This window comes from Lysinibacillus sp. NPDC059133 (genome assembly GCF_042755925.1).
Taxonomy (GTDB): Bacteria; Bacillota; Bacilli; order Bacillales_A; family Planococcaceae; genus Lysinibacillus.
This window is the reverse complement of sequence record NZ_JBHZDH010000013.1, coordinates 1-57,671: the sequence shown is the minus strand read 5'-3', so window position 1 is coordinate 57,671 and position 57,671 is coordinate 1. Positions and strand designations below refer to the sequence as shown.

Sequence of the window (57,671 nt, the reverse complement as noted above, 5' to 3'; positions counted from 1 at the left end):
GTCGCACTGGTTGTATTTGCAATCATCGTAGCAAGCAATCCAAAAATAACTGATACTGCGATGATAGCTCCCCCCCACTGAATACCAACAGATTGTAATGCATACACTGTAGGATTTGGAACATCCAATTTAGGGAATGGTACGATACCTGTTAATACTAGTGCAACAAATGCATAAATAAGTGTTAATACACTCAAACCACCAATTAAAGCTTTTGGTATTGTTTTTTGTGGATTTTTCACTTCTTCCAGAACAGTTGTTACACCATCAAATCCAGTAAAGGCAAAGAACACTAATGCCGCTCCCGCCATTACACCTGACCAGCCAAACGGTGTAAATGGTGTCCAGTTTACAGGGTTAACGTGAAAAGCCCCGATAGCAAGGAATAAGACAATCGCGCCGACTTTTGCCATTGTAAATAACATATTTGATCGACCAACATTTTTAATCCCGCTCATTGCAATCCAAGCTACAATAAGCCAACCAGCCACAGCAGGTAGATTTACAACCCCACCATGAGCAATATCTTTTGTTAAAATCCCTGGCAAGTGAATACCCACAGATTGTAAAAATGAATCGACATAGCCACTCCAACCAACTGCGACTGTACTAGAAATAACGATAAATTCCAATAGTAAATCCCAACCGATGATCCAAGCAATAACTTCACCTAACGCAATATAAGAATAGGTGTACGCGCTCCCTGCGACGGGTGCCATCGCTGCGAATTCGACATAGGCTAATCCAACTGCAATTGTTACAAGTCCCCCAATTAAGAAAGAAACAACAACACCAGGACCTGCATGTAGAGCAGCTGTAGTTCCTGGCAGTACAAAAATTCCAGCTCCTATTGTAGCCCCTAGTACATACAGCAATAACTGTAACGACCCTAGTTCACGCTTTAGTTTAAAACGTTCGACTTCAGTTATTTTATTGGCTTGCTCGATCGACTTCCTTCGTAAAAAATCCGCCATAATAACCACTCCATTTCCAATAAAAAGCTAATTTATGCATTTTTACTAATAATCAGTATATTAGCTATTTTTTCTAATCGAGTCAACATTTAGATTATTATAGCAATTTATCTGTTACTAGAAAACGAGTTAATCGACGCATTCTTTTATATAAAACTTTTATCATACTATTTTACTGGAATTGTGACGATAGCTGATGATTCAACTTCCATATATGGTGTTTCTAAAATATGAATAATTGGTTTCCCAGCATTCGTCTGATAAGACACTTGAAATTTATTTGGTCCTTTTGCATGAGCATACTCTGTGATTAGGCTTTCACCCGATTCCGACTTAACATCAATAGGTATTAGATTCTCATTATAAGGAAAATCACTATCGACATAGAAAGACAGCGTAGCTTCCTGGCTCTGATTTGTCACATCTGTGATAACCAAATCCCCCATCTCACCTTGTGAGATTCGTTGCGGTAATGTATCAGCAAGTGGAACAATTACATCTTTAATTTCAGCGCCAAACGGGCGGAAATAGTAAGCAATCTTTATTTCAGTAATATTTTTATTTAAAGGCTCTACTAAGTACATATAAGTTGTGCTTTTGTCATCACCACTTCCTGATTGATGCAACACTGTCAGTGGGGTTCCGTTTTGGTCCATTATAGTAGCCTCTACCCCGGCCTTTTCGGAGAACAATTTATCCATAGTAGCAGCAAATTTCACCTTTATTTTTGTCGATGTTGTTGAAGCCTCCACACTTTCTACACCAAATGGGATGTCATTAACTTTCCCTGATTGACCAGCTACTAATTTATGACTATCATTTTTTACTTTTTTGATAGGTGTAGAGAATACCCATTCTCCTTCTGTTGATCCTACTTGTAAAAATTTTAACGTTAAATCAAATTCATCGGGTAATTCTTCGTTGATAGGAAATTCCCATAAACCACGAAATCCATCTTGATCTTCTAAGACCCGTAAACTTTCCCCCGTATTGAGTTCTCTCCCATTAACATACAAAAAGCCTGGTGCTATATCCATATATTCTGGCATTGAAAAAATCACATTCAAACGTGTACCATCATATACAATCTCCTCCACTGTAATGGCTATGCCGTTACTAGTTACTGTTTTATTTAATTTCACCTTATTCTCATCAGAAAGCGCCGTTTGTAGCCCTTTATCATATTCTACGATATTATACATAAAGCCAATAAGTGGCACATCTGCTAGGACATTTGCCATTTTAGGAGAGATAAAACCAGAACCCAAAATCAAAGCTACGCTCGCTATACTGGAAACAATTGCAGTTTTCCAGACTTTTTTGCTTTTTTGCTTTTCTGGGCGCATTCCTTTTTCAATAGCTTGATCAAGTTTTTCTACTGGTACGTCAATGTTATTTATGACTTCTTTAATATTGTTCTCCATAAAGCTCCCCCTCCTTGTTTAGATATTTTTTTAACTGCTGAATACCTCTATGCACATTCGTTTTGACTGTCCCCTCTGGACAACCTAATAAATCTGCAATTTCTTTTATTTGCAAATCTCGATAGTATCTCAATAAAATAACGGTTTTATATTTTTCCTCTAACTGTTCAATGGCTTGTAATAAATCTAGCTTTTCATCGTTAGTTGAAATTTGTTCTTGCTCCAGCTGTTGTTCAAGGAGCGGAACAATCTTTTGATTTTTACGTAGCATTTCTAATGCTGTATTTATCAAAATTCTCATCAGCCACGTGGCAAAATACTGCTCCTCTTTCACTGTATGGATATTGGCATACGCCCTTGCTATTGTCTCCTGCACCACATCTAATGCATCATTTTCATTTTTCATATAAATATAGGCCATCTTATATAGTTTTACTTTTTCTTCCTGTAATAGCTCTATGAACGCTTGATTATTCCCTTTTTTCGCATCTGACAATAATGACCTCACTTGCAATTTTTTCACCATCCCTTCTTGTTTCTATATGTTAGATGCTGTAAATATGTAAATCGTTTCAATAAAATAAAAAACGCGGGCATAAAAATTCTCCTCTAGAAAGTATATCTAAAGGAGGATTAAGGTAACTGCAATCATTCCCCAATCTAGTAACACAATATTAAAGATGATATTGTACAAACTATATAGAAGTTAGGAGAGGACAAAATGGATTCCTATGAAGTATCGACATTAAAAAAAGGCCTTTTGATTTTAGATATATTACGTCAAAAGCATTCTCTTACATTAACTGAAATTATGGAAGAATTATCAATGAATAAGACGTCCGTTTTTCGCATGCTTTATACGTTAGAAAAAATGAATTATGTTCTTAAATATAATAAGTATTATCAATTAAATCCGCATATTTTCAGGGATGAGCACTTATATTGGCACAAAGATATCCAATGGGCGTCTCTCGTAGCGCCATATCAATTAGCCCGCCAAGAAGAAATAACTACTTATATTGGTATTTTGGAAGATGGTGAGATGGTGATAAAAAATGTAATAAGGGAGCCTTTTGAACAGCCTGCTTTTCATGCAATCGATACTCGGACACCTATGCATTCAAGCGCGCTAGGAAAAGTAGTATTAGCTCATCTGTCACCTAAAAAACAACGTGAACTATTAAATAGTATTGAACTTAATACCTTTACAACAAAAACCTTCTATGATTATGGTCTATTGATTCCTCATTTACAGGTCATTAAAGCTCAAGGTTATGCTGTTGATAATGAAGAAACGAATGAAGGTAAATGTTGTATTGCCGTTCCGCTTTATGTGAATGAAGAAGTCATCGGGGCAATTGCTTTGCACGGTTCGACGAATCAAATTAAGAAAACTGCCATTCGGTCATTTGCAAAAAAGTTAGGCGAGGCAAGTCAGCAATTGACGGAAGAAATTCATTATCTTTTAGCATAATGTTAGGACCTTCGGGAATTTTTTATTGGCCCTTTATTGGCAATTAAAACGCACTTGTTTCTATATATGAAACTTTAACGATGTATGTTGGTAAAATATTTTTTTTACTCTATTCTGTTTACAGAACAACGAGGAGGTAGGAATATGAAATTTCATACTTTTAAAAAAACAAATATCAAGATTTCCGAAATTGGTCTTGGGACGAATGCTGTAGGTGGACATAACTTATTTGAAAACTTAAATGAACAAGATGGGAAGGAACTAGTCTCAGCTGCACTTGACTTAGGGATAACTTTTATTGATACAGCAGACATTTATGGAAAAGGGCGTTCAGAAGAACTTGTTGGCGAAGTATTAAAAAAATACTCCAGGGAAGATTTCGTTTTAGCAACAAAGGGAGGTAGGCATTGGTTTGAGGATGGTTCAGTAAAAACAGATAATCATCCGCACTATCTACGTGGTGCATTCGAAAGTAGCTTGAAACGACTACAAATGGATTATGTAGATCTTTACTATCTACACTTCCCTGATAACGAAACTCCTCTTGCGGAGGCGATTGGTGAATTGTCACGCTTAAAGGAAGAAGGAAAGATCCGAGCAATAGGCATTTCAAACGTAACATTAGAGCAACTTATAGAAGCAAATGTGCATAATGAAATTTCTGTCCTACAATCTCCTTACAATATGTTAAATCGTTCAGGAGAACAGGATTTATTGCCATACTGTATAAAAAATGAAATTTCATTTATTCCATACGGTCCACTTGCATATGGCCTACTTGGTGGAAAGTATACAAAAGACTTTAAGCTAGGTACTGGGGACTGGCGAATTTCGAATCCTTTATTCCAAGGCGAATTATTTGAACAAACATTAGTAAAAATAGAAGCTTTAAAAGGAATTGCAGAGGAAAAGCAAACGACATTACCAAATCTAGCGCTTGCTTGGTTATTAGCCCAAGATGGCGTTGATGCCGTTATTCCAGGTGGGAAACAAAAAAAACAAGTGGCCAACAATGTGAAAGCATCTGATGTCCTATTAACAAACGAAGATTTAGTGAATATAGAGAGAATTTTAATATAAGTTTAGAACAAAAAAATGCGAAAATGCTGTTATATCAACATTTTCGCATTTTATTTTTAATCGGGACGTTCTATCTCAAATATATCACCAATTTTTGCGTAATTTGAGCCAGCTAGTCTGCTAACTGCTTTTAGTTTTCTTGGATCAATTCGCCCTTCATTATAAATGGTCTCATCTATATGATATTGTACGACTTCACCAATAAACAAATCACCTGTCTGTTCGTCACCATTCATTAAAGGAATCGTTTGTACTAAACGGCATTCCATTCGAATCCTTGCTTCTTGAATACCTGGTACAGATATAAGTTGGCTATCGATTAATGTAAATTGTGCTCGATCAATTTCACTTTCAGTTACAGGTAAGGAAGCGGCTGTTTCATTCACCTGCTTAACATTATCCTCATCTACAATATGCACAACAAATTGTTGCTGATGATGGATATGGCGAGCGGTATCTTTTAAGCGCCCATTTGGTCTTTGAACGGCTAGAGAAATCATCGGTGGATTGGAAGACACGATATTAAAAAAACTAAAAGGTGCACCATTGATAATCCCTTGCTCTGACTTTGTCGTAACAAAGGCAATAGGTCTCGGAATAATACTGCCAATCAATAACTTATAATTCTCACGTTCCGTATTTTTCTTAGGATCAATTGAAATCAAACGTCCCATCTCCTTTAATCAAGCGCACGCACTTTGATTGGAATTAATGTTCTTTCCAATTGTTCACGATGCTGTTCGTATTGAGATGGTAACATTAGTTGGCTACCCATTGTCTCAGGTGTCTCATCATGAGCGAATCCAGGTGGATCTGTCGCAATTTCAAATAAAATCTCACCAGGTTCACGGAAATAAATCGCATTAAAATAATTACGATCTTTCACTTCGGTTACATGTTGTCCATGATTCATTACATACTCTTGCCATTCTAGGTGATCCACATTATCCTGTGCTCTCCAGGCAATATGATGAACTGTTCCAACGCCCATTTGACCGCGCATACCAGGAACAACTTTTAAATCTACTGTATTGCCAATATCTGCGCTGGATTTGTAACGAGTATACTCGCCTTCTGTTGCTACTTTTTCAAGCCCCATAACTTCAGTTAAGACCTTTGCTGTCTCTTCTGGATGACTTGAATACAGTGTTGCACCACCAAATCCTTTAATTGCAACCTCAGGAGTTACTTCACCAAATGTCCATTCATTCAATTCACCTGCTGCACGTGCAACTAATTCAATATGAAGTCCGTGTGGATCATCAAATTGTACTACTTGTTCACCAAAGCGTTCAGCTTTTTGGAATGGAATAGTGAATTTTGCAAGACGATTAATCCAAAATGGAAGCGCTCCTTCTGGTACAACATAAGTGGTTACACCAACTTGACCATCACCAATACGACCTTGATAAGCATTTGCCCATGGAAAGAATGTAATAATTGTACCAGGTTTACCACCTTTGTTACCAAAGTAAAGATGATATGTGCCAGGATCATCGAAATTTACCGTCTGTTTAACTAAACGCAAGCCTAATACACCAGCATAAAAATCAATATTTTCTTGTGGATGCCCTACAATGGCTGTGATATGGTGAATACCCGCAGTATGTTTTTTCATGTTAACAAGACCTTTCGTGACTAATGTATTTTCACACCTATACTTTACCCAATAACGTTCTACCTCAATCTTTAAACAGGATTAACGAATTGTATATAAAGCTTTTGACCAAGGAATTAGTTGGTCTAACATTTGGTTAACAGAATCTGTTTGCATCGCTTTTGGTTTAAAATCAGTACCATTTTCAAAGTCTGTGAATAGTGACAATGCTGGATGTACACGTACATCTGCAATTAAAAGTTCGCCCATAATACCACGTAAATGTTCAGCTGCTCGTGCACCACCTACAGAACCATAAGAAACAATACCTGCAGCTTTGTTATTCCATTCTTCACGTAAATAATCTAGTGCATTTTTTAGAGCACCTGTAATAGAGTGATTGTACTCTTGTACGATGAATACAAATCCATCTTGTTTTGCAACAATTTCTGACCAAGCTTGAGCGCCTGAAGCGTCTTGCCCTGGTTCACCTAGTAAAGGTAATTTGTAATCTGCGATATCAATAATTGTATAGTTTGCATCTCCACGTTGATCTGCGATTTCTTTTACCCATTGTGCTACTTGTGGACTTACACGACCTTCACGTGTTGATCCGATAATAATCCCGATATTTAATTCTGCCATTGTTTTTTCCTCCTCTTTTTTTGAAGCAAATAATTTATTTAAAAAACCCATTATGATTACCTCCTTATGATGTAAAAAGTTAAACTTTCACATGGGTTAAAAGGTTCGAATTCATTTATCTTGAATTTAGTTATCTTGAATTCGAGATAATAATAACACGATGGTTTAATTTACGTCAACAAGTTTGTTTAAGTTTTAAAAAAAGCAGAGATGCTTGATAACAGCATCTCCGCTTCAGTGTGTAAAAATTAATATGGCTCCTCACTATAACGTGGGTTGATTTCCGTTCCGACTGGGCGCTTTCCCGGGGGCGTCCGATGAGCCCCAAGGAGTCGCCCAGCCTCCACTACAATCAACTTTTTATAAAATACATACGTCATCCTCAACTTTTGGTGATTAACTTTTAAGATGTAGAAATAAACTTTTGCCTCCGAGAATATCATTTACAACTAATGCAGTGACTCCGCATTGTCCTTTTGTAGGATTATCTATACTCCATTTCGAGCTAGATTGAATGGACCAGGATTTTTTAAAAGCTCTTAATAGATCATTTTCTGTATACATTCCTCAGCGCCCTTTTATCAATATTTGTATTCAAAATGGTATGTCATCGATTTTAATAGGTGTTGTTCTACCTAAAATCCAATCTTCTTTGATTGCACCATAAACGATACTATCTGTTACAGTACCATCTGCATTTTCCCAAGCATTTCTTAAATAGCCCTCTTTTACAAAACCTGCTTTCGCAAAACATTTTCTCATACCGATATTATCAACTCTCGTATAACCCTCGATACGAATCTTATCTTTTTCTCCAAACAGGTAATCTTGTAACCAAAGGAGTGTTTTTACTCCGTATCCTTTTCCTCTAAAGCGTGTATCTAAACGGATATCGAATAATGGGATCGTATCACTTATGTCATGAATGATCATAATCCCGACCTTTTCTTCATTATCAATTATCCAATGCGTTTCGCGATCGCTGTGATAGTATCCTTCTGCATACCCTTCTCGAACGGATTCCTCTTTCACATATTGATCAGTATGATAAATCCACTTGTTTTGAGTTAATAACTCCACTAAATCTTCAACTTCATCTCCTAAAAGTTTATATTCCATTCATACCATCCTCCAATGAATAAAATAGGGCTCATTTCTATAACGTGGGGTTAGATTAAGTAGTGTACAATGATACGTTGCTTTTAAATTCTATGTTTTTCGAATAGTATTCACAACAAATATCATATACTTTAAAGAAGTGTATTTTTTTGGTTAATCACCAAAAGACAGGGACGACATTTGTTAAAATGTTTATCATGTATATAAGTTGATTGGAGCGCAGCGAAGCGACAGCGGCAAATGTTTTCTGTAGCGAAAGCAAAGCGGCAGCTACAAATGTTTTATCTGTGCGAAAGCGAAGCGACAGCAACAAAGCGCCCAGTCGGAACGGAAATCAACCACACGCTTTGGTGATAGGCTATATTTTTGTTAAATTTACTTCATGGATTAAAGTTCATGACTATGAAATTATGAAGGGAAAACTTATAAAGGAAATAGGTGAAAACAAAAATGAAAACAATCCCCATATATAAAGCTATATTAGTATGTTTATTATTAATTCCGTTCAATCTATTTCTACCAGTCTCGCAAATTTCCGCCGCAGAAAAAGACATGAAGAGTACTATAGACAATTACGTTGAAAACTATTTGAAGGAGCAGCGTATTCCAGGGGCATCTATTGCTATTGTTCATAAAAATGATATCTTTTACTCCAAATCGTGGGGCGTAACAGGAGAATCTGAAGAAAAAGTAACTACTGAAACTCCATTTGCAACCGGCTCTATTAGTAAATCATTAACAGGCTTAGGCATCATGAGATTGGTTGATGCAGGTATCATTCAATTAGATGATCCCGTTCAAAAGTATATGCCATGGTTTACTCTGAAAGATAAACAAGCCGCTTCCCAAATAACAATTAAACATTTACTTACCCAAACAAGTGGGATAAGCACTTATTCAGGTTTATCTATATCAGACAATGAATCTAATGATTTGAGTGCTATAAAGGAAAATGTAGAAAGTTTATCGAATGATAAGCTGACTGCTGCACCAGGAGAAAAGCATCAGTATAGTAATGCTAACTTTTCTATTCTTGGCGCTCTCATCGAAGAAGTGACCAATCAAACATTTTCTGAATATATGGAGGAACAAGTTTTTTCTCCATTAGGGATGAAAAATGCAGCCGCTAATAGTAGCATGGCCTATGAAAAAGGATACTTATCTGGCTATCAATCATGGCTTGGTCATCCTGTAAAAAGCACAGTCACCTATGATAATGGAGGGACACCGTATGGATATATAACGGCAAGTGCATCAGATTTGGTGCAGTACATTAGACTCCTTAGTCAGCATAAGCATAACAATTTTTTAAGTAAAAATGTGATGAACCTTTATATATCGCCTTTTATTCAAACTAGTAAATATCGATATTACGGCCTTGGTGTACGCATCTCCTATCCAGAATCTAAAGAAGAAATGATTTGGCATTCTGGTTCAAATCCTGACGCACGCTCAGAAGTATTTTATATACCAGAAACCGATTGGGGCGGTGTGATTCTCACTAACAAAAATCATATATTTGAGGAAAAGTCACTTCTATACTTGAAACAAGGGATTATAGATATTTTAAATGGAAAAGAGCCCGTTGACGCACCTAAATATAAGCCAACATTTCAAGTCATAATAATTGCTATAATATGTTTACTTTTCGTGATGTTTATTTATCTTTTAATAAAAGTTAAAGCTAAAAAAGTTAATAAAAGAGGCGTGTCGCGTATATTCGGTTTTATACTTTTAGTTTTGGCCATTATCTCAATTCCATTATTAAGCTATAAAACAGAAACACCTTGGCGCACTATTAGATATTTTGCTCCTGATATTGCATTTTTGACTATAATAGTAGTTACTCTTTTAACATTGAATGGCTTATTATCTATATATATTTCATTTAAACGACGACAAAAAAGACAACTTCTCTAAGTAGGAGTTGTCTTTTTTAGTTTTATGTTTGTATTATCGAGGAAAAAGCTTTTATCTAAAATTGATTATTTATTGCCCTGACCGTAACCTGCTTCCGAGGCCATAGCATCAGCTTTCGTAACATGTACTGTACCAAATGGATGGTTAGGAGGAGCGTATATCGAATAAAGCTTTAGTGGTACATTTCCTGTATTTGTGACGTTATGCCATGTTCCAGCAGGCACTACTACAGCATTATTTTCATAGACCTTTTTTTCATAGTTTAAATTACTTTTACTTGGGCCCATCTGAGCATACCCCTCACCCTGTTCAATATATAAAAATTGGTCAACATTTGGGTGTACTTCTAACCCGATATTATCACCAACATTTATACTCATTAAAGTAATCTGTAAGTTCTTTCCTGTCCAAAGAGCCGTACGATACGTATCATTTTGCTTAGCCGCATTTTCAAGATTGATGACAAGTGGCTGAGCTCCATAATCTTTTAATTCAATACTTCCATCATTGGAAAAACGAGAAGGTTCCGCGCTGTTCGCATACCCTATCTGATAAGGAGGTGTCCAATAAACAAGCTGATCTCCGTAGTTATACATAGGCATGTTTCCGTAATAAGGAATGTAGTACATTTTCTCAATCCCCTCACACATTATAAGAATATCCTATGCAACTTGCTAAGGGAATGTACTTCAATTGCAAACATCATAACACTTTGAACTACCAATAGCTTTAAGGAATTTACTTGTTACAAAGGGTCTATATATCAAAATTCTCTTAATGAATTAACGATGCTCTTAAAGTAGTTATTCCGTTTTCTAAATACCCCTTTAAGCAAGTTAATGTATACACCCAGCCTTCTTTTTGTTCCATCATTTTTGCTATTACGTCCGGGTTTTCTTCCTTTAGTCCTGATTCAACTACTTTAATAACTGTATTTGAATCCTCGCCTGTAAGTGTAATTGTAACCACCGTTCCGTTCCCATGTTCTTCTCCCCAAGTAAACACAATAGTCCTATTTATCTCGATATCAAGCACAGTAATAACAACCTCTGCTTTATACTCATCATATTTTAAAGTAAGGTTTTTCCCCTTTTCCCATCTATCTGAACTACTTGAGAACCAAAAGTTCCCGATTTTATCTGGAGATACAATAGCTTCAAATACCTCACTGGCAGGATTATGGATTTTTAATTTGGTAATTACATTAGTATTCATTATTAATCATCATCCTTTTATCAATTATGCTCAGCACAAAAACATTTGCTGAAAGAAGTTAAACTCTTTCTAGAATTTCCCCATTTCCTTCTTTACTATTCTCACACAGTTTTTTATTCGCCATTAGTAAGGTTATATTTTGAAAACGTAGTATAAAATAAGGTATGATTCTCCAAAATGAAGAAATGCACTTCGTGAGGTATGTTTAACACTAGCCTTGTAAACATTTTCTTCAATTCGATATTCCCCCTGATAAAGGACATACTAACAATTATAGATTTATCACAAACGAACATTCCAAAAAGTATATAAAATGACTAGAACTTGATATAGTATGTATTTAGGAAATAATCAATTTGTTTTGGTGGTGTATATATGAAGAAGTTCAGTATGGATTTTTTAATGATTACGGTCGGAGCACTGCTTTTTGCACTAGCTGTAAACTTATTTGTTATACCTAATGATTTAGGTGAAGGTGGCGTAACAGGTGTAACAATCATCTCCTATTATTTATTTGGATGGTCGCCAAGTATTGTGAGCCTTGTGTTAAACGCAGCTTTATTAGTAGTTGGCTATAAATTTTTAAGTAGACAAACGACTATTTATACGATTATTGCAGTATCCCTTCATTCACTGTTTTTACATTTAACAGAATCGTGGTCGATTTCTTCAAATGAAATTATCGTGAATACTATTTTTGGTGGAGTGTTCGCTGGAGTTGGCATAGGCTTAATCATAAGAGTTGGTGGAACAACAGCAGGTTCAACAATCTTAGCTAGAATGACAAACAAATATTTAGGCTGGAGTATTAGTTATGGTTTATTGTTTTTTGATTTAATTGTTGCTTTTTCATCTTATTTTATTATTGGGGCAGAAGCATTAATGCTTACTATAATTATGCTCTATATTGGAACAAAGGTAATGGAATTTGTTATTGAAGGTGTAAACCCCAAAAAAGCAGTTACGATTATTTCGAAAAAACCAGAAGAGATTGCCAGTCATGTGAATGGTTTTATGAATCGAGGCGTGACGGTCCTATCAGGTCATGGTTATTATACGAAGGAGCAAAAAGAAATTCTGTATATTGTCATTAGTAAACAAGAAGTTGTAAAACTGAAGAAAATCGTCAAAGAAATAGACTCGGATGCTTTTATTGCTATTCACGATGTACGAGATGTCTTTGGACATGGATTTATTGAATTATCTAAGGCGTAATTAAGAAACTGAGAAAACACCTTTTGTTGAAAATGGGTTTAATCCTTATCAACATAAAGGTGTTTTTTTATTGAACTTTTAGCTACTCATACTTCAATGATCCCCATCTCCCCTAACCTGTAGGGAAGTTTCAATTATCCTATCTAAAAGTTTTGTATAAGTAATTCCTGCCGAGGATGCACTTTTCGGCAGTAAGCTGTTTTTTGTCATCCCAGGCAATGTGTTTACCTCCATGACATATGGGATTCCATCCTTGATCATCATATCGATTCGGGCATAAACACTACACTTTAATGCTTTATAGCAACCTTTCACTGCTTCGGCAACTCGTTCATGTATGGTAGGTGGAAGTTCTACAACCTCCTCTATCGTAGCGGCATCCTCATATTTCGCTTTATAGTCAAAGAACTGCGCTGTATGGCGAATTGAAATAACCGGTAATAGCTCCCCGTCCAAAATGGCGCATGTTATCTCTTCACCCTCTATATATTTTTCAATAATGATTTCTGCATCCCATTTGAATACTTCCGCAACTGCTGTTAGTAAGGCATCCTTATCGTTTACTATTTTTACCCCTACACTGGAACCACCCGAATTAGGCTTAACTACTAACGGATACCCCATTTTATCTAATTCATCTAACTGAAGCTCCTCGCTATTCGAAAGATGGAGCCAATCAGGTGTTTCAATGCCATCATAACGTAGAATTTTTTTCGAAATATTTTTATCCATACAAATACTGCTTGAAAGTATACCACTACCTGTATATGGAACACCCATAGTCTCTAGTACACCTTGAATTGTGCCATCCTCTCCAAACTTGCCATGTAGTGCTAATAACGCAATATCGATATCTTTTACCTTTTCAATAAGCTCTGCCGTGTTATTTTCATTTAATTTAATAGCTATGGCTTCGTATTTACTCTTATCTAAATGAGCAATCATCTCATCCCCTGTCATGATAGAGACCTGCTTTTCAGAGGAAACGCCCCCCATAATAACGCCAACTTTCATATGTTCAACTCCCCATTTCATTTTTCAAGGTATCACCAATAATCTTAATACCACGCACAATATCCTCTTCTTTTAGCCGCGAAAATCCTAGTCGAAATGTGTTACTGCCTTCACCATTGCTGTAAAAAACGTCACCAGGATAAAAAACAACTCCCCTTTGATAGCACTTCTTCAATAGTGTACGAGCATTCATTCCTTCTTCTAGCTCAATAAAGAGATGAAGTCCACCATCTCCTGTCATTCTTTTAAAAGGAATGTATTGATTGCACGCTTGACAGGCTAGTTCATATTTTTTCTTATATACGAACTTAGCTTTTTTCAAGTATTTTTCAAAATAACCATCCTGTAAATATTGATAAAGCACAGCCTGATCTAATGTTGATGTATGAATAGTACGAGCTCTTTTCATACTTTCCAAACAGTGGATAAGTTCTTTATCTGCTAATATCCATCCAACACGTAAGCCAGGAAAAAGAATTTTAGAAAAGCTACTGATATAAATAACATTGTTGCCCTCACCGATAAAAGTCATTAGCGGTGCTAAATGCGAGCCTGAATATCGTAATTCCTCGTTAAAGCCATCCTCAACAATTGGAATTTGATATTGTGAAAAAAGCCTAATAATTTCAGCTCTTTTTTCAGAGGATGTAACAATGCCTGTCGGATTATGATAGGACGGGATTAAGTAGGCAAAATCGAATTCCTTTTCCGATAAGCTTTTCTCAACTTGTTCGATATCGATACCGTCATCTTTCATGTCGATTCCGTGGATGTCAAATCCATGTAAGCGAAAAAGCTTTAATGCTGCATGATGAGTAGGATTTTCGCAAAGAACACGTCCGGATTTTTTCGCTAAGGAAGATAATAAAATATCCAATCCCTCGGTAAAGCCATTCGTAATCAAAATATCCTTATTGGAGATATCTACACCTTTCACTTCCATATAGTGAAGAAGGTACTCGATTAAAGGTTTATAGCCCTTTGCGTATCCGTAATTCAACACGACATCTCCTTCAAGGGACATCCGGGTCAAAAAGGCTCTTTTAAAATTTTCAACATCAAAAAGCTTTTCTTCGGGGGCAACACTATTGAAGGAAATCATCCCTTTTTCCCAGTGAATATCTTGCTTCATTAAATCTAATTCATCCGCTAACAAAGTAACGTTATTAAGCCTCTCCTTCCAATTAAATTCTACAGATGAAGCTTTCAACGTTTTGACTTTCCCTACAAAATTCCCTTTTCCTTTCACAGCATAAATAATGCCCTCTTGCTCTAAATCTGCATATGCATTCAGTACCGTATTTCTACTGACCGATAATAATTTACTAAATTCACGGGTAGATGGAAGCTTCTGATGCTCCAGCAAGTGTCCCTTCATAATCTTTTCTTTCAAATAATCTTTTAATTGAATATAAACCGGACGATCATTGATAAGCTTAAAATCATTAAACACTTCCTTGACCCCCCTTGCTTTATTTTTGCATAACTTTATCTCACTCAAAAGGTCCACAGTATAAGGTTTTTCCCTTCCTAGTGGTATGGTCTGACTCGCAAAAAAATGCAATCCTTCAAAACGAAGAATTGCACCTATTATAGGCTAATTATTATTTTAATTCTTGATCATGAACCGTTGTATATTTAATAAATTCTAATTGAATTCTTTCAAAATATTCTTCGTCTTCATATAGTCTTAAGAGTTGAAAGGCTTTCTCTAAGAAAATTGCTGAGTCTTTGTAGCCAAGATGAAAATGACAAATAGCTTTTCTTGAAAAATGTAGAGCTAGTATATAGTAATTCATTTTTCTTTTATACTGACTTAATGAATCATTAATAATAGAAAGGGCTGTAGAATAATCTCCGCTCATTATTACTAACAGTGACAAATTTATATTAAACGCAGATTTTAATAAATCTGTATCTCTAAAACTATTATATTTGTTTAATCTTTTTAGGACATTTTCTGTAAATTCTATTGCTATATCTACCGGAAATAGAAATAAAACCGTGTTGATCAAACGAATATCACTCAAATACCACTGATCATATTTTGAAATACGCTCCCAAATGGGCTTAATAATCTCTTTTGCTTCATTAATATTTTCTAGATTTAATTGTATGAGAGCTTCACAAATAAGTCGAATTTCTTTAATTTCTAAATCATTTTCAATTTGTAAATATTCAGCTGTTTTAACTTTTAAGAGGGTTAACTTTTCTATATCATTGTGATTTAGCAAAAAAAACTGTTGTACAATATCTTTTTTCTTTCGGTAAATACGCTCATTATGAATATATTCAAACTCTTCTAGGGAAATATTTAATTTATTTAATAATTTAATATATTTTTCAACTTCTATATCAATTCTACCTGCCTCATATTTTGAATATGTACTTTGAGATACAATCTCCTTTGACAGGATTAGTTGACTAAACCCTTTATTTTTTCGAATTTCTTTTAAAGTTTTCCCCCTATTCATTATATTCACCTCGCATAATATTGTCATATGTAGAATACTTCTGAGTATTTTAGTATTTACCCTTTATATCTAACGAGAAAACATTAATTTATTATCATTTATCTGGATTATTGCAGGAATATGATGACTTAAGAGTATCAATATTAGCTTCCCATTCATACAACGTAAAGTTATATTCAATCTTCAACTCAATTTCAAGTTTGAAATCGAGTTTTTCTTATATGGTTTTGATTATTAGAGAAATATAAATGGCTTAGCGGTTGTTTAGATCTTGTACTTGTTAGTGAGCTTGTATTAGATTTTTATTCATAATTTGAAAATGTACTTTAGATACAATTTTAAATAGTTTTCTCGCTACCCACCCCCCCAATATTCTATTCAGAATATTTTGTTAAATTACAAAGTTTTTCGTTTATATTTAAGAAAAGGGAGGTGAAACAAATATGAATTTACTATCAATTCTATCTTTCATCTGGATAATTGTAGGGGTGTGATTACATGAGAAAAACAATATTAACTCTCACTATTGCAGTAGTATTTTTAATATCCCTTTTAATTTATTATTCAAAATCAGATGCTGATGGAAGTTCAAATAATGATTTCTTCAATGAAGAATTTGATTTTTCTAGTTTTAATAAAATGAATGAGAAAATTACTGATGAATTTACTTTTCCAGGTTATGAGGAAATATTAGGTGAAAAAGGGGATATTGTCGTTGTACCAGATAGTATTACAGGTAACGATGAAAGCTTAGGTAAACAAGGCCTCTATCAGAGAAATAAAAAGTATGTTTATAAAAATCCAGAAAAAGGTGTAGTTATAATTTTAAGTATTACCGCGGCTGCAAGCAAATCTAATAATACATGGGAACACAGTATTTATTATACAGAGAATTTATTTAATCCTCAAAGTGGTGATTTATCTAAAACCTATCATGATAATTATCCTTCATCAGAGGTTGCACAGTACAGTTTTTTGGGAAATGGTTTTGCAATATCCGTACTTGGTATCTCTAATAACTTAACAAATCAAGAAGTTTTTACATTGAGTGAAACAGCCCAATTTGTAGATGCCTTAAGTACCTATCTAAACTAGAAATGGAGAGGATATATAATGAAACTAGAAAAAAAATTCAGCTTTATTTCGCTCCTTACACTTATATTTGGGTTAACTTTATTTATGAATAGTGGGATAGTCAAAGCTGAAGACATAATAAACCCAGATTCAATTACCATTGATGGTGAAATCGTGAAGGGTGATTTAGAAGTTGAAGAAACTGAAAAAACAGAAAATATAAATCAACCAAGATCATCGACAATTGTATATGTAAAAGATGGCTATGTTCCCAACACTCTATCATTTAAAAACTTAGGATGGGTAAATAAACATAAGCACTTTTTTAATACATCTGTAACAATACCTTCTGGTACTAATTACAAATATACATGGGAGCGTACAATAACTAAGTCTGCATCATCTTCTCATAATATAAGTAATTCACTTCGTCTACAAGGCGGAGCTAAATTTATTAGTGAGATAGATTATAAATTTGAATATGGCTATAGTAAATCATCAACAGTTACAATGACTCAAGGCACAAAATCAGAAACAAACATCACAAAACCTGGTACCTATCAGATAGATTTTTATATCAAAGGTATATACTATGATATAAAAAGTGATTGGAAGGCATATACAGTAGATAAACCTAAAGTACAAACTACAGTAACACGAAATTTAGGTTATTTAATTGAGCCTACTAATTATTTACATCTTGAAGTTACTAAGCAGTAAACTAATTTTAATCTAAGGCAAAGATGAATACTATAATACAAAACGGTTGAAGGCAAAATACAAAATGAGTCCGTGACAAAGGTGCTACACCCGAAAAGTTAGAGTCAAAATCCAACTTTTTGGGTATTTTATAAAGAAATATTGCGATGTATTTAAACTAAAAACTGTAAGCAACTATTTAGAAGGAGTGCTTTCTTTCATCCTGCTCTTTAAACAATTAATCGTAATGCCTAATCTCAAAGCCTTTTATTCACAACATCTTAGCTTTTTGGATAATCATTTGGATAAACAGCTCTTTTTCCTTTGTATATGTCGATCGATCGAATCGATATTTAGACGCTAATTGATTTTTTAATACTGCATATTCATTTGCTAGTTGAGGGTGTGATCTTAGATAATCACGGAAAAGTAATTTTTCAATCCATTCATGACTGTTATATTCACAAATATGTAAATGGATTGTTCTCTGACCCCACAATCCCTTTCTAAAAAATCTTCTATCCTTAAACTCTAGTTTCGGAACATATTCATAGTCAATTTCACTTAGAGAGTCTATGAAGGTCGGCACTTCATCTAAACTCTGTACACCAACAAGAATATCAATAATCGGTTTCGCTTTTAGTCCCTTTATCGATGTACTTCCAATATGCTCAATACGAATAGCACTATTACCTAAAGCTTTTCCAATTTTGTTTTGTTCAACTGCATATTGTTGTTCCCAATGTGGATTATATTCGGAAAGTTGAACCTTAACTCGCACAAGCTTACCTCCCCGTTAATTCTTTTTTAAATAAACCTACTAAAAATCCTTCTAAACCGAAATATTGATCTTCATCAGATATGGCTATCATTTTCCGTATTTCAATTTCTTCTAATGATTGAAATATTTCTTTTAGTTGATTTTTGGTATACCCTAATCCGCCTTCTAAACTACGTTTTATATATACTTCTTCATCTGAGATGGCTGAACCACCATATGCACCATGTTCCTCAAATGAGCATAAAGCGAAGTAACCATTAGGCTTTAATAATTTATGAATCAATTCAATATACGTCACACGACGATGAGGTGCTATATGATGAAAACAACCTGAATCATAAATAAAATCAAAGCTCTCTTCTTGTAGATTCAGTTCAAAAATATTAGCACAAATGAAATCTACATTTACGTCTGCTTCATCAACCTTTTTTTGCGCCCATTGCAATGCATTAACCGATAAGTCGACACCAACAACTGAACAGCCTTGTTTTGCTAAGTAAATGGCATTTCGTCCTGCGCCACAACCTAACTCTAAAACTCTATTTGGCTGAATCACCTTTTTTTCAAAATAGCTTACTAGATTTTCATCCGGTTTATTAACAAAAAAAGGTACATTTTTAAATGTTTGATCATAAAATCCATCCCAAAAATTTTGCGGTTCACGTAATAAATTATCTAATACAACTAGCAATTGTTCATTTGATTTAACTAACATTTTACGCCTCCCGTTTGCACCTACCACATTTTTAAAAAACTAAATATTCTTTCTCTTTATTATAAGGCATTACCTCCTCTCTTTTAAAGTTAGACAGGAAATGAACCGGTTTCATTTTAAAAAGGGATATTTCCACATTTTTAAATGTTATATTATATTTATGGATATTTTATCTAAATTAATTACACTAAACATAAGATAAAGTGAACTTTAATCGGAGAGGAGGTGTTCTTCACACTCCACCGATTATTAGACTTCATCGATTGGGCTTTTACGGCGGTACCAGATAAATTACTGACCGATAATGTAGGATCAACAGAAAGGAGCTGCAACATGGAAGAAATCTTGACGATTACGAATTTGACGAAGAGTTATGGTAGTAAGGAAATATTAAAAGGAATCGACTTACACGTCTCAAGAGGGGAAATAATTGGTTATATCGGTCCGAACGGCGCAGGTAAAAGTACCACTGTCAAAATCATTTTAGGGATCGAAGGTGATTACGGTGGAGAAATTAAGCTTTTCGGAGAGAATATAAGCAAAGACAGCATTGAATATAAACGAAGAATTGGCTATGTACCGGAGATAGCAGACGTTTATGATAATTTAACGGGTTATGAGTATTTAACCTTCATCGGCCAGCTTTATGGCCTTGAATTAGAAGTCGCTGCTGATAAATCAAAATCCTTAATGGAATTGTTTGGTGTTGGAGAAGCATATCATTCAAGAATATCTTCTTATTCAAAAGGGATGCGGCAAAAGCTATTAATTATCGCTAGCCTTATACATAATCCCGACTTGTTATTTTTAGATGAGCCGATTAATGGATTAGATGCGAATAGTGTGATGATTTTCAAAGAAATTTTGACTCAACTGGCTGCCCAAGGAAAAACAATATTTTATTCCTCTCATATCATGGATGTTGTCGAAAAAATCAGTAGTCGTATCATCCTGTTGAATGATGGAAAAATCGCTGCCGACGGGACATTTGCCCAACTACAGGCAGACAATACTGAAGGAACTCTGGAAAGAATTTTCAACCAATTGACAGGCTTCCATGATCATCAGGAAATTGGCGAAAAATTCGTTTCTATTGTACAAGAGGTATGATCATGAAAGATTTCAAAATCCTACAAGTGCTTGATAAAATTCAATTTATTTTTGTGAAAATGGGCGTCGATTACGAAATCATGAGAAAGATCCTCCATATTAAACTAACAATGGATGAGCGTAAAGTACCGACAATATTTAACCAAGCATCCAATAAAAACAAAGAAGAGCAAAAATACGGCTACATCAAATCTTTATGGATTTATGTTTTATTTGGGCTTATGTTAATTCCTTTTATGGGATTTGGTCAAAACTATCTTTTCCAGATGAGTATTGCTTATGCCATGATTATTTTTATCATCATGACAACATTGATTTCTGATTTTTCTTCCGTACTTTTGGATGTACGGGACAGAAGCATTCTCTCAACCAAGCCCATCTCTGTTAGAACGATCAATGCGGCCAAGTTTATGCATATTTTCATCTACTTGACGTATTTAACTATTGCTTTTACAGCCATCTCCCTAGTAGTTGGCCTATTCAGACAAGGAATTGTATTCTTTATTTTAACGTTGCTCTTACTAGTTTTAATTAATATTTTTATTGTCGTTTTAACGGCTGTTTTATATATTGCTATTTTAAGATTCTTTGATGGAGAAAAGCTGAAAGATATCATCAATTATGTACAAATCGGCTTATCCTTAATGCTGATGATTGGCTATCAAGTTCTTATTAGATCCTTTGAATTCGTCAATTTTGATATGGTAGTAACATTTCATTGGTGGAATGTTTTTCTCATTCCTATGTGGTTTGCCGCTCCTTATGAGTTACTTCTAAACGGTGACATCTCTTTATTTACAGTGATATTCAGTATTTTGGCTGTCGTCATGCCAATCATCTCGATATGGCTTTACCTAAAGCTAATTCCAACCTTTGAACGTAATCTGCAAAAACTATTAAACACCAGCAAATCGAAAAAAGAAAAGAACAATCGACTTAAGACGCTTTTGTTAACAATCATTTGTAGAACGAATGAAGAAAGAGCTTTTTACCGCTTCGCCTCCCTTATGATGAAACAGGAGCGAGAGTTTAAACTGAAAGTATATCCATCTTTAGGATTTTCATTTGTCATTCCATTTATTTTTATGTTTTCTTTTTCAAGGCACGAGGCTATTGATTATTCCGTTAGCATGGGCTATTTAAATATTTATTTCAGCATGCTAATTATTCCGACAGCTGTGCTTTTGCTCGGGCATTCAGGAAAATATAAAGCAGCTTGGGTCTATAAAGTCTTTCCAATCAAAGATTATACAGACTTAAAAAAAGGTAGCTTAAAAGCATTTCTGATTAAGTTGTACATTCCATTGTATATTGTTCTGAGCATCATTTTCTGCTTCATTTATGGTACGAGAATTATCCCAGATTTACTGACTGTTTTAGTAGCAAGTTGCATGTATACCGTCATTTGTTACCTCGGCATCGGAAGTAAGATTCCTTTCACAAAGCCCTATAATGAAGTTGGCGATGCCCAAAGCTGGAAAACGTTTATATTGCTTCTCCCTTTAGGTGTACTGGCGGGACTGCATTACGTCATGGTAGCTCATATTTCTTATGGTGCAATCATTTACTTACTCGTGCTTGTCATCACGAATTTTATACTATGGAAACTTGCGTTTAAGCGTACGAAAACGGCATGAGTCTAGGCTCATGCCGTTTTTCTTCTGAGAACTTTTTCAAAAAAAATTTAAAAAGCTTTTCTCTCATATATACGAATAGATAGTAGCCACGACCCAATATACAATATAACAATTGTAGGGATAGCTATGAGATACATTTGCGTTTCTTGTAAAGTTAGGAACTTTCGTGTTAATTCCCTTAATATCTTATTTAAATCAGGGACTAAAAACTTACTCGTTACCAGATAGATGCCAATTAAAGCACCTGCAGCAAACACTAAATATTGCCTTTTAAATTTATAAAAGACTGGGAGCATGAATGAAATAGCGACCATAACAAGACCCATAATTTGCAATATAGCTTTCCACGAAAACGACGTTTCTTTTCCATTTAACAGGAAACTCCCTCCGTAAGTAATAATTATAAATAGTGATGTAAATATTAATACACCTACATACCTTGAAGAAACAATTTCCTTTCTCGTATATGGAAGCGAATTGAGCAGAATATTAGCGTTATCTTTTTCATCGTAAGATAAAGCCATATTAATAAATGTTAGACTATTTAAAACTACAATAGGAATTGGCGAAACATCTACCAATAAGTAGATTATTATAGTAGCAATGTAAAATAAAATTACTTTCTTTTGTATTAATATATCCTTAAATATAAGGTTAAACATACAGTTACCATCCTTTCTTCGTATAATACATAATATCTTCAAGTGTTGGTTTTTCCACAATAACAGAATCCCCAAATAAGTTTGCCACACGATTTTTATCAGCTGTTAATGCTTCAAAACCTGCATTCGTTTTTCTGATCGAAATAAACTCTTGTTCCGTTTCTTTATCCAATAAATCCAACTTCCCTTTGACAATGGCATATTCCTCTTCAATTTTATAAAATTCTTTCGTGAAAATATGTTCTCCTTTATGAATAAAGGTAATATAATCCGCAATACGATCTAAATCTGTTGTAATATGTGTCGAAAAGAAAATTGTTTTTTCCCCATCCTGCATTAACTCATGTAAAATGTTTAGTAACTCTCTACGAAATATCGGATCGAGCCCAGCAGTCGGCTCATCCATAATAATTAATTCTGCATGATGAGCTAGAGCAATAGCTAACGAAGCTTTCATCTTCATTCCCTTCGAAAAGGTCTTCATATTTTTATTCAATGGTAGTTCGAATTTTTCAACATAATGTTGAAAAGTGTTATCATCCCAGTTTTTATAGGCCGGTTTAATAATTTTTTTCATATCCTTTAACGTCATATTTTCATAAAAGACATTTTCATCATAGACAAAACCAATACGTTCTTTTATTTCTTTTTCATGTCCCTTATATTTCATACCAAATAATGAAACAGTACCACTATCTTGCTGTAATAAGTTCATAATCAACTTGATCGTTGTAGATTTACCCGCACCATTTCCCCCGATAAATCCAGTTACATAGCCCTTTTTAACGCTAATAGAAAAATCTTTTACCTGAAATCCTTTAAACGCTTTATGAATATTCTGTAATTCAATGACATTTTCCATCATCCATCCTCCGTATACAATAATGTAAGCATTTCCTTGAGTATCCGTTTCTTTCGCGAAATGAACGAACTTTTTCCAACAGATAGAATACATCCGTATTTCTCAACTCTTCATAAAAATAATGTATATATACTCTATGTACAATATATACAAAATGGATTTTTTTTGCAAGTAATAAATTATTTTCAAGCTCAAAAAAAGAACATGAGATTGTTAATTTACAATCCCATGTTTTCAATTCCTAATTATTTAGTTGATAAAACTGCCAATGATGACCTTAATTAGCTTAAGTAACTATTTAATTGGTGCATTATTAATTGTTGATAATACGTCATTCACTTCGAAGATCTTCCCGCGAATATCGGTAACACCAAAACTTGTTAATCGTTCTGAATGCATCATTAAATAGTTTTCAGCATCTGTTTTGGTTTCAAATAAATAGACACCACCCGATTCTTTCGTCGCAGCATTCTCAGTCCAAATCTTCCAAATCATCCCCGATTCTTCATTAATACTTCTCGCTAAATCGACGAATGACTCGGACATTTCTTCACCGAATGGCCCGTCCATTGTAAAATCAACTTGTAATAAATATTTCATGATTAAAACCCCCATTTTATATAAAACGACTCTTTTATTTCATTACAAAATAAGTTTCACCAAGTATTTCTTTCGCATCATAAGCAGTTGATGCAAGCTCTTTTTCAGCAAATATACTGATATCCTTTTGTTCAATATCATACATAACTTCAATCTCTTTCGAAAAAAGAAGCTGTTCTTTCTCAAGTAAACTGAAAAGTGCTGGCTGTTGTTTTGGCTGTAGTTCATCTAAATTAAGAACTTGTTTTAGCCCGGCAATATAAGAATCTAACGTTCGACTACCGACAATTTTTACACCTTTATTTTCTTCGTTCAACAGGATAATAGTTGGAAATCCTCTTACGCCTAGTTGTGAAGCTAACCCAAAATCTTCGTTTAATAATTTCTGTCCAACCGAAAGTTCGGCCTCTTTTACAATTTTTTCTCCATCCAGTCCAAGATTATTTACGATTGCAATTAAAACAGAGTTCTCCGCAATATTTTGATTAAATACGAAAACGGCTTCTCTTGCACGGCGTAAAAACACATTTGCTAAATCTCCATTGTGCTTTTGAATTACTTTAAAAACCTTAGATGGAGGATAAGATGATTGAATGGAATTTTCAAGCCAAAGCGTACCATCAATTGGCATACGACTATGCTCACCAACCTCTCTCCAGTGTCCAGCCACATCTGATGGACTTGATATACCATTAGATACATCAGCAAAGCCGGCCCATTTTTCTAGCAAACCTCCCATTATAGTACGGAAATTAACATAATGACCGTATTGCTCTACAAAGCGACGAAGAACTGGCTCTAATGCCCAACAATGCGAGCAGATTGGATCTGTCACATAATATAAATCAATTGATTTCCTTTTTTGATTGAAATCGATCACCTCCATTTCATCATCTTCTGAAACACCACATACGCCCGTTTCTAAATCACAGATTAAATTATTATTGTTCGTCACCATACTCACCACTTTCATTTTAATTGCTTTATAATCGTATTTTAGTAAATAATGAAGATCATCTGTACCAATAGTTCTTTAGATTTGTCGTATATACAACACATCGAAGAAATTGTTTAAAAAGTAGGAGTGATACAAAAAAATGACTCAATCAAAGACTGACCCTCGTGTTCTTCGTACTCGCAAATTAATTATGGATTCTTTCATTGAACTTTCAGGTCAAAAAGAGTTTAAGGATATTACTGTGAAGGATATTACGACAGAAGCTATGATTAATCGCGCAACATTCTATTATCACTTTCAAGATGTATATGACTTATTGGAAAAGGTATTATCAGAAGTATTATTAGTTGATTTAAATGATAGTATCTTCGAAAAAAGTAATCTAAATGAAGAATCAATTATTCGTATTTTTACAACCATAACAAATTTTCAAAAATCTTTGTCTAATCGTTGTCATAGAGGATATGAAGATACCATTTCCCGTATCATTCGGGAGCATCTTGAAATTGTTTTTTACAAGATGTTATTAAAACAACATAATATGAAAGAGGATGCGGCGCTAAAAACTACCGCTGTCATACTAAGCTGGGGAATTTACGGTGCTTCTGTGGAATGGAGAAAAAATAGTATAGATAAATCCCCGGAGGAATTTATTAAATTGTCAATTCCTTATATATTATCTGGGATTACTTTAGATTCTAAAAACTAGTGTGATTGGAGTTTCCCTATCACATAAAAGTAGAGCATGTTTTGAAAAGATTGTTCAAAACATGCTCTGAAGATTTAACGATTTAATCTCTCTATATATTTTTCTGACTCATCCGCTATTCGCTTAAATTCAATATCATGAATATAGTGTGAGCAATCAAATTTTATTAATGTGCCATCTTTATGTTTACTGATGAACTCCTTTTGAAATTCATTCCACTCAGCTTCATTCCACCCTGTCCCTTGACCGTTTGAAGAGAACAAAAGCATTGGAACATTTGGGATTTCTGCCGCTCCTACCTTTTCGGCATTTTCCTTAATATGCTTAATTTCACTCACCATATTTTTAGTTACTGTTCTACGATAAAAAATCACTTTATACAATTCTTTTTCCTCATCTGTCAAAGTCCCATATTTGTTGGCATCACTTTCAGAAAGGCCCGGAATCCATCTAGTAAAACCAATATTAGCAGCAAAGGCACTTAAATGAACTAGAGGCATATTTATATCATAATCTTTATATGCAGCAGGAACAGCCATATCCAATCCTATAATTGCTTTAACTTCATTCGGATAGACTTGAGCCCAATACAATGCCTCAATACCAGACATAGAATGAGGAACTAAAATATATGGTCCTTCAACACCTGATTTTAATAGAGCTTCTCTTGTTTCTTGTAAAATAGTATCAATATCACGCTCAGAATCTGTCATGTCACTAAAGCCATACCCTGCCTTTTCAACGACAACGATTCTATATTTATCGCTTAATAATGAATATAATGATTTAAAATCTAAAACAGGTGAGCTTGTGCCTCCCCCGGACATAAATACAAGCGTATCTTCTCCATTTCCTTCTATGTAGACATGCATTTGATGTCCATTAACTTCTACCATTTTTCCTGTTGGCGTAAATAATTTATCTTCTTTTGATAATTGTATTTGATGAATAATATAACTTGTCGTAATGATCAAGAAAAGTATCGCTGTAATAATTGAAAAAAGCATCATGATTCGTTTAAACACTGTCTTTCAACCACCCCTCTTAGGATTTTTACTATCCATCAAAACTAACAGAAGGCACCATGGCTTTTAAAGTTCCAAAAGGTAATCGATAAACTGCAACTTTTGCCCATGCATTTCGAACGTACCATCATCTATACACACTAGTTTAAAGCCATTCTTTTCAAGAATCCTTTGAGATGCAATATTATTTGTTGTTGTTTTTGCTTTAATCTTTTTGACACTGATTTCTGTTTCTAATAGTAGCTTTAAGGCTCTAGCCCCTATTCCTTTTCCTCCATATTCTTGTCCCACTCTATAACCGACTTCTGCTATATCATTCGTTGTATCTATATCTACTAAATTAATTCTTCCGATGATATTGCCTGAGTTATCTCTTATTAAGTAGAATTTTGATTTATTTTCTTGTTGTTCTGCTAAAAGCTCTTTATGTCTTATTTTGAACGTTTCAAAATTATAATAATCTTCTCCACGACTAGGTACCATTTGTTCAAAGAATTGTCTATTGTTCTTTTCGAACTGATACAATTCTTCTGCGTCACATTCTTGTAAGCTATTAATTGATATTTCCAAGCAACTCAACCCCTCGTTCTGAAAAATATGTATTGTAGTCCGCATTTAGGAAAACAAACTCTTTATGATATCCTACCGAAGAGTTTGTTTATAATTTATTGGAATCCCGAGATGAAGAAATATGTATAACGACTCGAATAAAGAGAAAAAATCACCCCTCTAAATCTTTCAATCGTCTTCGAATAGTAGCTTCCGAAACGCGAAGTATTCGTGCAATTTCTCGATTACTTTTGCCAGCATCCTTTAAATGCAGCAATTGTAATTCATTTATAGCTACTTTAGGCCGTCCGTTTGAATTTCCTCCACGCCATTCCTTATTTTTCTTTTTACTTCTCAAAAATTTCCCCAGCATTTTCTCACCTTCTCATGCGTCATAACTCTATATTAGTTATATTGCCTTTTTTTAAAAAAAGAAAGTAGATCTAAATCTACTCTCTTGATTGTTTAGGAAAAATATAAAAATAAAAAACAAAACCAATGATAATTGCGGGTGGTAAAGCAATTCCTATATTTTGTACAAATGCACTTGCAAGTAGTTTTAAAATCTCAATAATATCTTTAGATAAAATGTTTTGATACTGTTCTGCACCTGTCAAACCTTTGATCATTAAAGTTACAGCAAAAATAATGATATAACTAATTAAGCTATAATTAATACTTAACTTTATTTTTTCTTTATCATCGTTCTTTTCCTCTAATAGCAATGTTTCCACACTGATATCTAGAACTTCCGATATCTTCAGCATATTTCTCTTACTTGGATAACCATTTCCAAGTTCCCATTTGGATATAGACTTATCACTTACTTCTAAAATCTCAGCTAGTTCTTGTTGGGTGATTCCCTTTTCTTCTCGATATCTTTTTAGTTTTAAACTTAAAATATTTTTCTCCATTTTATTCCCCTCCCATTACCTTAATTTACGGTTATTATCACATACTGGAATTTCTATTAATAGGAATTTTCGAAAATAGAGAAAAATAGACCACAATATAAAAATGCGACAAAACTCATTAAATAGGTTTTTGTCGCATTTTTTATTGGAAATCCATCTGAAATTACCATAAAACTTATATATTCTTTTTCGAAAACTCAGTATGCAACAAACTATAGATCAACATATCTTTACATTCTCCAGTAACACTATGGCATTCAAATTGTCTTAAGCAACCTTCTTCCTTAAAGTTGAATTTCGACAATAGTTTCTTTGAAGCTATATTTTCCTCTGTAACAATTGCCTGTATTCTTACTAAACCTAACTGATCAAATCCTATTGATAATACTGCTTTAACAGCTTCCGACATAATACCTCGATGCCAATATTCTTCAGATAATTCATAACCAATTTCAGCTCGTTTGCCTTCAAATTCACTTAAAAAAATAGTACCAATAATTTCATCGGTTTCTTTGTTAGCAATAGCAAAACGAATAATCCAACCTTCATCATAGCCTTTGTTCCAAAAATTAATTACTTCATAACTTCTTTCTAGAGTTTCTGGTCCATTCCAATCAAGATAACGATATACATTTTCATTTGAATAATAATTGAATAACGTAGGAGCATCCTCCAACTTCAACTTTCTTAATTTAATGCGCTCAGTTTGTACTGATGGAAAAGAGGTCCCTAATACTTTGGTAAAATTCATTTTTTTCTCTCCTTTTTTGAATGAATATCAAAATAAACTAAAGATGAAAATTCACAAGAAGCTGATTAAATTATACCCAGCCTAGATTGCCTGAAAAAACCTCATACATATTTCATAAAAGGAAATAAGCCAATGCGGTCAAAAACCACACTGGCTTATACTATTCTATTCTTCTTCTTTTCTCTTTTAATACAATTCTTTGGATACTCTTCGAAGACAAATAATATTTTTCACCTAAAGTAGCCGTGTCCGCTCCCGTTAGATAATCGTTATAAATATTACAGTCTCTTACACCCAATTCTTTTCTTGTAGCAGTATTGGATCCCCAGTCTTTTTTATGTTCTGCTCTCCGCGGTATATAAATATATTCACCATCAACATATTCTTGTATTAACTCTAGCAACTCAGCTGGTAGAATATGCTTTGCTTTTTTATAGCTCATAATTGCACTCCTAAATTTAATATTTTTTTAGGAAGAGCAAAGGCTATTTAATTTATCCTATATTGCAATAGCCTTTGCTATGCAAAAAAAGTATACCTTCTCATCAAACAATCCTCCTTTGTGTTTCTGTAATTTTATCAATACTATACCATATAAGGTTCATCACCAAAACGTGTGGTTGATTTCCGTTCGCTTTATTATTGGTAAACAAATGAAAAAGTACATTAGCGATATAGCTGCCAATGTACTCCTAAATATTTAAATTATCTATTAGTCTTTACTTTTTAATTTTAATTCTTCATAGCCCTTTATATTTAAGCTTAATTGTTTTTCTTTATTCCAAATACTATAAGGATAAACTAAGCTAACAACGGTTTTCCCATCTTTCAATTCTATATTGGCTCCTCGTGCATAAAAGGACTCTCCCTTTGCATTTGTTAACGCCCATTCAAAAAGTGGATCTACATCCTCGTAAAGATCTGCGTCGACCATTAAAGATACATGCATAGAGCCATTCGTAAGGGTTGCTGATTGAAGTTGAATACCCTCAACAGCCTTTTCTGCTTCAAATGATTGTGTTACGACCTTCGTTGGTGTCAATGTAAATGGCCATTCTCCATTAATATGAACAATCCCTTTCTTTTCTGTAAAGAAATGAATTGTTTCAATTACTAATTGAGCGTTATCTAGAGAAGGCCATGCCTGGTCATTCGACTGTAATATTTGTTCTAAAATTATGGATTGGTCGGTTCCTTTCAGCATTCGCTCCTCAGTATTACCCGCTAAACCTTTTGAAGTAAGAGGCTTTGTATCTGAAACATGGGCATCAATTTCTTTTCCTTTAGAATCATATATACGATATTCAATACTTATATGCTGAATATCTCTTATATCCATGCTCTTGGGTAAAATATTGAACTGTAGCCCTACACGATAGGCATCAGCAAATGTATTTTCAAGTGTGACCGTAACATCTTGTGAACTTTGCGATACACCAACATATTGTACTTCCCCATTTTGACTAGCAAGTTCAATCCCAGCATCCTCCTGGAAACCTAGAAATGCTTTTAGTTTAGCCATCGCTGTATCATTAGACAAAATCACACCCGAAGCAAGCACTGCACATGCAGCCGCAGCTGAAATAGGCTTCAACCAACGCTTTTTTATTTTCTTCGTTGTCTTGGAACGAATCTCTTCATATGAACGATCAAAAGCTTTTTGCACAATTTCCGGTAGTTCTTGTTCTCTATTCATTTCCTCATGTAAACGGTCGTCTAATGATTTTTTCATAGTAAATGTACCTCCTCAACATAATAATTATTTTTCAAATATTGCTTCGCCCTGGAAATCCTCGACTTAATCGTCCCCTCTGATTCATGAAGAAATTCGCTTATTTCCTTTGTCGTGAGCCCATTCACATAATAAAGCGTTAAAGCAATGCGATAGCTCTCATCTAGACTTTCTAATGCCTCATCAAGCTCAAGTGAAATTTGATCTTGGTGTCGCAGTTCATGCAATGTCGTCACATCCAGTGGTACAGTACGTTGATCCTGCTTCATAAAGCGATAACAGTTATTTAAAAGTATTCGACAAATCCATGTATTAAAATATTTTGCTTCTTTTAGAGAATCTATTTTTTCAAACGCTGTCAGTATTGTATCCTGTAAAAGATCTGCAATGTCCTCATCTTTCAAGCCTAGTCGTTTTGCTGTCCGGTAAAGCGTTATTTCATATTGACGGATTAATTGTATAAACGCTTCTCCATCTCCCTTCTTTGCTTTTTTTACAAGAAACTCGGATCGCATATAATCACCTCTTTTTCTCTTTACATACCGTTAGAGCATTTTGATTGATAGTTAGTTGCATCGATTTTTATTTTATTACACTAAAAAAGAAACCGGCGAAATAACAGTCGGTCGCTACCTACTAATATAAATTTTAAATGAGAGGCTATTTAAAACAACTAACACTGTTTACACTCCGAAAATAGGTATTTCCGATCTGTTCTAACATCCACAAGGTTATCGAAAAACAAAAGGACTTTTATACTCTAATCTGTCACTTTTTAAGTAATAAGACTCTCAATTCATTATTGACATTCCTGTTTCATTGCATAATACTATACTTAAAATTTGAGTTTTCGTAGGTATAAAGTTCCAATAAAACTCAGAGGAGGAAACTATTTGAAAAACAAAAGCATTAAGCGACGATTATTGTTTTTTACATTAAGTTTGCTGTTATTGTCATCTGTCATTAATTCCGTATTAGGTGTTTGGATTGTGGGCAAAAATAGTAAAGAAGTTTTAATTGAAAAAGCCAATGAACAGGTCTATGAAATCGCCAAGCAAGCTGAAACTATATTAAATTCTGAGAATGATCCCATCTCATCTTTACAAGATTTTGTGGAGTCAAAAGCAAAACAAGAGAATGTGACTTATGCTATTGTCATTGATACCAATGCAAAAGCAGTGGCGCATAGTGATAAAGGGAAATTAGGAAAAACATATGAGGATGCATACACAATCGATGGTGCCAAGCACGGAAAAAAGCAATTTACGAGATGGTATGCTGAAGTTCAAGGTATTTGGACATATGACATCATGGAACCTATATATAAAGATGGCAAGCTTTATGGAGTAATTGATATTGGTGTGCCTGAAAGCGGTATTCAATCTATTACAAACTCTGTACTAAGCTATCAGATTATTACAGGCATAGTTAGTTTTATAATCATAGGTGCTTTAATGTCGTTGATTATCGGTCGCATTGTTGCCGCTATTAAGAATCTTGAAAATATCATTCATCAAACTACAAGCTTAGACTTTACCGCAAATCCAAAATTAGAAAAGCTTTTAAATCATCAAGATGAAATTGGTCTTATGGCAAAAGGCATCTCTGGCATGCAATCGGCATTAAAGAATGTTACCGTCAACATACATAATACTAGCTCCGAGCTATCAGATTCCTCAAAGATTCTTATTCAAATAGCAGAAGATACGGTACGTACTACTGATGAAATTAGCTCAGCCATTAATGAAGTAGCAAAGGCTACAGAAGAGCAAGCTCATGATACAGAAAAAAGTGCTGAACAATTAAATCAACTATCTGGAAACATTGATCGTGTTATTGAGCACACAGAGAAGATTGCTTCTATGACAGAGGATATTGATCATTTAAGTAATCAAGGTGTAGAAACCATCAATCAACTCTCTATTTGGTCAGAGAAGAATCGAGCATCTTCTCAACAGGTAAGCAACATCGTTCAAGAAGTAGATAAAACTTCATCTGATATATCAAGTATTGTTAATACAATTACAGACATCGCAACTCAAACTAATTTATTGGCTCTAAACGCTTCCATTGAGTCAGCTCGCGTCGGTGAAGCCGGTAAAGGTTTCGCAGTTGTCGCGGATGAAATCCGAAAATTATCGGAACAGACATCTAATGCTACTGAGGATATTAAGAATAAAATCTCTGCCATTCAGGATATTTCTAAAAGTGCTGTGCAGGAAATTAGTACGAGCCTTAGCATTGTCGAACAAAATGCAAAAGCTACAAAGGATACTAGCGAAATCTTTAATACAATAAAGGTAGCTCTAGACCAAACGAGTGAAGTGGCACAAGATGTGAAACATTTATCTCATGAGATGGATGAACGCAAGGAGCAAATCATTAGTGCCGTACAAAACATATCTGCTTCTGCAGTAGAAACCTCTGCTGGAACAGAACAAGTTTCCGCTTCCGCAAATGAACAGCTTAAAAGCATCGAGACTGTCTCTGAAAAAGCTAAAGACCTAAATGCTATTGCTGATGCTTTAAGAGACGAAATGAAAAAATTCACTATTTAACTGAACAAAGCAAGACTAGATAGTATTGCAAAAAAGCTGATTCAATTATGAATCAGCTTTTTTAGTATATATCTTTATATCAATTTACTGTCTTTTAGTAAATCATAGATGATCGTGTCTTTTGTTTTATGAATACCAAATTTACCTATTTGTTTTAAGATAAATGGAGCATCTACGTCTGTTAATTTTTTACCATCTAGTAAGCGAGCAGTTGAAGCGAGCAAAGTACGAATATCATAAGTAGATGCAAACACTTCTGGAACGCCTCGATCAATATCTAACAATTGATAAACAGCTTCCATCGCTGTTCTTACTGAATATTCTGTTGTGAATACAGTGTCTCTTTCTGTTTCACTAAAATTACCCATGAAGGCTAAGTTAACCGATCCATTAGGGACGACTAAAGGACGATCTCCCATTGCTCTAGGCATGAAGTAAGATGTTATATAAGGCATGTAACATGGAATTGTATTACAAGAATTTTGTGCTAAATCCGGTATTTCGTCTACAGGCACACCCATATGGTACAACCACTCTTGTGCTATCTCACTTCCAGAGCATTCAGTAATACTCTTTTTAATAAAATCACCTGGTTTATTAGATAGTAAACCATAAATCCAAACTACTAATTGGTCTTTTGGTTGATCTTTAAAATGAGGTTGTCGGTTCAATGTATAGCTTAGCATCCAATTAGAATCTGTCGCAGTTACAATACCACCAGTAACTACCTTGCCTGCATATGGATCTCTTTTACTGATTTTTTCAATATATGGAGCAACTCGATCATCCAATGTAGTTAGTGTTGCTGAAACAAACCAACTTTCTTCCGGAAGATCATCGCAGAACTTTTCTGGTCTACCAAACTCAGAGTCTTGAGAAGCGATGTTTTTCCAAAGTGACCAACTCCCGCCTAAATCAGTGCTTATAGGGGCTGGCGTATTATTGTCACCATATGTTGTACTCTCCGTGATACTACCATTTGTAACAAATACTAATTCATTTTCTGTTAGCTCGATATTCTTTTTCACACCATCTTGTTTTAACACTAAAGTATGAGCTACCTTTTTATCGCCAACTTTATCAACTAAAACATTCTCTACAACCGTATTAAATTGGAAATCAACATTATGGCTTTCCAAATATTTAATCATAGGAAGTACTAAAGATTCATACTGGTTATATTTTGTAAATTTTAAGGCAGATAAATCAGGTAGACCCCCAACATGATGAATGAAACGCATAATATAACGACGCATTTCCATTGCTGAATGCCATTTTTCAAAAGCAAACATCGTAGACCAATATAGCCAGAAATTCGATTCGAAGAACTCTTCAGAGAAAACATCTGTAATTTTTACATCGTCTAATTTCTCTTCAGGCGTAAAGAATAATTTAATCATTTCTTCAGATGCTTTATCAGATAATGTAAACTTACCATCATCCTCAAGTCTTTGCCCTCTATTTTCAATTAATCTACATTTTGAATAGTTAGGATCCTCTTTATTTAACCAATAAAATTCATCTAAAACAGAAGCGTTTTCTATTTCTAAAGATGGGATTGAACGGAATAAGTCCCATAAGCATTCAAAATGATCTTCCATTTCACGACCACCACGAATAATGAAACCTCTAGTCGGATTTAGAATACCATCAAGGCTACCTCCCGAGATATCTAGTTCTTCGAGAATATGAATATTCTCTCCCTTCATTTGACCATCACGAATTAAAAAACATGCGGCTGACAGTGAAGCTAGCCCCGAACCAACAAGATACGCTGATTTCTCATCAACACCCACAGGTTTTTTAGGACGTGCGAAAGCCTCATAATTACCATTACTGTAATACATAATACCGCCTCCATAAACTATTATCGTGATATAGCATACCATTATTTCACATGATAATGGTAAAATGAGAAAGAAATTAACAAAAAATTCAATTTCGGAGTTGGAATGCAGAAATGCATATCCTTCTAATTTGACATGGCATTTTATTGTATTTTTATACCAAAATCTTTTATAGCAAGGAACTTACAATACATGAAAAGTAAATTCTTCTTATAGCGATTACACTTGAATGCACTTGGATTGATTACATAATTCTCCTTCTATAATAGAACTATATGGCTATCCTAAACGGTTAAAGTTTACAACCTTTTGAGGACAGCCTTGCATAATTATTATATTAAGAAACTAAAAGGGAAAGAAAAAGGAACAAAAGAATGGTTCAGGCTCCCCCTTATTTTATAAATCGTACAAATCGTTTCTTCCCAATTTGCAAAACTTCTCCATTCATTACTATTCTATCAGTATCATCTACTGTAAGTTTTTCACCATTTATAGAAACACCATTTTGTTTGATTAATCGTATAAATTCACTTTTACTTTGAATATAATCATTGGCAATTAATGCTGGAATAATATCTAGTACAGATTCTTTTCCTATTTCGATTAACATTGAGGGGATGTTATCCGGGATTTTTTTCTTTTGAAATGCTGTTTCAAAATATTGCTCCGCTTCCTTCATAGATTCTTCCCCATGATATAAAGTAGTAATAATTTCTGCTAACTCTAGTTTGATATCTCGCGGATTTTCACCTTTTAATAATCGTTTTTCCACTTCTTTTATCACTTTAGGATGCTCATCTGTTGCAAGTTCAAAGTATTTAATAATTAATGCATCAGGTACTTCCATTACTTTTTTGAACATTACTTCTGGTGCTTCATTTACGCCAATATAATTCCCTAAGCTTTTACTCATTTTTTCAACACCATCTAAACCTTCTAATAACGGCATGAAAATGGCAATTTGTTTCTCCAGCCCTAAATGCTTTTGTAATGTACGCCCCATTAAAATATTAAACGTTTGGTCGGTACCGCCTAATTCAATATCAGCAAAAATTTCGACTGAATCATACGCTTGCATTAATGGATAGAAAAATTCATGAATGCCAATTGGTACCTGACTGTTATAGCGTTTTTGGAAATCATCACGTTCTAAAATACGCGCTACAGAAGTCGTCGCAGCTAATTTGATAACCTCCTCAAATGTTAACGTTGATAACCACTCACTATTAAAACGCACCGTGGTCTTTTCCTTATCTAAAATTTTAAAAATTTGCTCACAATATGTTTTAGCGTTTTCTTTTACAATTTCATCACTTAACGCATTGCGCCCTTTGGCTTTACCTGTTGGGTCTCCTATACGTCCTGTAAAATCACCAATAATAATGACCACTCGATGACCTAAATCTTGCATTTGTTTAATTTTTCGTAGCACAACAGCATGCCCTAAATGAATGTCTGGCGCAGAAGGATCTAAACCCAGCTTAATCGTTAAAGGCTTTTGTTCCTTAAAAGAATGTGCTAATTTTGCTAATAACTCTTGTTCATTAACAATCTTGTCTACACCCTTTTGAATAATCTCTAATTGTTCCTCTGGTTTTAAAAACATACAATACAACTCCTTTTATTGATTTATATTGCAAGTTCTATAAGAGCAAAAAACGCCCTTTAGGAATCAACCTAAAGGACGTGTATGAACGTGTTACCACCTTAATTTAAGAGTTATTTACATAACCCTTCTCAATAGGTACGGCTAAATGGCGATACCTTTGCATTGATTACGGATGCAAACCCGTCGTAGCCTACTAAAGTTCGGTACGCAGCTCCAAGATGTATTCATTTTAACTTTCCTTGCGCCTCTCATCGACCGGCTACTTTCTGTAAGTTCCATTAAAACTACTCGTTCTCTTCAACGCTTTTACTCTTATACTCCAAATTGTTATCAACAATTTTTCGTTATGCAAATCTTGTTAATTATTATAGTCCCTTTATTCGAATTGTCAATAAATTGGTTTTTAAGCATCATAACGTGGGGGTGATTTCCGCTCCGGCTGGGGGCGTCCGATGAGCCGCTTGGGCCAACAGATGTTTTTTGCGCGAAAGCAAAGCGGCAGCAGCACCGATGTTGGTCACGAAGGCGTTATCACAGGATGTGATGCTCTTAGCCTTCGTTCCTCTATTGCTGATCCCCAAGGAGTCGCCCAGCTGGAACGAAGATCAACTTATATTCATGGTATACGTTTTACATTCCATCCCCTAACACAGTACTGCCACCAATTATATAAATCTTCTTCGTCTTGATTTTTTCCCACCCATTCGCTTCACAAAACTTTTCGTCCATACTCCAATGAAGAAAAAATTATAATCATCATTTTTCAAAGGGCTAAAAACTATTTTTTAGTATCCGAATCAATTTCATATCTCTGAGCCCTTGGGGCTCTAAGTTTAAAACGACAAAAAAATAGGGTACCTCCCCAAATCCTGTATAATGAGAGTTACGACACACACATTAACAGACTGGAGAGATACCCCTATGTCAATCAGATTTACCATTGTACAGGGAAGAAAGCTAAAGTCCATTTTGATTTGGTTCATCTTGCGTACAACGCCTGCAAACTAGCAGTTGATCGGCTTTCCCAACTACAACTTTCTGTAGCATAATTAGCTATTTCATTCGTTTTTTTAAGAAATCATCGAAATTCTGTTTCTTTATGATTTTTTAAAAGTGCGTATTATGAAATTGATTCTACTACATAATAAAAAAATATATTTTTAAGGAGAACAAGATGAAAATAGAACGTATGTTAACCATTATTGTGATGTTACTTAATAGAAATCGTGTAACAGCAAATGAATTGGCTGAGAAATTTGAAGTGTCGGTCCGGACTATTTACCGAGATATTGAAACAATCAATCTAGCTGGTATTCCCATCATTTCCCATTCCGGAAACAATGGTGGATTCAGCATTTATGAGAGTTATAAATTAAATCATCAAGTACTAACTCTTAATAACCTGTCCTCCCTTCTTTCTGTTCTCAAGGATATTAATTTCACAGTTGACGACATTGAGTTAGAATCATCCATAGAAAAACTACAAAATATCATTCCTAAAAACAAGGTAGATTATCTAAAGCTGCATATGGAACAAATCATCATTGATTTACATCCTTATGGAGACTCTCCAAATCAAAAAGCATTAGTTAAGACGCTAAGGAAAGCTATTACACAGACTAATTTACTGACTATTGACTACAGAAATTATGATAATATCGTCAGCAAAAGACAAGTTGAGCCTATGTCGCTCATATTTAAAAATTATACTTGGTATTTATTTGCTTATTGTCTTTTAAAAGAAGACTTCAGAATATTTAGAGTTTCCCGTATAAGTGATTTTCACATTGAAAATCACTCATTTGAACGTCGAGAAAAATCCTATCACGAGATTATGGCATTATTAAATGAACAAACAACAATGACAACAATTGTCTTAAAAGTTTCCCCTCAAATGAAGTCTCGTGTGAAGGATGTTTTTAATAAAGAAGATATTGCGGTGTTAGAAACAGGTGAACTTCTTGTTACAGCTACATTCCCCGAAAAAGAATGGTTGTTCTCTCTCATATTTAGTTTTGGAGAGCATATAGAGGTCTTAGCTCCAAAAGAAATGCGCAAAAAAATTGCTTCCAAACTCAGATTGATGGCTGACAAATATCATTAAGTGAGTTTCTCAAAGCTGACAGACCGTTGTCAAACGTCCATGATAATATTGTCATTGTAAGATACTTTTATTTTAATTAGGAGGATGTTAAATGACAAACAATTATGAATTTCCAACACCAACACTTATCTCAGGTAACGGTGTGGAGCTAGAGGTTTTTGAAGCTGGACAAAAAAATGGGGGGCAACCTATCGTTCTCTGCCACGGATGGCCAGAGCATGCCTTTTCTTGGAGACATCAAGTGACTCCTCTTGTAGAAGCAGGTTATCACGTTATTATTCCTAATCAACGAGGGTATGGAGAGTCTTCTTGTCCAAAAGAAGTCACAAAATATGATATTGAACATTTAACGGGTGATCTTGTTGCTCTTTTGGATCACTACCAATACAAAGATGCCATTTTTATGGGCCATGATTGGGGCGCAAGTGTTGTTTGGAGTATGGCTTTGCTGCATCCAGAACGTGTTAATAAAATGATTAACTTATGCTTGCCCTACCAAGTTCGAGGAGAGAGACCTTGGATTGATTTTATGGAAGAAGCCTTTGGCGATGATTACTATTTTGTTCACTTTAACAAACAACCAGGTGTTGCAGATGCTGTATTAGACGAAAATGCAGCCCAATTTCTTCGTAACTTATATCGAAAGAATGTTCCATCACAAGGCTCTGTTGAAGGAATGGAAATGATTAATCTAGCTAAAGCAACCCAGCCGTTAGGTGAACCTGTTATGAGCGATGATGATCTTTCTGTTTATATCACAGCCTTCAATAAGACAGGTTTCACTCCAAGCATCAATTGGTACAGAAATTTAAATCGTAATTGGCATTTATTAGGTGACATATCTCCTATTCTTCATCAGCCAACATTGATGATTTATGGTGAGAAAGATATTATTCCGCCGCTTCCAAATATAAAAGATTTTGTACCTAATATAGACATTAAGAGTTTAAACACTGGTCATTGGATTCAAGAAGAAAGACCTGAAGAGCTTAATCAAATGATTTTAGAATGGCTGGAAAAATGAGTGAAGTGCTATTTTTTAGTAATCAAACAGAATTTATTGATTGGTTGGATATTCATCACCAAACAGCTAGTGAAATTTGGGTAGTTTTTTTTAAGAAAAAGACCAATAAAGCAAGTCTCACTTGGTCCGAATCAGTAGATTGTGCACTGTCATTTGGTTGGATTGATGGGATACGAAAAACAGTTGATGAAGATTGCTATAAAATTCGCTTTACTCCACGTAAGCCTAATAGCCTCTGGAGTAAAGTTAATGTGCAAAAGGTGCATAAACTGATAGAACACAATCAAATGAGGCCTGAGGGATTGACTGTTTTCAAACAAAGAAATGATCAAACAGGTTATTCTTCCGTTCATAGGAACGTTACTTTAACGAAAGAATATGAGGATGAAATTAGAAAACATCCAAGTTCTTGGGAATTTTTTAATCAGCTTCCACCTTCGTACAGAAGAGATTCTATTTGGTGGGTAATGAGTGCTAAAAAAGAAGAAACTCGGCTAAGAAGATTGAATCGATTAATTGTTTCATGGGACAAGGGAGAAATGTTAAGACCCTAGATTATTGTAGCTTTAGATAACTAAAGCCCCGCTAAATGAATAATTAAAAATACTATAGGAGGAACCATTAATGCTGGCAGAAGATTTAACGTATTAAATTTCTTGATCCCCAAAATACTTAAACCTGAAGCTAATATTAATATACCTCCTACAATAGTCACTTCATTTAGAAGGTCATTACTTAAAGAATTCTCCATTAATATCGCAATTAAATAAATAGAACCTTGCCATACAAATAATACTATCCCTGCAACAGCTATCCCAATACCAAAGGTGGAAGCTAAAACAATTGAAGTAATTCCATCCAACATACCGTTTGCAAGCAGATATGTATAGTCTCCCTTTAACGCAGCCTCAACGGGACCTAAAATTGATAAAGTTCCAATACAAAATAATAAGATAGCAGTCGATAACCCTTCAGCTAAATTACCCTTAGAGTACTTATTTACTAAAGCATTAAATCTTGTTTCTAACTTTAGTTTTTGACCTAGTAAACCTCCAATAGCTAAACTTACAATAAAAAGCACTGGATATTTGCTTGAAGGTAAATGTTGTACTAGTGCATTTATTCCTAATCCCATAGCTACTAGCCCCATAGCCTGCATTAAAATATTATGATATTCATCTTTTATCCCCTTTTTAAAGATGCTTCCCACAATACTCCCTACTATTATCATCATTGTGTTAAATATTGTTCCAATCATAATCATTTCTCCTATTAAATAATACTTTTAACCAAAAATATAAACCCTCGTTGAATAGTATCTATATCCGTTTTTTATGTCAATTTGAATAGGCTTTAATATTCCAATTTCATCATAATGTCTTAAAGTCTTTATAGTTGTATTATGAAGCTTAGCCATCTCCCCTATTGAAAATCGATTCTTCATTTAAATCTTCCTTTGGTCATAAGATATGTTTAATTTATCTTATCACAATACAGTTCATTGACCGTTATTAGTGGAACAGAACTAGGCAGCTCCGAATGACTTTTTTATAAACAATGCAACTTAATTTGGATCTATATATTTATCACTTCGACAGATTGTGACAAAAAAATGTAATACAATTTGATAAATTATTCTAGAAATCTATTATTCGAAGGAGATAAAAGAAAACATGAACTCTAAAGGTTTCGCGTACTTACTACATATTTAGTAGCAACAACTTAAAGTGGTTGAATTTAGCTTATCGTGTTATTCGAGAATGGAGAATAAAATATGGAGACACAAACCTACAACTATCCAAGACAAAAGATTAATGGGATTTGGCTAATAATAGCTGGCTTAGCAATGTTCTTACTCTTAATAAAATATAACAGCTATCCAAATATTTGGCCTTTTGCCATCGTATATGTGATAGGTATGATTTGGCAATTAAGCCCTAAAACACGGGAGAAGTTAGCAGTCGGTCCTGGAACGCAGGAACAAAAAAAGTGGTCTAATTTTTCAATTTTTTTATTAGCTATTTTAGTCTTTGTCAGTTTTCACTTTTTCGCCGATGATTATAGAACTTGCTGGCTATTAATTCTTTTAGCAGTCGGCGTTCATTTTTTACCTTTTATCCCTGTCCACGGGAAATTAATGCTTTTTCTATCAATCAGTTTAATAATCAATGCATTCATAGGATTAATTATTACTAATGTAAGTCTAGATATCTTTTTCGTAATAGATGGCCTAATAAAGATTTTATTCGGTGTTATTTTTATTAAGCTAAGTCCTACGAATTTTTAAAGAAATGAGGTTTCTGTTTCGCAGTGATTCTTACAACAAATAAAAGAATCCATTTTGAATAAAGGACTGATCAAAATGGATTCCTTCCTAAACTTTGTAATATTCCCCACATACAAACGCCCGGTTGACCTGTTTTCATTTTGTCTTGATAGATCCTTGTATAAATGCACATACGGCCCGTGCCCCAGTTCCGCCGCTTTAAACTCTACAAGCAAATAATAACCTTAAGTAATCATGTTTTAAAAAAATAAGCTATAAAGAAAAATTTCTTCACAGCTTATTTTTATATAATTATTTTTTATTGCTCACTAGTTTGTGTGGATGGCTTTAATAAGAACCAAACAATTACTAAAGTTGCTAGTGCTAATATAAAAGTACCCATATAAATAAAATGTACACTTGAAGCTAATGCTTCTTGCGATTCGGTTACTACGTTTGCTGTAGTTCCTTCATGTCCACCAGAAGTTACAAGGTCAAGGTTTTTAATACCGCGTGCATGAATCATCGTGTTGAACATCGCCCCGAAAACTGCAGCTCCTAATGTTTGGCTAAACGTATTGATAAATGTGTTTAAGCCAATCGCTGTCCCGCGCGTATGATTTGGAACAGCCGCTTGAATTGTTACCATATAGATAGGTGTTATAAGCCCCATCCCTAAGCCGAATAATCCAACTGCAACATAAATTAGGAATGCTGGTGAATCTGTCGACAATGTAAATAATGAAAAGGCAGCAACCGAAAGAACGCTAGCTCCAAGTAGAATGATTTGTTTTGTATTTAAGCTACCAACTAATTTACCTGAAAAAATAGTGCCAAATGTCCACATTACAGGAAGTGGCATTAAAATGAGTCCGGCGTCTGTCGCATTCTTTCCTAATACACCTTGGCTCCAAATCGGAAGATACATTGTAATACTAATAATCATTGCACCAGAAATAAGAGTTAGTATATTTATAATAGATAATGTACGGTTAGAGAAAAGCGCTAGCGGAATTAATGGTTCCGGAGATTTTTTCTCAATGAATAAGAAAATAATGAATGAAACGGCTGCAAAGATTAAGAGGCCAATAATCGTCATGTCCCCCCAGTTTTGCTTACTGCTTCCTGTTAATAACGCGTATAGTAGAGCAATTGTACTTAATGAGAATACTGTTGCACCAAGATAGTCGATATGATGCTTAGCAGGCTTAATAGATTCTTTATAATAAATGACAATCATTATGCAAGCGATAATTCCAAATGGAACGTTTAAGAAGAAGATATAGCGCCAAGAAAGGGAATCAACTAAAAATCCGCCAACTAATGGTCCGATAACACCTGAGATACCCCAAACAGCACTAATCCAACCCTGTGCTTTTGCACGGTCCTTCACTTCGCTATATAAGTCACCCATGATGGTCATTGTTATTGGCATAATAGCGCCAGCACCTAGACCTTGAAGGGCACGAAAGACGATGAGCTGTTCCATCGATGTCACGACACCGCAAAGTGCAGAGCCAATTAAAAATATTGTAGCTCCGATAAGTAAAACTTTTTTACGACCGAATAAATCAGCCAGTTTCCCGTATATTGGCGTCGAAACAGCTGTGGCAAGCATATAAATTGCATAAACCCAACTAACAAGTTCGACGCCTGACAAATCACTCGTTATACGGGGGATTGCTGTACTAATAATTGTTCCTTCTACAGCAGAAAGAAATGTCATTAACATTAATGATAAAATAACTTTTTTTCTCATATTTTTCCCTTTCACTTCCATCTGGTTAAAAAAACCAATATATAACTAAGTATTTTTTATTATATATCAACTAATAACTATGTATCTTCTAAAACGTCAAATTGAATATCTCCACCATTGCAACGGATATCAATAAAACAATTATCGTCAGACCCCGTTAATTTCTCCATCTTCAACATTATGTACTTCAACTAATCTGCCCCGGTCAGCACAAAAGGCGATCACTCTAATTGAACAATCGCCCTCGTTAATGAAACAAGAAAAGTTATTCATTAACCTTCTTGATAATTGCTCATTATATAATTTACGAGACAATCATCAATTTTAACACAAATATCCATAAAAAAACCACCTCAAAGAATAGCTAAAGAGGTGATTTTTATCAAGCTTTATTACAAATTATCTATCTTTTTTACAAAGCTCAGAAGATGTGAAGAGATAATAAAGTTGTAAACTGAGAAAGTAGCAAAAAGAACGTTATCTCATTTAAAAGAGATTGTTACTGTTTAATTAAAAGGCCCAACTTCTCTGCAAATTAATATAGAGAAGTTGGGTTTTTACGTTACTTCATTTAGTTATATGAATAGGACTATCTATAGTAGGAGTTAGATTTTCAATTGAATACTGTATCTCTTCAAGTTCTGTTAAATTCCCCCTGAGCTTCTGAAATACTAATGCAGGTCATTTTCCAAACTTAAGTGGAATACGAAGCTCTTCGTTTGGCTTATTGATTCCATAACTATAAATGTAAATATCTAGCTCTTTCTTGTCGAATTTCTCATAAACGTCCATAGATTTATTACTTTCATCATAAGATTCTGGTTTCCCTAAGATCTGTTCTTTACCGTCCAAATAATAAGTTCGATCGACTCCATCAAACATCGAGTCTGAGCTCAAGGTTTCCACATAGAGGTTATTGTCCTTCAAATAATAAGTCCATGAGATTGGATACCCCGCAATGCTAGACGTTGTAGTTTGATGTTTTTCTGATATGTCAGTCAAATGGATTGGTTTGTCGTTCTCGTCTCCGTAAAAACCATCGATACGGTGCTTCGCGACGAGGGTTATAGGTTGATTAGCCAGAGAAGCTGTATCTAGCCCTACCACTTCAAAGCGTAGCTCTTCTTGTCCCTTACCCATGAGATACCCATTTAACAGAGTTCCACCTACATCTAGTTGATACTCTCTAAAAGGAAGCGTGTAGTAGTCTTCTTGAGTAATTTTCAAACGAACTTGGGTTGGTGTAACCTTCATTTCGTGGATTTTCGTTCCACCAGGCACATTGTCCATAGGGATATCTAGCACTTGCTTAAATGACGCATTTTCCAATTGTTTTTTGGAAAGATTCATATTTATGTTCCAAGTACTTTCTTTTGTTTCTAGTATGTGATCATAAGAAAGTTGGAATTTAGTTCCTTCTTCACGTAAGGTGTCAGACTTAAATATTTGACTCATGATTGCTCCTGAGCCTTGGTATGAGACAGGCATTTCCGCTTTTTTAACAGATTTATCCGCATCATTGATTGCCTCGAAATTGATCCATCTGTTCTCCAATTCAGGATCCGTAAGCGTAACAGCTGATTTTAGGAGAACTTTACCTTCAGCTTGTTCAAAAGACTGCAAGGTTACGCTATCCAGCCCATCCTTTTGAATTGGGAACACTTGCGTAGTAGAGTCATTAGGATTATAGCTGATGGACTGCTTCTTATTGTCGATCAATCGCATGTTCTCCATTATAAACTCAACATCGGTCGTCTGCCCTTCGGCAACCCAGTCCGTCTCAAAATACCCCTGGAATTCACCAATCTCCTCATTCCATTTGTTCCAATTATTCCCTTCAATAAAGTTATCCTTCGAATCTTTTAGTCCGATAAGTTTAAAATCTATATCCGTTACATCCTGAGATGTTTCAGGTTTCAAACTATACAGCAATACGGTTCTGTTCTCATCTATAAACGCCGTATGTACGGTTAACGTAACACCCTCCTTTGTAACGGATTGCTCAATCGTTTGACCTAAGCCCTGCTCTAATGCGGACTGAATACCTTCCCTATGCGAAAGCATGCTGGACCAGTCATAATTCAGAGCTGCATAAACTGGTGTAGCCATCAAAGCTACAGATAGCCCTGCCACCAATGCAAAGCGCTTTCGTTTTCGAGGACGGAGCACAACTGGTTCACCCCCAGCAACCTTTAGCTCGTCCTGCTGGATACTGCTCCACATCTGATCAAAGTTAGGGTAAGCGACGTTATTTGATTCCTTCATTTGGTTTTTAACCTTGTTTTCAATGCGTTCCAAATTGGTTCTCTCCCTTCAACCATAAGTTGTTTTTATGTTCAAGTTTTTTGCGCATGATTTTCAATGCCTTATGGAGTCTCGACTTCACTGTACCCACAGGAATCTGCAGGGTTTCAGCGATCTCTGCCATGGATAGCTCACCGATATAGCGGAGGGTAACAACTGCCATCAATTTATCTGGTAGTTGCTTCATTAGTTCCTCCCATTCTTCCTGAGCTGTTTTTTCTACTACAATGGTGTCTACGGATTTAACTGAAAATGTGGCCTGCTCATGAAGCCATTGCACCTGACCCTGTTTATCCCGCTGAGTCTGATTCCGTTTTAGCAAGTTTAAGCAATGGTTCATTGCGATGCGCATGATCCAGGCACGCGTATGCTCAACGTTTTGCCAATCCTGACGAAAAACGGTGATAAATACGTCATGGCAGAGATCTTCCGCATCTTGTGCGTTTCGCAGCATGTAATAACATGTGCGGTATACATCCTTGTTATAAGAATCGAATAATTCACGCTCTGTCAATCCAAGGCACTCCTTTCTTTGCGTTATACTTTATAAACAAATGACTATTGGAAAAGGTTCATCTTTTTTAGTAAAATTATTCTTTAATTATACTTAATTACTTTTTCACACTTTATTATTCATTACTATGACAGCTACAACAGAAGAGAAAGCTTTTATCCTATAGAAACCCCATCTTGTGCGTTCCGCAGCATGTAATAACATGTACGGTATTCATCCTTGTTATAAGAATCGTAATTCACGCTCTGTCAATCCAAGGCACTCCTTTCTTTGCGTTATACTTTATAAACAAATGACCAATGGGAAAGGTTCATCTTTTTTAGTAATATTATTCTTTAATTATATTTAATTCCTTTTTGCATACTTTGTTATTCAATACTAAGACAACTACATTAGAAGAGAAAGCTTTTATCCTAAAGAAACCCCGCATTTTGACACAGTCAAAGCGCGGGGTTCAAATTTTATCTATATTTAATTATTTGATAATCCATGTTCTAAAAAGGGATGTAATAAGTCATTTACAACCTCATAATAAAAGCAGACGGCGATATAGAGGCCCATTATAGAACTTCTAAACCATCTGCTTTTGTTGGGAAGTACTTTCAAGTTGGAGAAATGGTAGTTCCTCTTCCTATGTCTCCAATTCTACACTTCTCCTTTTTTACGTGCTGCCATTTCATCTTTCATTTCTTCTTTTAATCCTTCAATCGACTTTTGACGTCGCTTATTTTTTTCTTTAATCATTTCACTTTGCATAGGGTCTGCAAATTCCAAACTAATTTCCGCTTCATGAAGTTTTTCTTCAGTGTTCTTAACGATATCACGAATTCGTTCAACATTATTAGATCTATCATCTGGTTTCGAGTGTCTTGAATTGGCCATGGTAACCTCCTAAAATTTCGACATTACAATTAGTTTGTATTTTTTTTATATTTATATGTACACTAATTTTTACTAAGAAAAGTGCTTTTGCCTTTTTTGGCACGACAAGCACTGGAGAAAGGCTTACAGTGTGCTTACTACGTGAAAAGACTCTAGAAGCAACCAGTCGCTGAAGCGAATACCTAAACATCATGAAAATTGTCACTTTCTTATCTAAAAAAGCCCTTAAGGAAATAGATCCCTTAAAGGCTTTTATACTCAAATAACTAAATTAAGGTACAACTTACCCTTAATCCCCATGCTCTTTACGGGAGATTTACTAGTAAAGGGTTTTTCTTTATTGATAAAATGGCTTCACTTTGTACCCGTTTTTCTCCAAATGATAGCGAATGCTTTTCTCACCTAAGAAGTGACCTGAACCAACCACAACAAAGTACGTACCTTTTTTCTCTTTAAGTACATTCATGATTTTCTTTGCCATTTGTTCATCACGTAAACCAAATAGCATTTCATTGTACTCTGACGATTCGCCTTCCATCGCTTGGAAGCTTTTTGCAAACTCTTCAACGTTCCCCTGCTTCCAGCTTGTAAACCACTCTTGGAGGATGTTAGATTGGTTTTCTTCAGATGGATTGATTATGTTATCCAACACAGCAACTAAAGACTGCTCCTGTGCTTCTGGCGATAACGCGTCAAACATATCAACTTGTGCTTTCATACCTTCTAATTCAATCACTGGCTTTTGTTGCAGCTGTGCATTTAATAAAAAGTACATATCAATACCATGCATCGCCATTTCTTGTGGCGTCATACCAAAGGAATCATCCGTTGCCAGCATTGATAAGTTGCTTGACAGCATCCAAGGCTTTTGCAATGTCAGTTGTTCCATCGGGAGATTGTATAGCTTTGCAACTTTCTCAAGCTTCGCATATGTTTCTGGTGCAACAGCATCTTTCAGTGTTGTGCCATCTGAATACATTGCCTTCTCTGTATAATAATCAAGGCCTTTCGTATCCAGAATATTTGCCTCTACTAATAGCGCATCCGCTTCATCGAACGCCTTTACTAGTTTTTGATCGAATGGATATAAGTCAGGTGTACCTAGGTGAATGGAGCCCAATAAATACACTCGCGTATCCTCATCCTCTACAACCCAGGCTACCCCCTTTGCCCCTTGTTCTGCAAGTGCGTATGTACTCTGAATGAATCGAACAGCTAGTAGAACAGCTTGTTGCGTCGTTGCTTTCTTCTCTAATTGCAGTCCGTTTGAAGAACCTTGTAAAATATTATGTTCTTTCATAAACTTAATGGCATCTGTACCAACTGGTAAATCATAACGTGCTACGATATTATACAAACGCTTCACAATATCACCGCGTGTGTTATCGTTCTTCACGCTCACTGGCTTATATTGTTTATTTTTCGCTAAGCCCAATGAGGCAATTTTCTTTTCCGTTAATGCCAGCAGTTCATTTACCTTTTCCACAGAGATTTCTTGAAGGAAGTCTTCGTAATACCACTCAATTGGGTAAATCCCGTATTTTTCACCCTCGTTTAAGGTTTCAATAGCCCACTCACTAATCGATGGCGCTAAGGGAGGTGATTGCTCCTCCGCATGGATCACTGGAACAACTGTTGTCAGCATCAAGGAAGCGGCAAGCAACGCAGCACTCGTACGTTTCATTATCTTTTTCATCATATTATCTTCTCTCCCTCGGTCTTATTTTTGTATCTACACCGTTTAAAATTATACCATTTAACACCCATCTATTTTATACTAAATGTGAAAATCTTTACAATTTTGCATCGACCTGAAAACATTTTGATACGATTGCTAAAAAGAAAAGCCTTGTAGAGATATCTCTACAAGGCTTTTCTAATTTGAACGGTTTACATTACAAACTTATTAATTTGAAACAGAACCGTCTTTAACATTGTTGTTATTAGCATCAACTAGATTAGTTGATTTGAAATCAACTACAATGCTATCTGTTAATGCATAGTGATCTTTAGTTGTCACAGTAAGTTTACCACCAGTTACAGTAGCAGAAGTAAATTTTACAGTTGAACCAGCAATTTTAACTGTTAAACCTGTTGCTGTAGCTTGATCAACAATACTTTTAGAGAAGTCTACTGTAAATGTTTTGCTATTTACCACAGTTATTTTAGAAGCTACAGGTGCAACATTTTCTTTAAGTGTTACTTGAGTTGTAGCTTTACCATTTTTAAGTGTGTTACCTTTAGTATCTACTACATTCTTAGCTTCAAGTACATAAGGACCATTAGCAGTGATAGAACCTTCTGGTAAAGTGAATCTTACTTTTTTAGTACCATCTACAAACTGAAGTTGAGTTCCAGCTGGAAGCTCTTTTCCTCCAAGTGTGTAGTTAGCAACTGTTGTTGCTGTTGCCGTCACATCTGCAGCATATTCAACAGTAAATACATTGTTATCTGTTACGACAACAGGTGTAGTTCCAAATACTAATGAATCTGTAGTAGTTTCAGGTGTAGCTTCGAAAGATCCAGTTGTAACATTAAATGTAATCGTATCTGCAGTAACGTTTTTAGATAAATCTTTAACCGCTCCAGCAGATAATTCAAATGTATATGTTGAATTGCTATCTAAATCAATGTCAACTTTCACTGTGTTTTTCTCAGCACCCTCAATTTTGCCGTTACCATCTACGTCGAAACCAGCATCAGCTTTTACCGCTGTTACTTTTCCAGCAGTGTAAGCAATACCATTTTGAGTTTTAAGCGTTAAATTTCCATCTACTTTTACAGGTTCACTAAAAGTAAGGTATAAAGCATCTACGTCTGTAGTAGAATTCACATCATCAGCTACTAACATTTTAGTTGAAGCAGATACAAGTGTAGCAGGAGTTGTATCTTTAGATAGAATAGCGTTGAACACAAATTCATCTCCAGCATTACCAGCTAAATCTTTATGTCCTTCTACTTTAATGTTTGTATTAATAAATGTCGCTGTACCTAATGCAGTTTTTGCATCGATAGTGAATACAGTATTATCAGCAGCATCTTTAATATTTTTATCTGTTAAGACGAAAGGAGTTGATCCAACAGTTACTTTTGCATACCCTTCAGTTCCATCAAGATTTTGTTTCATTAATTCTTCCGAGAAATCAAACGTGATTTCTGTACCGTTCACTGCTGTAGAAACAGTTGGTTTTGAACTATCAACGTCTGCCTTAGCAACTGTGAAGTTAACAGCAATAGGGTTAGCGATATTGTTAGCAAAGTCAGTAGCGCCAACAATGTCCACTTTATAAGTCTGTTCAGCAGTTAAGCCTTTGATTGTTAATGTTTTACCAGATAATTCATATTGATTATCAGAAAGTTCAGTACCGTTCAAGCTTACTGTTCCTGCGCTTTGTACAGGCTCATCGAAAGTGATCTTTACTTCAGTACCTTTTGCTTCAACAGAATTAACGCTAACAGGAGTTGTGTCTGCAAATGTGATCAATTTGTTAAACTCTTCAGTTAGAACTTTAGCATCTGCTTTCGTTTTGATTGGTTTTACAGTCACTTTGCCATTAGTTAATTTTAACTCTTTATCAGTTGTTAAAGTAACAGTCATGCCGTCTTCAGATGCTTCTGCTTTTGTGATAGCTACACCATCAATAGCATATTTCGCTGTCATTTCAGCATCTTTTGCATCAACAGCTGTGTTGAACTTCACTTCAAGTTCCTTCGCATTAAGTCCTTTTACAGAATCTACAGCTGGTGTTACCTCTTTAGCTGTTGCATCAATTGTACGTTTTACCATAGTAGCGAATTCTTCACGGCTAATTTTATCTTGTGGTGCTAATAAAGAACCTTTACCGTTGATTACGCCGTTTTCTACAGCTGTTTCTAAGTAAGATACAGCCCATTTAGAGGCTTTAGAAGCATCTGAAAATTTGCCAAGATCTGCTTTACCTGTTAATTGGTAACCTTGCACGATAACTTTAGCAGCTTGTTCTCTTGTTAACTGAGCTTTAGGTTCAAATTTACCATTGCCCATACCATCAAATAATTCAGGTGAAGTTGCAAGCACTGCATTATAGAACCAGTCATTTTCATTTACATCAGAAAAATCTTCTGTTCCTGTAGCTTTTAAATCTAATGCTTTTGATAAAATTTCAGCAGCTTCTGCACGAGTAAGTGTACCAGCTGGGTTGAAGTTTCCTTTTTCATCGCCTTGGATGAAACCTTTGTCAGTCAAAAACTGTACAGCTTCTTTTGCCCAAGATGAAATGCTATTTGCATCTTTAAATTCAGCAGCTGATGCTACTGGTACGATTGCTGATGCTACTAGAGCTGCTGTAGCTGTAGTTGCGAAAAATTTACGACCTTTGTTTTGCTTTGCCATTATTTTATTCCTCCAGAATTTTAATAAAATTATATTTATTCTGTGAAAACAATATTATCGCTCTATTAATTTTCTAAAATATGTATAATACGTTTTCACAAATAATAAATTTACTACAAAAAATTATATGTAAAGCATATTCCAAATCTATGATGATTAAATTTCCCAATCAAAATTTGCCTCACTAAACAATAATATTACTATGATTCCAAAAAATAAATGCTAAAAATAAGGTAATATTAATATAAAATTGGGCAACTAGGGAATTAATACCTTATTCACTAGTGTGGCAGATACATTTTATTAAAATAATGGAATTTACACATCCGGGCAAAAAAAGCAGTGCCCCATTTTTCTGGGCACTGCTTTTTTAAGGGAGCAATCAAATGACCGTGTCTCTGCTTTATTTTTTATTAAGTAGACTAGACCTAGCTAGCCAATACGGGACGGGGTACTTTTATTTAAGAATTCCTTATTCTTCACAAAAAGATATCCCAATACCACGACCTTCTTTAATCCACTTTTCTACTTCAGATGTCTTGCTCTCTTAGACATAAAAATGCCCCTTTAGATAACTATAGTCTAAAGGGGCAAAACGATACATCTTTTTTCTTAGTGAAATAAATCAATATTTAAGAATGTTGATCTATTTCACTTCCAGCCTTTTTCAAAGCTCTTTGAAGTTGATAAATTTTCATCATACTAATTAATCCAACTAATAGGGCTCCCAATAGGACTGACCCAATAATAACGAGGATCAACGGCCACTCAGCTTTTCCAAATAAATAATTAACCGTTACCTTGTCAACATTTATAACTGAAAATACCGCGATAATTAAGACCACAATTATTGCTAATATTAAGTTCCATTGCTTTTTCATATGCCACCTCATTCATTGTTATCTAACTATTCTACATTCACTATTATAGAATCAGGATTAGCTTAGGACAATCACTATTTCGCGGCAAGGGTATAACCTTAACAACTCTATCTTAATACCATGAAACATCCAAAACAAAAAACATCCGCTCGCTTCTTTTATTACAAGCGAACGGATGCGAATTGCGCGAATATTTAAAAAATCACTTTATGGTAGGAGAAGCGAAGATGGATTTATCATCAACGGTTATAAAACATTTTCCATAGGGTCTCAAGTGGCAGATTGTTTACAAGTATCGTGGCAAGATGAAGACGACGATAAAGTTATCTTTAACGCTTAAGAGGTTAAAAATATGATGAGGAATTTCGATTTAGCGATTGATAACGAAGGACGATGTAAACACTATCATGGAGAAAACGATACCACTTTACTAAAATTCAAATGCTGCAACAAATATTATCCTTGTTATAAGTGTCATAGTGAAAATGAATTACACGAAGTTCAATTATGGAAAAAAGATGTATTTCATAAGAAAGCCATTCTTTGTGGGGTATGTAAAAAAGAATTAACGATTAATGACTATCTACACAAGAAAACATGTAGATACTGTAATATTACTTTTAACCCCAATTGCTCAAAACACTATATCAAATATTTTGATATTCCTATAGAACACACTAATTGTTCTCTTTAAAAAGATACACTATTTTTCGAATATTAGTATTTAACTATCGACATAAATATGTTAACCTTTTATTAAGTATGGTTAACATAAAAGCGGGGTGCTATTATGGTCAAATCATTAAAGGGTCAATTCATTCTTTCATGCTTTACATCATCGATGTTTACCATTTATATTTTTATGCTGTTCAATACACCAATTCAAATAGATAACGTACAGGTAAATATTTGGATATTTGCCGCATTGGCAGCGGTTTTTAATTTAGGTGTACAATCACAAAGGTATTTTCAATCAAAAAAACAGTACGGTAGAAACAAATAAATGGAAGGCGGGTAAGAATATTTCTTACCCACCTTCCATTTATTGTTGAATTAATATCTTAGAAAGTTCTTCCCTCTTGAATCCAGTAACTGTCGAAACAATCTCTCCCGCTTTTTCTGTATAGTTTTTCACATCTACTATAAACTTGTTTTTTGTATCTTTCATAGTTATCAATCTCTTTTTTTGAAAATAAAAAAATAACCTCTACGAATATGATAACGTAAGAGGTTATTTTTTAATCAAACTTTATTATAAATGATCAATCTTTATTTCAAATGATCAAACTTTGTTATAAATAATCAATCTTTTTTATAAAACTACAGAAGAAGTGTGAGTTATAACTAATGCTGTCACTAAATAGGTATGTATTCACCTCTTTTTATAATATAAGTTTGTCATATTTTATATTTACTATCGTCATTATCCGAATAAATTATATCAATAGCTGTCATAAACCATTTCTATTGATTCTCCTGAAATTCAGCTATTGTCTTTCTTATTAATTGCCCTAGTCCTTATATTCATCATAACTAATGAAACCTTTGACTTTTACAGTTTCCCCAGGGCGGGCGGCCATTTTACTTTTTTTAGATCTCTTTGTCGTCACACGCTACAGCCTAGAATAGGGTTATGACACTTAAGCCTTATCGAAAGCATTTTTCCACAGCTTAAGGGGGCGGGCTAACGAGCACAAATTACAGTAACGAAGGAGAATTTATTGCAGTGGATTCAGAGTTATCATGGAAACCTTCTGTTAATGATATTTTTAAAAATGGCAAAACAAATAAAGGGTATCTAGTAACAAAAGTAATGAATGGAAGAGGCCGAATTTGTTGGAAGCGAAACTATATCCCCCTCTATACATGTTTACTAAACAGATGAAAGAATTTGTGTTGAAATGCAGGGTGAATAAATGACTATTTACTATAAGGGTTTAGCTAAAGAGACCATATTAAATAATTAAACAATTTTGTTCAACAAAGTAAAGAGAAATTAGTTTCAATTATAAATAATGTCCCTATATAACCGATTGTATATGTGCTTAAAAGCCACAAACATTGTTTCATTAGTGTTTCGTGGCTTTTCTAGTGACAATTGTTTATAGAGCTTTTTATGCTGGGAATTTTGAACCCCGCTGTAAAAGGGTTTTATTCTAATTTATTGGAAAATAAACTGATACATATTTTTTGATGAAAAAGAAAAAGTTATTTTAATACCCTTTTTTTAGTAGTATTATGTACTGGTATAAATAATGTTTTTTAAGAGAATTAAAATTATATTCAAAAAAAGGATTTATTCTAAAAGGAGTGTTTTTATAAAATGTTAGGTTTATTTATAGGTACAATACTTATCATAATAGGATTTTTTATAATTCCTATTGGCTTTGTTCAATTAAAAGATGAATTAGGGGATTATAGTGATAAGCCTATATATAAAAGAATTTTTGTTTATACTATTGAAATTTTTAGTTTCTTAAATCTTAGTAACTTCATTGGTTGGTTATTGGGTATAGGGTTGTTACTAGTTATTTCAGGTTTCTATTTTGTAATTTTATCTTTTTCTAAATTATAATACTATTTATTACAATTTATTCAACTAAATTAGTAAAATTTAGTTGAATAAATTTCACTATAGTGGTATAGTTCAATAGTTACGGAGGTGAAATAAAATGGGAATTAAATCAACATTAAATAGTTGGAGTAATACAAATACGATTACAAAAAGTATTGCAACGTCATCTGCTAAGGGAGCAGCAATTGGTGGTACTGTCGGTACAACTGTAACAGCAACTTTTTCTTCTCCTCGCTTTACATCTAAAGGTAGTGTTGCAGCAGGCGGAGTTGCTGGAGCAACTCTAGGTGCCAATGTGGGCGCTATTCAGGGTGCTGTTACTGGATCAGTGAAATACGCAGCTGGTTCTGCAGCAAAATTTTTGGGATTGACAAATTAATAATAATAAAAACTGGATGTGAATTACATAAATGAGCATTCAGTTTGCCATTTTTCGAGGTGCTAACTTGATTAACTCAATTACTATTTGTGAAAATATAACTAAAGAATTTAAATCCGTTAACGAAAAAAAAATATTTACACCAAAAGATGCTTATGTTTGTGCTTTAATTGAGTTAAGTAAAATAGAAGAGGATACATACATTAATATAGAATGGACAATTGATGATAGTAAACAAGAAATAATCGGCATTTATCAACTACCTTTAATTGGGAAAGAAGATGTTTCTAGATTTGCTGTTGCAGGTTTAGATATTCAATTGTTGTTATCAGAGAATATTATATATAAAACTTCTCAAATTAAAGTTACAGTTTACTTAGATAGTAATATTGAGTATAAAATAAGTAATGATTTTATATTAAAACCCTATATTGCTTACAAAGGGAATAAAATAAAAAGTATAAATTTACATACATCATCAAAAGAATGGGAGATTTAAAAAGTAATATTATCTCTCAATGTAAAAAATGCGCATTCAGATTTTGAAATTAAACAGAAACCTTTACAGAAAATACCAGAGGACAACTTTTGATTGTAGCAGACACTACATTCTTTTGTCGTCCTCTTTTTATTTTAGCCAAAGGAGTGAAGCATAGTGGATATTCTAAAAATATAGATGGTAATGCTACTCAGTACGTTCATTATCAGGCAACGCTACATCTGCAAAACCAAGTCCTTTGGTATAGCATACAAAGCTTATTTTTGAAGATAGTGCATTGCATACTCAAATCCATTTCTTTCTACTATAAGACAAAATTTAAGGAAGAAATACAACTTTAGTGGTTTACTAAATCTTTTAAAGTCTTATCGTATAATCGATAAATTACAGATATAATTTCCTCATCTATTTCATCAACAAATTCAACTAGTTGTTCGTCTTCAACGCTTCCGTATTCTTATCTTCTTTTATCGAAAACAGCTTTTTTTATAAATATAAGAACTATTTATAGTTTTATCACATGTGAATGCTTTTATAATGGCTCCTTATTAAAGTAGGTCTAGGTTAAATTAATTGAACGAAGTAAAGATCAAGTTACCATGTTTCTATTTTTTATTGTTTGTATTACAGCTTTTATCATTCTCTAAATCAGCTAATATATTTTTTATCAATAAAGAGATCCCTTTATACACTCCACTAGAGCTAGTCAATGTCTTTTTGGTAACTCCTAAAAACTCACTTAAAAGAGAATAATCAACCCTACCATATTGTTTATAAATCTGAATTATAGTTTTTTCTAAATTCCTCTTCTTTATTAATTTTTGTTCAGATTTACTTTCTTTCGCTGAGTTAGAAATAAACCTAGATATTTCAGGATATTTTTTTGTGATTTTTTCGGATACTCCAATAAATTTATGTACTTCATGTCACTAGCGTCGCATTAAAATAATTCAACGTATTTTTAAAAACTGAATTTTCCGTAATATTATGCATGCATAAAAAAAGCCTTTATAATGGTTGGGTGGTAGTAAACCATCCAAATCCAAAATAAAGGACATAAGCATGGATAATTTTACACGAAAAACATCATTTGAGCAATGGTTTTCACCTATTTCTTCTACGCAAATGGAGAAATTAGTTGAAATTCATCAATTAAATTACTATACAAA

The 57,671-nt window shown here is 34.4% G+C and carries 57 protein-coding genes, 1 pseudogene and 1 other annotated feature (1 of these 59 running past the window's edge); of the genes and pseudogenes, 19 read left to right on the top strand and 39 right to left on the bottom strand.

Features of this window, described 5'->3' with window-relative positions:
* From ACFXN8_RS09525 to ACFXN8_RS09515, 3 genes are all read right to left on the bottom strand, one after another.
* Positions 1-974 carry part of the coding region annotated (locus ACFXN8_RS09525) for an amino acid permease (RefSeq protein ID WP_386844626.1) on the bottom strand (this coding region is incomplete at its 3' end). 212 nt of the annotated region lie to the left of the window's left edge, so 974 of the 1,186 annotated nt are shown.
* A 167-nt stretch (positions 975-1,141) separates the two neighbouring features.
* Positions 1,142-2,398 carry a DUF4179 domain-containing protein gene (locus tag ACFXN8_RS09520; protein WP_386844624.1) on the bottom strand — a complete coding sequence of 419 codons (1,257 nt, stop codon included), beginning with the start codon at positions 2,396-2,398 and terminating at the stop codon, positions 1,142-1,144.
* The gene (locus ACFXN8_RS09515; protein ID WP_386844622.1) at positions 2,382-2,924 is read right to left on the bottom strand and encodes a sigma-70 family RNA polymerase sigma factor; all 543 of its coding nucleotides are present in this window, start codon (positions 2,922-2,924) and stop codon (positions 2,382-2,384) included. The genes ACFXN8_RS09520 and ACFXN8_RS09515 overlap by 17 nt, the downstream gene beginning before the upstream one ends.
* Before the next feature lie 195 nt (positions 2,925-3,119).
* Here ACFXN8_RS09515 and ACFXN8_RS09510 point away from each other — a divergent pair, with 195 nt between their 5' ends.
* The gene (locus ACFXN8_RS09510) at positions 3,120-3,872 is read left to right on the top strand and encodes an IclR family transcriptional regulator (protein WP_376077346.1); all 753 of its coding nucleotides are present in this window, start codon (positions 3,120-3,122) and stop codon (positions 3,870-3,872) included.
* A 144-nt stretch (positions 3,873-4,016) separates the two neighbouring features.
* The gene (locus tag ACFXN8_RS09505; protein WP_386844619.1) at positions 4,017-4,952 is read left to right on the top strand and encodes an aldo/keto reductase; all 936 of its coding nucleotides are present in this window, start codon (positions 4,017-4,019) and stop codon (positions 4,950-4,952) included.
* 56 nt (positions 4,953-5,008) lie between these two features.
* On the opposite strand, the gene ACFXN8_RS09500 is transcribed toward ACFXN8_RS09505, so the two are convergent.
* The 5 genes and pseudogenes from ACFXN8_RS09500 to ACFXN8_RS09485 all read right to left on the bottom strand — a co-directional run bounded on the left by ACFXN8_RS09500 (position 5,009) and on the right by ACFXN8_RS09485 (position 8,313).
* Complete coding sequence (locus ACFXN8_RS09500; RefSeq protein ID WP_386844617.1) at positions 5,009-5,617, bottom strand: flavin reductase family protein; 609 nt, start codon at positions 5,615-5,617, stop codon at positions 5,009-5,011.
* A 14-nt stretch (positions 5,618-5,631) separates the two neighbouring features.
* The gene (locus ACFXN8_RS09495) at positions 5,632-6,570 is read right to left on the bottom strand and encodes a ring-cleaving dioxygenase (RefSeq protein WP_376077355.1); all 939 of its coding nucleotides are present in this window, start codon (positions 6,568-6,570) and stop codon (positions 5,632-5,634) included.
* A gap of 81 nt (positions 6,571-6,651) precedes the next feature.
* Positions 6,652-7,245, bottom strand: a complete 594-nt coding sequence (locus ACFXN8_RS09490; protein WP_370047422.1) for an NADPH-dependent FMN reductase — start codon at positions 7,243-7,245, stop codon at positions 6,652-6,654.
* A 372-nt stretch (positions 7,246-7,617) separates the two neighbouring features.
* A pseudogene (locus tag ACFXN8_RS26520) lies at positions 7,618-7,758 on the bottom strand (YunG family protein); the annotation flags it as partial.
* Between the two features lie 30 nt (positions 7,759-7,788).
* The gene (locus ACFXN8_RS09485) at positions 7,789-8,313 is read right to left on the bottom strand and encodes a GNAT family N-acetyltransferase (protein ID WP_376077364.1); all 525 of its coding nucleotides are present in this window, start codon (positions 8,311-8,313) and stop codon (positions 7,789-7,791) included.
* A 450-nt stretch (positions 8,314-8,763) separates the two neighbouring features.
* On the opposite strand from ACFXN8_RS09485, the gene ACFXN8_RS09480 reads away from it, so the two are divergent.
* Positions 8,764-10,233, top strand: coding sequence for a serine hydrolase domain-containing protein (locus ACFXN8_RS09480; RefSeq protein ID WP_386844614.1), 1,470 nt, complete (start codon positions 8,764-8,766; stop codon positions 10,231-10,233).
* A 65-nt stretch (positions 10,234-10,298) separates the two neighbouring features.
* On the opposite strand, the gene ACFXN8_RS09475 is transcribed toward ACFXN8_RS09480, so the two are convergent.
* Together ACFXN8_RS09475 and ACFXN8_RS09470 are read right to left on the bottom strand one after the other, a co-directional pair.
* Entirely contained in the window at positions 10,299-10,862 is a 564-nt protein-coding gene (locus ACFXN8_RS09475) for a cupin domain-containing protein (protein WP_376077366.1), read from the bottom strand.
* Between the two features lie 145 nt (positions 10,863-11,007).
* A complete protein-coding gene (locus ACFXN8_RS09470) occupies positions 11,008-11,448 on the bottom strand; it encodes an SRPBCC domain-containing protein (RefSeq protein WP_386844612.1) in 441 nt (146 codons plus the stop codon).
* Between the two features lie 375 nt (positions 11,449-11,823).
* Here ACFXN8_RS09470 and ACFXN8_RS09465 point away from each other — a divergent pair, with 375 nt between their 5' ends.
* Positions 11,824-12,663, top strand: a complete 840-nt coding sequence (locus tag ACFXN8_RS09465; protein ID WP_376077372.1) for a YitT family protein — start codon at positions 11,824-11,826, stop codon at positions 12,661-12,663.
* Between the two features lie 93 nt (positions 12,664-12,756).
* On the opposite strand, the gene ACFXN8_RS09460 is transcribed toward ACFXN8_RS09465, so the two are convergent.
* The 3 genes from ACFXN8_RS09460 to ACFXN8_RS09450 form a co-directional block, all read right to left on the bottom strand.
* Positions 12,757-13,677 (bottom strand): D-alanine--D-alanine ligase, encoded by a 921-nt coding sequence (locus ACFXN8_RS09460; protein ID WP_386844609.1) that lies wholly within the window; start codon positions 13,675-13,677, stop codon positions 12,757-12,759.
* Between the two features lie 4 nt (positions 13,678-13,681).
* Positions 13,682-15,130, bottom strand: a complete 1,449-nt coding sequence (pdxR, locus tag ACFXN8_RS09455; RefSeq protein WP_386844607.1) for a MocR-like pyridoxine biosynthesis transcription factor PdxR — start codon at positions 15,128-15,130, stop codon at positions 13,682-13,684.
* Between the two features lie 151 nt (positions 15,131-15,281).
* Complete coding sequence (locus tag ACFXN8_RS09450; RefSeq protein WP_386844605.1) at positions 15,282-16,151, bottom strand: helix-turn-helix domain-containing protein; 870 nt, start codon at positions 16,149-16,151, stop codon at positions 15,282-15,284.
* A gap of 498 nt (positions 16,152-16,649) precedes the next feature.
* On the opposite strand from ACFXN8_RS09450, the gene ACFXN8_RS09445 reads away from it, so the two are divergent.
* Both ACFXN8_RS09445 and ACFXN8_RS09440 read left to right on the top strand, forming a co-directional pair.
* The gene (locus ACFXN8_RS09445; protein WP_376076557.1) at positions 16,650-17,246 is read left to right on the top strand and encodes a hypothetical protein; all 597 of its coding nucleotides are present in this window, start codon (positions 16,650-16,652) and stop codon (positions 17,244-17,246) included.
* Between the two features lie 18 nt (positions 17,247-17,264).
* Complete coding sequence (locus ACFXN8_RS09440) at positions 17,265-17,945, top strand: hypothetical protein (RefSeq protein ID WP_376076560.1); 681 nt, start codon at positions 17,265-17,267, stop codon at positions 17,943-17,945.
* Between the two features lie 250 nt (positions 17,946-18,195).
* On the opposite strand, the gene ACFXN8_RS09435 is transcribed toward ACFXN8_RS09440, so the two are convergent.
* Positions 18,196-18,705: a GrpB family protein gene (locus tag ACFXN8_RS09435; protein ID WP_376076563.1), complete on the bottom strand. Its 510-nt coding sequence runs from the start codon at positions 18,703-18,705 to the stop codon at positions 18,196-18,198.
* Between the two features lie 4 nt (positions 18,706-18,709).
* Positions 18,710-19,420 carry a class I SAM-dependent methyltransferase gene (locus ACFXN8_RS09430; protein ID WP_386844602.1) on the bottom strand — a complete coding sequence of 237 codons (711 nt, stop codon included), beginning with the start codon at positions 19,418-19,420 and terminating at the stop codon, positions 18,710-18,712.
* Between the two features lie 333 nt (positions 19,421-19,753).
* Here ACFXN8_RS09430 and ACFXN8_RS09425 point away from each other — a divergent pair, with 333 nt between their 5' ends.
* Both ACFXN8_RS09425 and ACFXN8_RS09420 read left to right on the top strand, forming a co-directional pair.
* On the top strand, positions 19,754-20,530 hold the full coding sequence (locus ACFXN8_RS09425) for an ABC transporter ATP-binding protein (protein WP_386844600.1): 777 nt from the start codon (positions 19,754-19,756) through the stop codon (positions 20,528-20,530).
* A 2-nt stretch (positions 20,531-20,532) separates the two neighbouring features.
* Entirely contained in the window at positions 20,533-22,167 is a 1,635-nt protein-coding gene (locus ACFXN8_RS09420) for a hypothetical protein (RefSeq protein ID WP_386844598.1), read from the top strand.
* 47 nt (positions 22,168-22,214) lie between these two features.
* On the opposite strand, the gene ACFXN8_RS09415 is transcribed toward ACFXN8_RS09420, so the two are convergent.
* The 4 genes from ACFXN8_RS09415 to ACFXN8_RS09400 form a co-directional block, all read right to left on the bottom strand.
* Positions 22,215-22,829, bottom strand: a complete 615-nt coding sequence (locus ACFXN8_RS09415; RefSeq protein ID WP_386844596.1) for an ABC-2 transporter permease — start codon at positions 22,827-22,829, stop codon at positions 22,215-22,217.
* Positions 22,830-22,833: 4 nt separating this feature from the next.
* Entirely contained in the window at positions 22,834-23,691 is an 858-nt protein-coding gene (locus ACFXN8_RS09410) for an ABC transporter ATP-binding protein (protein WP_386844717.1), read from the bottom strand.
* 294 nt (positions 23,692-23,985) lie between these two features.
* Positions 23,986-24,291, bottom strand: coding sequence for a monooxygenase (locus ACFXN8_RS09405; protein ID WP_386844594.1), 306 nt, complete (start codon positions 24,289-24,291; stop codon positions 23,986-23,988).
* 34 nt (positions 24,292-24,325) lie between these two features.
* Positions 24,326-25,249 carry a DsbA family protein gene (locus ACFXN8_RS09400; RefSeq protein ID WP_386844592.1) on the bottom strand — a complete coding sequence of 308 codons (924 nt, stop codon included), beginning with the start codon at positions 25,247-25,249 and terminating at the stop codon, positions 24,326-24,328.
* Between the two features lie 139 nt (positions 25,250-25,388).
* On the opposite strand from ACFXN8_RS09400, the gene ACFXN8_RS09395 reads away from it, so the two are divergent.
* Positions 25,389-25,958 (top strand): TetR/AcrR family transcriptional regulator, encoded by a 570-nt coding sequence (locus ACFXN8_RS09395; RefSeq protein ID WP_386844590.1) that lies wholly within the window; start codon positions 25,389-25,391, stop codon positions 25,956-25,958.
* Positions 25,959-26,032: 74 nt separating this feature from the next.
* Here the strand turns inward: ACFXN8_RS09395 and ACFXN8_RS09390 are convergent, their stop codons facing one another.
* From ACFXN8_RS09390 to ACFXN8_RS09355, 8 genes are all read right to left on the bottom strand, one after another.
* Positions 26,033-26,983, bottom strand: coding sequence for an alpha/beta fold hydrolase (locus ACFXN8_RS09390; RefSeq protein WP_386844588.1), 951 nt, complete (start codon positions 26,981-26,983; stop codon positions 26,033-26,035).
* Between the two features lie 66 nt (positions 26,984-27,049).
* Positions 27,050-27,553 carry a GNAT family N-acetyltransferase gene (locus tag ACFXN8_RS09385; protein WP_386844586.1) on the bottom strand — a complete coding sequence of 168 codons (504 nt, stop codon included), beginning with the start codon at positions 27,551-27,553 and terminating at the stop codon, positions 27,050-27,052.
* A gap of 151 nt (positions 27,554-27,704) precedes the next feature.
* Positions 27,705-27,905 (bottom strand): helix-turn-helix domain-containing protein, encoded by a 201-nt coding sequence (locus ACFXN8_RS09380; RefSeq protein ID WP_053481762.1) that lies wholly within the window; start codon positions 27,903-27,905, stop codon positions 27,705-27,707.
* Between the two features lie 76 nt (positions 27,906-27,981).
* Entirely contained in the window at positions 27,982-28,446 is a 465-nt protein-coding gene (locus tag ACFXN8_RS09375; RefSeq protein ID WP_370077317.1) for a helix-turn-helix transcriptional regulator, read from the bottom strand.
* Positions 28,447-28,621: 175 nt separating this feature from the next.
* Complete coding sequence (locus ACFXN8_RS09370) at positions 28,622-29,197, bottom strand: GNAT family N-acetyltransferase (protein ID WP_370077318.1); 576 nt, start codon at positions 29,195-29,197, stop codon at positions 28,622-28,624.
* 160 nt (positions 29,198-29,357) lie between these two features.
* Positions 29,358-29,639, bottom strand: a complete 282-nt coding sequence (locus ACFXN8_RS09365; RefSeq protein WP_370077319.1) for a CD3324 family protein — start codon at positions 29,637-29,639, stop codon at positions 29,358-29,360.
* Between the two features lie 270 nt (positions 29,640-29,909).
* Positions 29,910-30,929, bottom strand: coding sequence for a DUF4179 domain-containing protein (locus ACFXN8_RS09360; protein ID WP_386844582.1), 1,020 nt, complete (start codon positions 30,927-30,929; stop codon positions 29,910-29,912).
* The gene (locus tag ACFXN8_RS09355) at positions 30,926-31,444 is read right to left on the bottom strand and encodes an RNA polymerase sigma factor (RefSeq protein ID WP_386844580.1); all 519 of its coding nucleotides are present in this window, start codon (positions 31,442-31,444) and stop codon (positions 30,926-30,928) included. Before ACFXN8_RS09355 ends, ACFXN8_RS09360 begins: the two co-directional genes overlap by 4 nt.
* A 378-nt stretch (positions 31,445-31,822) precedes the next feature.
* On the opposite strand from ACFXN8_RS09355, the gene ACFXN8_RS09350 reads away from it, so the two are divergent.
* Positions 31,823-33,487 (top strand): methyl-accepting chemotaxis protein, encoded by a 1,665-nt coding sequence (locus tag ACFXN8_RS09350; RefSeq protein WP_386844578.1) that lies wholly within the window; start codon positions 31,823-31,825, stop codon positions 33,485-33,487.
* Positions 33,488-33,561: 74 nt separating this feature from the next.
* Here the strand turns inward: ACFXN8_RS09350 and ACFXN8_RS09345 are convergent, their stop codons facing one another.
* Positions 33,562-35,334, bottom strand: a complete 1,773-nt coding sequence (locus ACFXN8_RS09345; RefSeq protein ID WP_376076599.1) for an oleate hydratase — start codon at positions 35,332-35,334, stop codon at positions 33,562-33,564.
* A 391-nt stretch (positions 35,335-35,725) separates the two neighbouring features.
* Positions 35,726-36,940, bottom strand: a complete 1,215-nt coding sequence (gene tyrS, locus ACFXN8_RS09340; protein ID WP_386844576.1) for a tyrosine--tRNA ligase — start codon at positions 36,938-36,940, stop codon at positions 35,726-35,728.
* 71 nt (positions 36,941-37,011) lie between these two features.
* Positions 37,012-37,253: a binding site (T-box leader), on the bottom strand.
* Between the two features lie 864 nt (positions 37,254-38,117).
* Between tyrS and ACFXN8_RS09335 the strand changes: the two genes are divergently transcribed.
* The 3 genes from ACFXN8_RS09335 (at position 38,118) to ACFXN8_RS09325 (ending at position 40,625) form a co-directional block, all read left to right on the top strand.
* Complete coding sequence (locus ACFXN8_RS09335) at positions 38,118-39,047, top strand: helix-turn-helix transcriptional regulator (RefSeq protein WP_386844574.1); 930 nt, start codon at positions 38,118-38,120, stop codon at positions 39,045-39,047.
* 91 nt (positions 39,048-39,138) lie between these two features.
* Positions 39,139-40,071, top strand: a complete 933-nt coding sequence (locus ACFXN8_RS09330) for an alpha/beta fold hydrolase (RefSeq protein ID WP_386844572.1) — start codon at positions 39,139-39,141, stop codon at positions 40,069-40,071.
* On the top strand, positions 40,068-40,625 hold the full coding sequence (locus tag ACFXN8_RS09325; protein ID WP_386844570.1) for a YdeI/OmpD-associated family protein: 558 nt from the start codon (positions 40,068-40,070) through the stop codon (positions 40,623-40,625). The genes ACFXN8_RS09330 and ACFXN8_RS09325 overlap by 4 nt, the downstream gene beginning before the upstream one ends.
* A gap of 20 nt (positions 40,626-40,645) precedes the next feature.
* On the opposite strand, the gene ACFXN8_RS09320 is transcribed toward ACFXN8_RS09325, so the two are convergent.
* On the bottom strand, positions 40,646-41,329 hold the full coding sequence (locus ACFXN8_RS09320; protein WP_386844568.1) for a DUF554 domain-containing protein: 684 nt from the start codon (positions 41,327-41,329) through the stop codon (positions 40,646-40,648).
* Between the two features lie 27 nt (positions 41,330-41,356).
* Positions 41,357-41,515: a MerR family DNA-binding transcriptional regulator gene (locus ACFXN8_RS09315; protein WP_386844566.1), complete on the bottom strand. Its 159-nt coding sequence runs from the start codon at positions 41,513-41,515 to the stop codon at positions 41,357-41,359.
* Between the two features lie 330 nt (positions 41,516-41,845).
* Here ACFXN8_RS09315 and ACFXN8_RS09310 point away from each other — a divergent pair, with 330 nt between their 5' ends.
* The gene (locus tag ACFXN8_RS09310) at positions 41,846-42,358 is read left to right on the top strand and encodes a DUF6609 family protein (protein WP_386844564.1); all 513 of its coding nucleotides are present in this window, start codon (positions 41,846-41,848) and stop codon (positions 42,356-42,358) included.
* Between the two features lie 298 nt (positions 42,359-42,656).
* Here ACFXN8_RS09310 and ACFXN8_RS09305 read toward each other — a convergent pair whose 3' ends face one another.
* From ACFXN8_RS09305 to ACFXN8_RS09275, 7 genes are all read right to left on the bottom strand, one after another.
* Complete coding sequence (locus ACFXN8_RS09305) at positions 42,657-44,096, bottom strand: MDR family MFS transporter (RefSeq protein ID WP_376076618.1); 1,440 nt, start codon at positions 44,094-44,096, stop codon at positions 42,657-42,659.
* Between the two features lie 681 nt (positions 44,097-44,777).
* Positions 44,778-46,394, bottom strand: coding sequence for a DUF4179 domain-containing protein (locus ACFXN8_RS09300; protein WP_386844561.1), 1,617 nt, complete (start codon positions 46,392-46,394; stop codon positions 44,778-44,780).
* Positions 46,381-46,914, bottom strand: a complete 534-nt coding sequence (locus tag ACFXN8_RS09295; protein ID WP_386844559.1) for an RNA polymerase sigma factor — start codon at positions 46,912-46,914, stop codon at positions 46,381-46,383. Before ACFXN8_RS09295 ends, ACFXN8_RS09300 begins: the two co-directional genes overlap by 14 nt.
* Before the next feature lie 645 nt (positions 46,915-47,559).
* Complete coding sequence (gene tlp / locus ACFXN8_RS09290) at positions 47,560-47,796, bottom strand: small acid-soluble spore protein Tlp (RefSeq protein ID WP_053595505.1); 237 nt, start codon at positions 47,794-47,796, stop codon at positions 47,560-47,562.
* Positions 47,797-48,133: 337 nt separating this feature from the next.
* The gene (locus tag ACFXN8_RS09285) at positions 48,134-49,495 is read right to left on the bottom strand and encodes a TraB/GumN family protein (protein WP_386844557.1); all 1,362 of its coding nucleotides are present in this window, start codon (positions 49,493-49,495) and stop codon (positions 48,134-48,136) included.
* 207 nt (positions 49,496-49,702) lie between these two features.
* A complete protein-coding gene (locus ACFXN8_RS09280; protein WP_386844555.1) occupies positions 49,703-52,168 on the bottom strand; it encodes an S-layer homology domain-containing protein in 2,466 nt (821 codons plus the stop codon).
* 632 nt (positions 52,169-52,800) lie between these two features.
* Positions 52,801-53,049: a LapA family protein gene (locus ACFXN8_RS09275; protein ID WP_386844553.1), complete on the bottom strand. Its 249-nt coding sequence runs from the start codon at positions 53,047-53,049 to the stop codon at positions 52,801-52,803.
* Positions 53,050-53,401: 352 nt separating this feature from the next.
* Between ACFXN8_RS09275 and ACFXN8_RS09270 the strand changes: the two genes are divergently transcribed.
* Together ACFXN8_RS09270 and ACFXN8_RS09265 are read left to right on the top strand one after the other, a co-directional pair.
* Entirely contained in the window at positions 53,402-53,743 is a 342-nt protein-coding gene (locus ACFXN8_RS09270; RefSeq protein WP_386844551.1) for a CHY zinc finger protein, read from the top strand.
* Positions 53,744-53,839: 96 nt separating this feature from the next.
* Entirely contained in the window at positions 53,840-54,052 is a 213-nt protein-coding gene (locus ACFXN8_RS09265) for a hypothetical protein (protein WP_386844549.1), read from the top strand.
* 39 nt (positions 54,053-54,091) lie between these two features.
* Here the strand turns inward: ACFXN8_RS09265 and ACFXN8_RS09260 are convergent, their stop codons facing one another.
* On the bottom strand, positions 54,092-54,217 hold the full coding sequence (locus ACFXN8_RS09260) for a hypothetical protein (RefSeq protein ID WP_386844547.1): 126 nt from the start codon (positions 54,215-54,217) through the stop codon (positions 54,092-54,094).
* Positions 54,218-55,372: 1,155 nt separating this feature from the next.
* On the opposite strand from ACFXN8_RS09260, the gene ACFXN8_RS09255 reads away from it, so the two are divergent.
* The 3 genes from ACFXN8_RS09255 (at position 55,373) to ACFXN8_RS09245 (ending at position 56,502) form a co-directional block, all read left to right on the top strand.
* Positions 55,373-55,624, top strand: a complete 252-nt coding sequence (locus ACFXN8_RS09255; protein ID WP_386844545.1) for a hypothetical protein — start codon at positions 55,373-55,375, stop codon at positions 55,622-55,624.
* 97 nt (positions 55,625-55,721) lie between these two features.
* Positions 55,722-56,003, top strand: coding sequence for a hypothetical protein (locus ACFXN8_RS09250; protein ID WP_386844543.1), 282 nt, complete (start codon positions 55,722-55,724; stop codon positions 56,001-56,003).
* A gap of 31 nt (positions 56,004-56,034) precedes the next feature.
* Positions 56,035-56,502, top strand: coding sequence for a hypothetical protein (locus tag ACFXN8_RS09245; RefSeq protein WP_386844541.1), 468 nt, complete (start codon positions 56,035-56,037; stop codon positions 56,500-56,502).
* Positions 56,503-57,671 lie beyond the last annotated feature (1,169 nt).

Coding starts and splice junctions, on each gene's coding strand:
- ACFXN8_RS09325 (WP_386844570.1), top strand. CDS start 40,068: ATGAGTGAAGTGCTATTTTTTAGTAATCAAACAGAATTTATTGATTGG.
- ACFXN8_RS09445 (WP_376076557.1), top strand. CDS start 16,650: ATGAGAAAAACAATATTAACTCTCACTATTGCAGTAGTATTTTTAATA.
- ACFXN8_RS09465 (WP_376077372.1), top strand. CDS start 11,824: ATGAAGAAGTTCAGTATGGATTTTTTAATGATTACGGTCGGAGCACTG.
- ACFXN8_RS09410 (WP_386844717.1), bottom strand. CDS start 23,691: ATGGAAAATGTCATTGAATTACAGAATATTCATAAAGCGTTTAAAGGA.
- ACFXN8_RS09395 (WP_386844590.1), top strand. CDS start 25,389: ATGACTCAATCAAAGACTGACCCTCGTGTTCTTCGTACTCGCAAATTA.
- ACFXN8_RS09415 (WP_386844596.1), bottom strand. CDS start 22,829: ATGTTTAACCTTATATTTAAGGATATATTAATACAAAAGAAAGTAATT.
- ACFXN8_RS09370 (WP_370077318.1), bottom strand. CDS start 29,197: ATGAATTTTACCAAAGTATTAGGGACCTCTTTTCCATCAGTACAAACT.
- ACFXN8_RS09265 (WP_386844549.1), top strand. CDS start 53,840: ATGGTCAAATCATTAAAGGGTCAATTCATTCTTTCATGCTTTACATCA.
- ACFXN8_RS09510 (WP_376077346.1), top strand. CDS start 3,120: ATGGATTCCTATGAAGTATCGACATTAAAAAAAGGCCTTTTGATTTTA.
- ACFXN8_RS09425 (WP_386844600.1), top strand. CDS start 19,754: ATGGAAGAAATCTTGACGATTACGAATTTGACGAAGAGTTATGGTAGT.
- ACFXN8_RS09320 (WP_386844568.1), bottom strand. CDS start 41,329: ATGATTGGAACAATATTTAACACAATGATGATAATAGTAGGGAGTATT.
- ACFXN8_RS09520 (WP_386844624.1), bottom strand. CDS start 2,398: ATGGAGAACAATATTAAAGAAGTCATAAATAACATTGACGTACCAGTA.
- ACFXN8_RS09285 (WP_386844557.1), bottom strand. CDS start 49,495: ATGATGAAAAAGATAATGAAACGTACGAGTGCTGCGTTGCTTGCCGCT.
- ACFXN8_RS09275 (WP_386844553.1), bottom strand. CDS start 53,049: ATGAAAAAGCAATGGAACTTAATATTAGCAATAATTGTGGTCTTAATT.
- ACFXN8_RS09480 (WP_386844614.1), top strand. CDS start 8,764: ATGAAAACAATCCCCATATATAAAGCTATATTAGTATGTTTATTATTA.
- ACFXN8_RS09355 (WP_386844580.1), bottom strand. CDS start 31,444: ATGCGATCCGAGTTTCTTGTAAAAAAAGCAAAGAAGGGAGATGGAGAA.
- ACFXN8_RS09260 (WP_386844547.1), bottom strand. CDS start 54,217: ATGAAAGATACAAAAAACAAGTTTATAGTAGATGTGAAAAACTATACA.
- ACFXN8_RS09490 (WP_370047422.1), bottom strand. CDS start 7,245: ATGGGTTTTTTAAATAAATTATTTGCTTCAAAAAAAGAGGAGGAAAAA.
- ACFXN8_RS09380 (WP_053481762.1), bottom strand. CDS start 27,905: ATGCTGGGGAAATTTTTGAGAAGTAAAAAGAAAAATAAGGAATGGCGT.
- ACFXN8_RS09440 (WP_376076560.1), top strand. CDS start 17,265: ATGAAACTAGAAAAAAAATTCAGCTTTATTTCGCTCCTTACACTTATA.
- ACFXN8_RS09420 (WP_386844598.1), top strand. CDS start 20,533: ATGAAAGATTTCAAAATCCTACAAGTGCTTGATAAAATTCAATTTATT.
- ACFXN8_RS09430 (WP_386844602.1), bottom strand. CDS start 19,420: ATGTTAGTTAAATCAAATGAACAATTGCTAGTTGTATTAGATAATTTA.
- ACFXN8_RS09460 (WP_386844609.1), bottom strand. CDS start 13,677: ATGAAAGTTGGCGTTATTATGGGGGGCGTTTCCTCTGAAAAGCAGGTC.
- ACFXN8_RS09335 (WP_386844574.1), top strand. CDS start 38,118: ATGAAAATAGAACGTATGTTAACCATTATTGTGATGTTACTTAATAGA.
- ACFXN8_RS09315 (WP_386844566.1), bottom strand. CDS start 41,515: ATGAAGAATCGATTTTCAATAGGGGAGATGGCTAAGCTTCATAATACA.
- tlp (WP_053595505.1), bottom strand. CDS start 47,796: ATGGCCAATTCAAGACACTCGAAACCAGATGATAGATCTAATAATGTT.
- ACFXN8_RS09405 (WP_386844594.1), bottom strand. CDS start 24,291: ATGAAATATTTATTACAAGTTGATTTTACAATGGACGGGCCATTCGGT.
- ACFXN8_RS09310 (WP_386844564.1), top strand. CDS start 41,846: ATGGAGACACAAACCTACAACTATCCAAGACAAAAGATTAATGGGATT.
- ACFXN8_RS09305 (WP_376076618.1), bottom strand. CDS start 44,096: ATGAGAAAAAAAGTTATTTTATCATTAATGTTAATGACATTTCTTTCT.
- ACFXN8_RS09375 (WP_370077317.1), bottom strand. CDS start 28,446: ATGGAGAAAAATATTTTAAGTTTAAAACTAAAAAGATATCGAGAAGAA.
- ACFXN8_RS09270 (WP_386844551.1), top strand. CDS start 53,402: ATGATGAGGAATTTCGATTTAGCGATTGATAACGAAGGACGATGTAAA.
- ACFXN8_RS09245 (WP_386844541.1), top strand. CDS start 56,035: ATGAGCATTCAGTTTGCCATTTTTCGAGGTGCTAACTTGATTAACTCA.
- ACFXN8_RS09345 (WP_376076599.1), bottom strand. CDS start 35,334: ATGTATTACAGTAATGGTAATTATGAGGCTTTCGCACGTCCTAAAAAA.
- ACFXN8_RS09360 (WP_386844582.1), bottom strand. CDS start 30,929: ATGAAAAAATCATTAGACGACCGTTTACATGAGGAAATGAATAGAGAA.
- ACFXN8_RS09255 (WP_386844545.1), top strand. CDS start 55,373: ATGTTAGGTTTATTTATAGGTACAATACTTATCATAATAGGATTTTTT.
- ACFXN8_RS09365 (WP_370077319.1), bottom strand. CDS start 29,639: ATGAGCTATAAAAAAGCAAAGCATATTCTACCAGCTGAGTTGCTAGAG.
- ACFXN8_RS09485 (WP_376077364.1), bottom strand. CDS start 8,313: ATGGAATATAAACTTTTAGGAGATGAAGTTGAAGATTTAGTGGAGTTA.
- ACFXN8_RS09400 (WP_386844592.1), bottom strand. CDS start 25,249: ATGGTGACGAACAATAATAATTTAATCTGTGATTTAGAAACGGGCGTA.
- ACFXN8_RS09515 (WP_386844622.1), bottom strand. CDS start 2,924: ATGGTGAAAAAATTGCAAGTGAGGTCATTATTGTCAGATGCGAAAAAA.
- tyrS (WP_386844576.1), bottom strand. CDS start 36,940: ATGTTTTTAAAACCAGAGGAACAATTAGAGATTATTCAAAAGGGTGTA.
- ACFXN8_RS09495 (WP_376077355.1), bottom strand. CDS start 6,570: ATGAAAAAACATACTGCGGGTATTCACCATATCACAGCCATTGTAGGG.
- ACFXN8_RS09450 (WP_386844605.1), bottom strand. CDS start 16,151: ATGAATAGGGGGAAAACTTTAAAAGAAATTCGAAAAAATAAAGGGTTT.
- ACFXN8_RS09280 (WP_386844555.1), bottom strand. CDS start 52,168: ATGGCAAAGCAAAACAAAGGTCGTAAATTTTTCGCAACTACAGCTACA.
- ACFXN8_RS09330 (WP_386844572.1), top strand. CDS start 39,139: ATGACAAACAATTATGAATTTCCAACACCAACACTTATCTCAGGTAAC.
- ACFXN8_RS09475 (WP_376077366.1), bottom strand. CDS start 10,862: ATGTACTACATTCCTTATTACGGAAACATGCCTATGTATAACTACGGA.
- ACFXN8_RS09470 (WP_386844612.1), bottom strand. CDS start 11,448: ATGAATACTAATGTAATTACCAAATTAAAAATCCATAATCCTGCCAGT.
- ACFXN8_RS09505 (WP_386844619.1), top strand. CDS start 4,017: ATGAAATTTCATACTTTTAAAAAAACAAATATCAAGATTTCCGAAATT.
- ACFXN8_RS09250 (WP_386844543.1), top strand. CDS start 55,722: ATGGGAATTAAATCAACATTAAATAGTTGGAGTAATACAAATACGATT.